Annotated in this window: 51 protein-coding genes, 1 tRNA gene and 1 pseudogene (1 of these 53 only partly in view); 40 read left to right on the forward strand and 13 right to left on the reverse strand. The window is 47.5% G+C overall.

All coding sequences use genetic code 11. The features are described from left to right. From PGL02S_RS04540 to PGL02S_RS04565, 6 genes and pseudogenes are all read left to right on the forward strand, one after another. Window positions 1-2,484, forward strand: the end of a protein-coding gene (locus PGL02S_RS04540) for an amino acid adenylation domain-containing protein (protein WP_036641630.1). Its footprint begins 4,749 nt before the window's first position; the window shows 2,484 of its 7,233 coding nt (coding positions 4,750-7,233); the start codon falls outside the window, past its left edge; it ends in the stop codon at window positions 2,482-2,484. Continuing rightward, complete coding sequence (locus PGL02S_RS04545; RefSeq protein ID WP_006211666.1) at window positions 2,468-2,695, forward strand: MbtH family protein; 228 nt, start codon at window positions 2,468-2,470, stop codon at window positions 2,693-2,695. Before PGL02S_RS04540 ends, PGL02S_RS04545 begins: the two co-directional genes overlap by 17 nt. Continuing rightward, on the forward strand, window positions 2,692-4,143 hold the full coding sequence (locus PGL02S_RS04550; RefSeq protein ID WP_006211665.1) for an MDR family MFS transporter: 1,452 nt from the start codon (window positions 2,692-2,694) through the stop codon (window positions 4,141-4,143). The genes PGL02S_RS04545 and PGL02S_RS04550 overlap by 4 nt, the downstream gene beginning before the upstream one ends. Before the next feature lie 674 nt (window positions 4,144-4,817). Next, window positions 4,818-5,762 (forward strand): ring-cleaving dioxygenase, encoded by a 945-nt coding sequence (locus PGL02S_RS04555; RefSeq protein ID WP_036641632.1) that lies wholly within the window; start codon window positions 4,818-4,820, stop codon window positions 5,760-5,762. A gap of 15 nt (window positions 5,763-5,777) precedes the next feature. Then, window positions 5,778-6,851, forward strand: a complete 1,074-nt coding sequence (locus PGL02S_RS04560) for an LLM class flavin-dependent oxidoreductase (protein ID WP_036641633.1) — start codon at window positions 5,778-5,780, stop codon at window positions 6,849-6,851. Further along, a pseudogene (locus tag PGL02S_RS04565) lies at window positions 6,848-7,422 on the forward strand (NADPH-dependent FMN reductase). Before PGL02S_RS04560 ends, PGL02S_RS04565 begins: the two are co-directional and overlap by 4 nt. A gap of 169 nt (window positions 7,423-7,591) precedes the next feature. Here PGL02S_RS04565 and PGL02S_RS04570 read toward each other — a convergent pair. Together PGL02S_RS04570 and PGL02S_RS04575 are read right to left on the reverse strand one after the other, a co-directional pair. Then, window positions 7,592-8,977, reverse strand: coding sequence for an RsmB/NOP family class I SAM-dependent RNA methyltransferase (locus PGL02S_RS04570; protein WP_036641635.1), 1,386 nt, complete (start codon window positions 8,975-8,977; stop codon window positions 7,592-7,594). Window positions 8,978-9,172: 195 nt separating this feature from the next. Further along, window positions 9,173-10,336, reverse strand: coding sequence for a GGDEF domain-containing protein (locus tag PGL02S_RS04575; protein WP_036641636.1), 1,164 nt, complete (start codon window positions 10,334-10,336; stop codon window positions 9,173-9,175). A gap of 108 nt (window positions 10,337-10,444) precedes the next feature. Between PGL02S_RS04575 and PGL02S_RS04580 the strand changes: the two genes are divergently transcribed. Genes PGL02S_RS04580 through PGL02S_RS04590 form a run of 3 tightly spaced genes read left to right on the forward strand, consistent with a single transcriptional unit; the run spans window position 10,445 to window position 16,101 of the window. After that, window positions 10,445-11,581, forward strand: coding sequence for a glycosyltransferase family 4 protein (locus PGL02S_RS04580; RefSeq protein ID WP_036641637.1), 1,137 nt, complete (start codon window positions 10,445-10,447; stop codon window positions 11,579-11,581). 9 nt (window positions 11,582-11,590) lie between these two features. Then, window positions 11,591-12,898 (forward strand): metallophosphoesterase family protein, encoded by a 1,308-nt coding sequence (locus PGL02S_RS04585; RefSeq protein ID WP_036641638.1) that lies wholly within the window; start codon window positions 11,591-11,593, stop codon window positions 12,896-12,898. After that, on the forward strand, window positions 12,895-16,101 hold the full coding sequence (locus PGL02S_RS04590) for an AAA family ATPase (RefSeq protein ID WP_036641639.1): 3,207 nt from the start codon (window positions 12,895-12,897) through the stop codon (window positions 16,099-16,101). Before PGL02S_RS04585 ends, PGL02S_RS04590 begins: the two co-directional genes overlap by 4 nt. A 73-nt stretch (window positions 16,102-16,174) precedes the next feature. On the opposite strand, the gene PGL02S_RS04595 is transcribed toward PGL02S_RS04590, so the two are convergent. After that, window positions 16,175-17,221, reverse strand: coding sequence for a YkvI family membrane protein (locus PGL02S_RS04595; protein ID WP_036641641.1), 1,047 nt, complete (start codon window positions 17,219-17,221; stop codon window positions 16,175-16,177). 254 nt (window positions 17,222-17,475) lie between these two features. Between PGL02S_RS04595 and PGL02S_RS04600 the strand changes: the two genes are divergently transcribed. From PGL02S_RS04600 to PGL02S_RS04615, 4 genes are all read left to right on the forward strand, one after another. Next, the gene (locus PGL02S_RS04600; protein ID WP_006211655.1) at window positions 17,476-18,045 is read left to right on the forward strand and encodes a xanthine phosphoribosyltransferase; all 570 of its coding nucleotides are present in this window, start codon (window positions 17,476-17,478) and stop codon (window positions 18,043-18,045) included. Window positions 18,046-18,255: 210 nt separating this feature from the next. Then, window positions 18,256-18,585 carry a hypothetical protein gene (locus tag PGL02S_RS04605; protein ID WP_006211654.1) on the forward strand — a complete coding sequence of 110 codons (330 nt, stop codon included), beginning with the start codon at window positions 18,256-18,258 and terminating at the stop codon, window positions 18,583-18,585. 125 nt (window positions 18,586-18,710) lie between these two features. Beyond that, window positions 18,711-18,929 (forward strand): hypothetical protein, encoded by a 219-nt coding sequence (locus tag PGL02S_RS04610; protein WP_006211653.1) that lies wholly within the window; start codon window positions 18,711-18,713, stop codon window positions 18,927-18,929. Between the two features lie 68 nt (window positions 18,930-18,997). Further along, window positions 18,998-19,327, forward strand: coding sequence for a carboxymuconolactone decarboxylase family protein (locus tag PGL02S_RS04615; RefSeq protein ID WP_006211652.1), 330 nt, complete (start codon window positions 18,998-19,000; stop codon window positions 19,325-19,327). Window positions 19,328-19,381: 54 nt separating this feature from the next. On the opposite strand, the gene PGL02S_RS04620 is transcribed toward PGL02S_RS04615, so the two are convergent. Continuing rightward, window positions 19,382-19,825 carry a hypothetical protein gene (locus PGL02S_RS04620; RefSeq protein ID WP_036641643.1) on the reverse strand — a complete coding sequence of 148 codons (444 nt, stop codon included), beginning with the start codon at window positions 19,823-19,825 and terminating at the stop codon, window positions 19,382-19,384. Between the two features lie 176 nt (window positions 19,826-20,001). Between PGL02S_RS04620 and PGL02S_RS04625 the strand changes: the two genes are divergently transcribed. The 3 genes from PGL02S_RS04625 (at window position 20,002) to PGL02S_RS04635 (ending at window position 21,683) form a co-directional block, all read left to right on the forward strand. After that, a tRNA-Leu gene (locus tag PGL02S_RS04625) sits at window positions 20,002-20,085 on the forward strand. 149 nt (window positions 20,086-20,234) lie between these two features. Then, complete coding sequence (locus tag PGL02S_RS04630; protein ID WP_036641644.1) at window positions 20,235-20,558, forward strand: DUF6944 family repetitive protein; 324 nt, start codon at window positions 20,235-20,237, stop codon at window positions 20,556-20,558. Between the two features lie 237 nt (window positions 20,559-20,795). Next, entirely contained in the window at window positions 20,796-21,683 is an 888-nt protein-coding gene (locus PGL02S_RS04635) for a divergent polysaccharide deacetylase family protein (RefSeq protein ID WP_036641646.1), read from the forward strand. 169 nt (window positions 21,684-21,852) lie between these two features. Here the strand turns inward: PGL02S_RS04635 and PGL02S_RS04640 are convergent, their stop codons facing one another. Beyond that, window positions 21,853-24,081: a methyl-accepting chemotaxis protein gene (locus PGL02S_RS04640; RefSeq protein ID WP_036641647.1), complete on the reverse strand. Its 2,229-nt coding sequence runs from the start codon at window positions 24,079-24,081 to the stop codon at window positions 21,853-21,855. A gap of 200 nt (window positions 24,082-24,281) precedes the next feature. Continuing rightward, window positions 24,282-25,085, reverse strand: a complete 804-nt coding sequence (locus PGL02S_RS04645; protein ID WP_036641648.1) for an N-acetylmuramoyl-L-alanine amidase — start codon at window positions 25,083-25,085, stop codon at window positions 24,282-24,284. A gap of 152 nt (window positions 25,086-25,237) precedes the next feature. Between PGL02S_RS04645 and PGL02S_RS04650 the strand changes: the two genes are divergently transcribed. After that, window positions 25,238-25,429 carry a YqzE family protein gene (locus PGL02S_RS04650; protein WP_006211646.1) on the forward strand — a complete coding sequence of 64 codons (192 nt, stop codon included), beginning with the start codon at window positions 25,238-25,240 and terminating at the stop codon, window positions 25,427-25,429. A 160-nt stretch (window positions 25,430-25,589) separates the two neighbouring features. Here PGL02S_RS04650 and PGL02S_RS04655 read toward each other — a convergent pair whose 3' ends face one another. The 3 genes from PGL02S_RS04655 to PGL02S_RS04665 form a co-directional block, all read right to left on the reverse strand. Continuing rightward, entirely contained in the window at window positions 25,590-26,630 is a 1,041-nt protein-coding gene (locus PGL02S_RS04655) for a hypothetical protein (RefSeq protein ID WP_051449256.1), read from the reverse strand. A gap of 145 nt (window positions 26,631-26,775) precedes the next feature. Beyond that, window positions 26,776-27,738, reverse strand: coding sequence for a YqhG family protein (locus PGL02S_RS04660; protein ID WP_036641650.1), 963 nt, complete (start codon window positions 27,736-27,738; stop codon window positions 26,776-26,778). A 1-nt stretch (window position 27,739) separates the two neighbouring features. Continuing rightward, window positions 27,740-29,497 carry a DEAD/DEAH box helicase gene (locus PGL02S_RS04665; protein WP_006211643.1) on the reverse strand — a complete coding sequence of 586 codons (1,758 nt, stop codon included), beginning with the start codon at window positions 29,495-29,497 and terminating at the stop codon, window positions 27,740-27,742. Between the two features lie 83 nt (window positions 29,498-29,580). Between PGL02S_RS04665 and PGL02S_RS28060 the strand changes: the two genes are divergently transcribed. The 10 genes from PGL02S_RS28060 (at window position 29,581) to PGL02S_RS04715 (ending at window position 40,766) form a co-directional block, all read left to right on the forward strand. Then, window positions 29,581-29,748 carry a hypothetical protein gene (locus tag PGL02S_RS28060; protein ID WP_006211642.1) on the forward strand — a complete coding sequence of 56 codons (168 nt, stop codon included), beginning with the start codon at window positions 29,581-29,583 and terminating at the stop codon, window positions 29,746-29,748. A gap of 170 nt (window positions 29,749-29,918) precedes the next feature. Continuing rightward, window positions 29,919-32,564 carry an adenosylcobalamin-dependent ribonucleoside-diphosphate reductase gene (locus PGL02S_RS04670; RefSeq protein WP_228029959.1) on the forward strand — a complete coding sequence of 882 codons (2,646 nt, stop codon included), beginning with the start codon at window positions 29,919-29,921 and terminating at the stop codon, window positions 32,562-32,564. A gap of 956 nt (window positions 32,565-33,520) precedes the next feature. Then, window positions 33,521-33,727, forward strand: coding sequence for a Rossmann-fold NAD(P)-binding domain-containing protein (locus PGL02S_RS28475; protein WP_051449257.1), 207 nt, complete (start codon window positions 33,521-33,523; stop codon window positions 33,725-33,727). Window positions 33,728-34,199: 472 nt separating this feature from the next. Next, window positions 34,200-35,204, forward strand: coding sequence for an aminoglycoside phosphotransferase family protein (locus tag PGL02S_RS04685; protein ID WP_036641651.1), 1,005 nt, complete (start codon window positions 34,200-34,202; stop codon window positions 35,202-35,204). Between the two features lie 255 nt (window positions 35,205-35,459). Further along, a complete protein-coding gene (locus PGL02S_RS04690) occupies window positions 35,460-36,206 on the forward strand; it encodes a class I SAM-dependent methyltransferase (RefSeq protein ID WP_036641652.1) in 747 nt (248 codons plus the stop codon). A gap of 40 nt (window positions 36,207-36,246) precedes the next feature. Next, on the forward strand, window positions 36,247-36,672 hold the full coding sequence (locus tag PGL02S_RS04695) for an NUDIX hydrolase (RefSeq protein ID WP_036641654.1): 426 nt from the start codon (window positions 36,247-36,249) through the stop codon (window positions 36,670-36,672). 514 nt (window positions 36,673-37,186) lie between these two features. After that, window positions 37,187-37,804: an alpha/beta hydrolase gene (locus tag PGL02S_RS04700; protein WP_036641658.1), complete on the forward strand. Its 618-nt coding sequence runs from the start codon at window positions 37,187-37,189 to the stop codon at window positions 37,802-37,804. Between the two features lie 40 nt (window positions 37,805-37,844). Beyond that, window positions 37,845-38,936 carry a glycoside hydrolase family 32 protein gene (locus PGL02S_RS04705; RefSeq protein WP_051449258.1) on the forward strand — a complete coding sequence of 364 codons (1,092 nt, stop codon included), beginning with the start codon at window positions 37,845-37,847 and terminating at the stop codon, window positions 38,934-38,936. 496 nt (window positions 38,937-39,432) lie between these two features. Continuing rightward, window positions 39,433-40,275 carry an alpha/beta fold hydrolase gene (locus PGL02S_RS04710; RefSeq protein WP_036641659.1) on the forward strand — a complete coding sequence of 281 codons (843 nt, stop codon included), beginning with the start codon at window positions 39,433-39,435 and terminating at the stop codon, window positions 40,273-40,275. 50 nt (window positions 40,276-40,325) lie between these two features. Next, window positions 40,326-40,766, forward strand: coding sequence for a hypothetical protein (locus tag PGL02S_RS04715; protein WP_036641661.1), 441 nt, complete (start codon window positions 40,326-40,328; stop codon window positions 40,764-40,766). A gap of 172 nt (window positions 40,767-40,938) precedes the next feature. Here the strand turns inward: PGL02S_RS04715 and PGL02S_RS04720 are convergent, their stop codons facing one another. Beyond that, window positions 40,939-41,757: a FlxA-like family protein gene (locus PGL02S_RS04720; protein WP_036641664.1), complete on the reverse strand. Its 819-nt coding sequence runs from the start codon at window positions 41,755-41,757 to the stop codon at window positions 40,939-40,941. A 234-nt stretch (window positions 41,758-41,991) separates the two neighbouring features. On the opposite strand from PGL02S_RS04720, the gene PGL02S_RS04725 reads away from it, so the two are divergent. From PGL02S_RS04725 to PGL02S_RS04745, 5 genes are all read left to right on the forward strand, one after another. Next, window positions 41,992-42,525: a hypothetical protein gene (locus PGL02S_RS04725; RefSeq protein WP_036641667.1), complete on the forward strand. Its 534-nt coding sequence runs from the start codon at window positions 41,992-41,994 to the stop codon at window positions 42,523-42,525. Between the two features lie 725 nt (window positions 42,526-43,250). Further along, on the forward strand, window positions 43,251-44,432 hold the full coding sequence (locus tag PGL02S_RS04730) for an alanyl-tRNA editing protein (RefSeq protein WP_036641839.1): 1,182 nt from the start codon (window positions 43,251-43,253) through the stop codon (window positions 44,430-44,432). Between the two features lie 281 nt (window positions 44,433-44,713). Then, window positions 44,714-45,232 carry a DinB family protein gene (locus PGL02S_RS04735; RefSeq protein ID WP_006211627.1) on the forward strand — a complete coding sequence of 173 codons (519 nt, stop codon included), beginning with the start codon at window positions 44,714-44,716 and terminating at the stop codon, window positions 45,230-45,232. 80 nt (window positions 45,233-45,312) lie between these two features. After that, window positions 45,313-46,065 carry a GNAT family N-acetyltransferase gene (locus tag PGL02S_RS04740; RefSeq protein WP_006211626.1) on the forward strand — a complete coding sequence of 251 codons (753 nt, stop codon included), beginning with the start codon at window positions 45,313-45,315 and terminating at the stop codon, window positions 46,063-46,065. Window positions 46,066-46,194: 129 nt separating this feature from the next. Next, complete coding sequence (locus PGL02S_RS04745; protein ID WP_006211625.1) at window positions 46,195-46,656, forward strand: hypothetical protein; 462 nt, start codon at window positions 46,195-46,197, stop codon at window positions 46,654-46,656. Window positions 46,657-46,723: 67 nt separating this feature from the next. Here the strand turns inward: PGL02S_RS04745 and PGL02S_RS04750 are convergent, their stop codons facing one another. Then, window positions 46,724-47,326, reverse strand: coding sequence for a TetR/AcrR family transcriptional regulator (locus PGL02S_RS04750; RefSeq protein WP_036641673.1), 603 nt, complete (start codon window positions 47,324-47,326; stop codon window positions 46,724-46,726). Between the two features lie 203 nt (window positions 47,327-47,529). Here PGL02S_RS04750 and PGL02S_RS04755 point away from each other — a divergent pair, with 203 nt between their 5' ends. The 8 genes from PGL02S_RS04755 to PGL02S_RS04790 all read left to right on the forward strand — a co-directional run bounded on the left by PGL02S_RS04755 (window position 47,530) and on the right by PGL02S_RS04790 (window position 56,052). Beyond that, window positions 47,530-48,267: an SDR family NAD(P)-dependent oxidoreductase gene (locus PGL02S_RS04755; protein ID WP_036641676.1), complete on the forward strand. Its 738-nt coding sequence runs from the start codon at window positions 47,530-47,532 to the stop codon at window positions 48,265-48,267. A gap of 55 nt (window positions 48,268-48,322) precedes the next feature. Then, entirely contained in the window at window positions 48,323-49,096 is a 774-nt protein-coding gene (locus PGL02S_RS04760; RefSeq protein WP_036641677.1) for an SDR family NAD(P)-dependent oxidoreductase, read from the forward strand. A 413-nt stretch (window positions 49,097-49,509) separates the two neighbouring features. After that, window positions 49,510-50,157: a FusB/FusC family EF-G-binding protein gene (locus tag PGL02S_RS04765; RefSeq protein WP_036641680.1), complete on the forward strand. Its 648-nt coding sequence runs from the start codon at window positions 49,510-49,512 to the stop codon at window positions 50,155-50,157. Between the two features lie 263 nt (window positions 50,158-50,420). Beyond that, window positions 50,421-51,068, forward strand: coding sequence for a TetR/AcrR family transcriptional regulator (locus PGL02S_RS04770; RefSeq protein WP_036641682.1), 648 nt, complete (start codon window positions 50,421-50,423; stop codon window positions 51,066-51,068). Beyond that, window positions 51,049-52,359, forward strand: a complete 1,311-nt coding sequence (locus PGL02S_RS04775) for an MFS transporter (RefSeq protein ID WP_036641685.1) — start codon at window positions 51,049-51,051, stop codon at window positions 52,357-52,359. The genes PGL02S_RS04770 and PGL02S_RS04775 overlap by 20 nt, the downstream gene beginning before the upstream one ends. After that, complete coding sequence (locus PGL02S_RS04780) at window positions 52,344-54,665, forward strand: ABC transporter permease (protein WP_036641686.1); 2,322 nt, start codon at window positions 52,344-52,346, stop codon at window positions 54,663-54,665. The genes PGL02S_RS04775 and PGL02S_RS04780 overlap by 16 nt, the downstream gene beginning before the upstream one ends. 4 nt (window positions 54,666-54,669) lie before the next feature. Next, complete coding sequence (locus PGL02S_RS04785) at window positions 54,670-55,428, forward strand: ABC transporter ATP-binding protein (RefSeq protein ID WP_036641687.1); 759 nt, start codon at window positions 54,670-54,672, stop codon at window positions 55,426-55,428. Between the two features lie 117 nt (window positions 55,429-55,545). After that, complete coding sequence (locus PGL02S_RS04790) at window positions 55,546-56,052, forward strand: DinB family protein (RefSeq protein WP_036641689.1); 507 nt, start codon at window positions 55,546-55,548, stop codon at window positions 56,050-56,052. Window positions 56,053-56,127: 75 nt separating this feature from the next. On the opposite strand, the gene PGL02S_RS04795 is transcribed toward PGL02S_RS04790, so the two are convergent. Further along, window positions 56,128-56,853 carry a hypothetical protein gene (locus PGL02S_RS04795; RefSeq protein ID WP_036641690.1) on the reverse strand — a complete coding sequence of 242 codons (726 nt, stop codon included), beginning with the start codon at window positions 56,851-56,853 and terminating at the stop codon, window positions 56,128-56,130. Continuing rightward, window positions 56,840-57,385 carry an RNA polymerase sigma factor gene (locus tag PGL02S_RS04800; protein ID WP_036641691.1) on the reverse strand — a complete coding sequence of 182 codons (546 nt, stop codon included), beginning with the start codon at window positions 57,383-57,385 and terminating at the stop codon, window positions 56,840-56,842. Before PGL02S_RS04800 ends, PGL02S_RS04795 begins: the two co-directional genes overlap by 14 nt. Window positions 57,386-57,671 lie beyond the last annotated feature (286 nt).

Raw genomic sequence — 57,671 nt, forward strand, 5'->3', positions numbered from 1 at the left:
TCTATCGAAATGGTGATTGGTATTCTGGCTGCACTCAAGGCGGGAGCCGCATATCTGCCGCTGGATCCGGAATATCCGGCGGATCGACTGGCTTATATGATGGAGCATGCTTCTCCAGTATGTCTCCTGGCAAGTGTTCAGGTGATGGATCAGCTCCCGAATTCAGCAAGTGTGCAGCGTATTGTAATCGATGAGCCTGAGCAGGCTCTGCGACTGCAGCGCTATTCCAAGCAGAATCCAAGCGATCTTGAGCGACACCGGCCGCTTATGCCGCAAAGTGCGGCCTACATCATCTATACATCCGGATCTACGGGCAAGCCCAAGGGTGTGCTTGTACCGCATCAGAATGTCATCCGGTTATTTACGTCTACTGAGCATTGGTTTCATTTTGATGAGACGGATGTGTGGACTTTGTTCCACTCCTATGCCTTTGATTTCTCGGTATGGGAAATATGGGGACCGTTGTTGTACGGCGGGCTACTTGTAGTTGTTCCCCATACGATCAGCAGGTCGCCGGATGAAATGCTAAGCTTGCTGTCCCAAGAAGGCGTAACGGTGCTGAACCAGACTCCATCGGCGTTCTATCAATTGATACAGGCGGATCGGGAGCAACCGGAGACGGGAAGGAATTTGGCGCTAAGGTACGTTGTATTCGGCGGCGAGGCTTTGGAGCTTGGGCGGCTGGACGACTGGTACCAGCTTCATGCTGATGATGCCCCGCGCCTTGTTAATATGTACGGCATAACGGAGACGACCGTTCATGTCAGCTATTTGGAGCTGAACCGATATAGCGCGATGCCGGGAGCTAGCAGCCTCATCGGAGAATCCATCCCGGATCTTCGGGTATATGTGCTGGATTCCAAACTCCAGCCCGTTCCGTATGGCGTAACCGGCGAGATGTACGTCGCGGGGGCGGGGCTGGCACGTGGTTATTGGGGGCGTCCCGACTTGACAGCCGATCGGTTTGTTGCAGATCCTTATGGTCCCCCAGGTACGAGAATGTATCGGACCGGAGATTTGGCAAAGCGATTTGCCGATGGCACACTGGATTACTTGGGACGTTCTGATCATCAGGTCAAAATACGCGGCTTCCGCATTGAGTTAGGGGAAATTGAATCGGTTCTGATACGCCATGCTGACGTCGCCCAGGTTGCCGTTATCGTGCGTGAAGATCAGCCCGGAGATAAACGGCTTGTCGCCTATGTCGTCAGCCATTCCAATGAGACGTCCTCGGGTGCAGAGCTGCGCCGTTATGCCGCTTCCCTGCTGCCTGACTACATGGTTCCGTGGGCGATCCTATTCATGGACAAGCTGCCGCTTACGCCCAACGGCAAGCTGGATCGCAAGGGGCTGCCAGCCCCGGATATAACGTCTGATGCAGACGGTCGTAATCCGAGAACTCCGCAGGAAGAAGTGTTATGCGAGTTGTTTGCCGAAATATTGGGTGCCAAGAGGGTTGGCATTGACGACAGCTTCTTTGAGCTCGGCGGCCATTCCTTGCTGGCCGTTCGATTGATCAGCCGTGTTCGTGAAGCGCTGGGGAAAGAATTAAGCATTGCAGCTTTGTTCGAAGCACCCACGGTTGCGGGGCTTGTTGACAAGCTCGAGATGGGTGGCGGGAACAGCGCGCTGCAGGTCGTTCTTCCGCTTCGGACACACGGTAATCAAATCCCGCTGTTCTGTGTGCATCCGGCCGGGGGATTGAGCTGGTGTTACGCCGGCTTGATGAAGCATCTTGGCATGAACTATCCGATTTACGGCTTGCAGGCAAGGGGGATCGCCCAAGCGGAGGAGCTGCCGCAATCTTTGGAAGAGATGACGGCAGATTATATCCGCCACATACGTTCCATTCAACCAACGGGACCTTACCGGCTGCTTGGCTGGTCCTTAGGCGGTAACGTCGCTCAGTCCATTGCGGTACAGCTGCAGGAAGCGGGCGAAGACATCGAGTTACTCGCCATACTGGACGCTTATCCCAGTCATTATTTGCCGATCAAGGATGATCCCGATGAAGACGAGGCTTTGACCGCGCTGCTCGCTCTTGGCGGTTTTGACAGGGAAAGTATTGAGGAGGGGCTCGGCGACACGCCATTAACCATTGCGACGGCGCTTGAATTATTGCGTAACGAGAGCAGTGCACTGGCATCCCTTGAAGAAGAAACGATGATGAATCTGAAAACGACCTATGAGAATTCGGTTCAATTGTTGAAGGCCTACGTTCCGAAGCGATTCGAGGGGGATATGTTATTCTTCCATTCCACCATCATTCCCGATTGGTTCGATCCCATTGATCCGGAGATGTGGAACCCTTATGTGGGCGGAGTGATCGAGCGGCATGATATCGAATGCCGGCATAAGGATTTATGCCAGCCGGGTCCGCTTGATTATATCGGCAAGTGTATTCTAGGCAAGCTGGAGGCAGCTGCACATCAAAAGCAGACAACTGATGACGGGAGGGAGCTAATTTATGACAAATCCTTTTGAACAAGCCGATGGCAAATATGTCGTATTGATGAATCATGAGGGACAATATTCGCTTTGGCCGGCTTTCGCGGCTATTCCAGATGGCTGGACTCAAGCGCTGGGGCTTAGCACACGAGAAGAGTGCATGACCTACATCAACGAAAACTGGGTCGATTTACGGCCGCGGAGTTTATATGCGAATGCCGGATCGGCACCGGAAAACAGGCCATGAGCCGTTGGATGAATCCGAAAAAGGTATTATGCATCGTCTATGTGGCAGCGATGTTTGTTGTTGCTATGGACGCCACCGTACTGAACGTTGCACTTCAGACGATCAGTCAGGAGCTTGATGTACCGCCAGCGGCTTCGGGTATTCTGAACGTCGGTTACTTGGTCAGCCTCGCCATCGTTCTGCCGATGGCGGGCTGGCTTGGCGACAAGTGGGGGACAAAGCGGACGTTTCTGCTGGCGCTGGCCATATTTACCGGAGCGTCCGCATTATGCAGTTTTGCCGACAGCTTAACGTCCCTGACGTTATTCAGGGTAATTCAAGGCATCGGCGGAGGTTTACTGACACCGGTCGGCATGGCGATGCTGTTCCGTACATTTCCTCCGCAGGAGCGTGCAAAAGTCTCCCGTTCACTCATTCTGCCGATTGCAATAGCACCAGCAATCGGACCGATTGTGAGCGGTTTGATGGTTGAGCATTTTACTTGGCGGTGGATCTTCTATGTGAACTTGCCAATTGGAATTCCAGCGCTATTGTTCGGGCTGTTCTGGTTGAAGGAACATAAAGAACCGAATGCGGGCAGATTGGACGTACCCGGTTTTCTTCTGTCCGCGCCGGGTCTTGCGCTGCTTATGTACGCGCTCAGCCAGGGACCGCTTCATGGATGGAATGCCCCGCGGGTATGGATCGCAGGACTGGCAGGCATGATATTGCTTGCTGCATTGGTCAAGGTAGAACTGAGCGTCAAGCAGCCGCTGCTGGATCTGCGACTGCTTGGCAACCGCTTGTTCCGAACAACGGGCTTCATTGCGATGTGCGCTTCCGCAGGGCTGCTAGGCATGCTGTATGTATTCCCTTTAATGTATCAGAACGCATTGCATGTCTCAGCGCTGGAAACGGGGCTGACCACGTTCCCTGAAGCCATCGGTCTCATGATTGCCTCACAGCTCGTGCCCTGGACGTATCCCAGGCTTGGTCCGAGACGCGTCATTATCATGGGACTCTTGGCAACGTCGCTTATCCTCATCCTGCTCAGCATGGTGGACGCAAACACAAATCCGTGGTTTATCCGCTGCTTGCTGTTTGGCGTGGGCATTTTCCTGGGCCAAACCGTCGGATCTGTACAGATTGCTGCCTTCGCTACCATTCCGCCAACCTCAATGGGGCGGGCTTCGACTTGGTTCACCGTGCAGAACAGGCTGGGCCCTGCAATCGGCTTGGCTGTGCTGTCTGGCATCCTGGCGGCTGTCGGTACGGGAAGTGTGAACGCAGCAGGGGACATGGAGCCGAATCTGATGGCTTACCGGGCGGCATTGCTTGGAGCAGCAGGATTCCTGCTCATCGGTGTCGGTTTTGCGTGCTGGATTCGGGATTCGGATGCCGCGGCTACGATTCGCAAGCCCGTTGCTTCGAAGCCGGTGAAAGAACAGGCATCTCCGGTTGAAAGTTAAAACAAGATAAAAGTATTTTAGGGTTAGTGATGTTAAGCTCGAGCAGATCGTGTGCAAATGTTAATGATGAGAGCGGCCTTGGTAAGTTGGACAAGGTGGCTTTTTATCATTGATTGTACATCGTATGGACTTCTCCTCATCCGCACGATGCGTGGTTTTGGGGCATGCTTGGATGGCTGTCGACCATTGTTACTCTTTCGATTCAAGAGATAAGATCAGCAAGCTATCTGCATAAAATCTTTAATTAAAGATTCTTTGACTTGACTTATAATCAGTTAACTGATAAATTGATAATAAGATAAAGCAACAGCAGCATGGAGGAGGGATGGGATGATATGGCGATGAACTTGATGACTCGGGGAACTCGGTTACGATTATTTCTATCCGCCCAGAACGCAGCTAAAGCTTGCAGAAGCGGTAATCCATGCCCAAGGTAGGCATGAGCTGGATTAGAAATTGCATATCCCTTAACCTCATGAAAGCTCGGATGCTGACTAAAGAATAAACGGTATACAAACAGTGGAATACGAAAATCATATGTTATCAATGTGAAAATTAAATCGTCCTAATATGTGCCATGACGCCGTGGCGGGCGTTATAGATCGGTGTCGTAATGGATATATATTTTTTTACAACATCACTTAATTAGTTAATTGAAAGAGGTGGGAATTGTTATGCATCACATTCCGGGGCATCATCATATATCCATGCTCACGAAGAACGCTCCGTTAAATCATGAGTTTTATCATAAGAAATTGGGTTTGCGCAGAGTAAAGAAGACAGTCAATCAGGACAATCCTTCCATGTACCATTTGTTTTATGGGGATTTAACTGGAAGTGCCGGGACCGAGCTATCTTTCTTCGAAATGCCTGCTGCAGGCAGAACGGTCCGCGGCACCAATGCGATTACGCAAATCGGGCTGCTTGTTCCCTCCTCAGATAGTCTGAAGTATTGGAAACAGCGGTTTGAACAATATGAAGTTACCCATGGTGACATGACCGAGTACGCAGGCAGAGAAGCGCTTCCATTCGATGATCCGGAAGGACTTCGCCTCATTCTGATTAACCATGACGGTGCCGAGGTACCGGCTGGTTGGGCAGCTTGGGAAGATTCCACGGTTGAACAGGAGCACCGCATTCTGGGAATGGGGCCGGTTGAGATGACCGTACGCAATCTCGGAAAAATGGCGGCAATACTCACGGAAGTTCTTGGATATACCGAAGTTTCACGTTCGGAACATGAAGCGATATACCAGTCCGTTGAAGGGCAGGCGCTTGGTGAGATTGTAGTTAAGCAGCAGGATGGGCCAAGCGAAAGACCAGGACGGGGCAGTGTACACCATCTGGCGATCCGTGTAAACAACGAGGAGGAGCTCGCTTATTGGAATGAGGCTGTCATAGAACGGGGGTTCCAGTCGACGGGAATCATCGACCGCTTTTATTTCAAGAGTCTGTATTTTCGCGAAGCGAACGGCATCTTATTTGAAATCGCGACGGACGGACCGGGCTTCACAGCAGATTCCAGCGTAGAAGAGCTGGGCAAGCGGCTGGACCTGCCGCCATTCTTAGAGGGCAAACGTGCTGAAATTGAAGCAAAACTGACACCATTAGATTCATAAAGGAGGCACCACATCATGAAAGAATATCGTATTGATCCGGATAAAGGACTCGAAATCGGCATTTATTCCATCGGTGAGCATATGATCAATCCGCTGACCGGAACCCGCATTAGCGCTGAACAACGTATACATGAACTCATCGAGGCAGCGAAGCTGGCGGATGAAGCCGGATTGGACGTAGTTGCGGTAGGGGAAAGCCATCAGACTTATTTCACCACGCAAGCACATACGGTCATACTGGGCGCGATTGCCCAGGCAACAAAGAATATAAAAATCGCAAGCTCGGCCACGGTGCTGAGCACATCGGATCCGGTGCGTGTGTACGAGGATTTTGCTACGCTTGACCTGATCTCGAAGGGTCGTGCCGAAATTGTAGCCGGCCGCGGTTCACGTGTTGGGGCGTACAGCCTGCTTGGTTATGACGTGCGTGATTACGAGGAATTGTTTGAGGAAAAGATGGAGCTTCTGCTCAAAATCAATGCGGAAGAAACCGTAACCTGGGAGGGGCAGTTCCGTGCGCCGCTGAACCATGCGGCTATACTTCCGCAGCCTCAATCCGGAAGATTGCCGATCTGGCGCGCCGTCGGAGGACCGCCCGCGAGTGCAATCAAAGCAGGTTATGCCGGGGTTCCGATGATGCTGACCACGCTGGGCGGCCCGGCCAGGAACTTTAAGCTTGCGGTTGATGCGTACCGTGAAGCGCTGCAGCGCAGCGGATATGACCCTGCTCTGCTTCCGATAGCAACCACCGGCTTGTTATATACGGCAGAGAACTCGCAGGATGCGCTTCGTGAATACTATCCGCATATTAATTCCGGCATGATGGCGCTCAAAGGCGGCGGTTATCCGAAGCAGCAATTCGCACAGTCAACGGATCACCGTGATGCGCTGATGATCGGGAGTCCGCAGCAGATCATTGAGAAAATGCTCTATCAACATGAGCTGTACGGACAACAGCGCTTCTTGGCGCAGATCGACTTTGGCGGACTGCCATTTGATAAAATCGCCAAAAACATTGAGCTTATTGCTACGGTCATAGCACCGGCGATCCGAAAGCATACGGCTAAAACAAAGGAGAATATCGGATGAAAATTGTAGGAATCGCCGGCTCGAACGTCGGCACCAAAACCAAAACGGCGATGGACTATACTTTGAATGCAGCCCGCGCTCAATATCCGAATGCCGAGATTACTTTGCTGGATTTGGCGGAATACACCATCGTGTTTGGGGATGGAAGGGATTATCGCGAGTATGATGGAGATACGAAATATGTGGCCGAAACGATTATGGAGGCAGACGCAATCATCATCGGAACGCCTACTTTCCAAGCTTCGATTCCGGCAACGCTTAAAAATATCTTTGACTTATTGCCAGTGAACGCATTTCGCGGCAAGGTGGTCAGCATGCTGGCGACAGCAGGATCAGCCCGGCATTTTCTGATGATAGAACAGCAGTTAAAGCCTTAAAGCCAATTCTGTCTTACATGAAGGCACATATCGTACCAACCTACGTGTTTATCGAGGAAAAGGATTTTCACCGCAATGAGATCGTAAATGATGATATTCTCTTTCGGATTGATCGGCTGGTGGAAGATACGGTAATGCATCTGAACGTGCTGACAGCCATTCAGGAAGCCAAAGATGCAGCCTATGATTTTTGATAAGATGAAGACACGCAATAGATAAGGTAAGATGAACAAGGGGTTATCCTCTGCGTAATTGCAGAAAGGATAACCCCTTTGTTGGTGTTCCGTTGGACTTAAGATATCGGGAGATAATCATTCAGGCTCAGCGAACCGTGTCATTCTTGCAGTTCGTTGAATCAGAATATCACTTCGGATTCCGCAGGCCTTTAGGCAGATGATTCTTAAGCTGACCGCCGCTGGATTTGCCCCAGCCGATGGGGAGTCCATCTGTAGTCACTAAAGTCCACCCCCGGTATTCGGAAGGAATCGAAAGCACCTCTCCCCGCAGATAGGCGGCTACTTCCGCCGAATCTGAGGCCAGATCCCAGCTTCTCGCAGCTTGGTCGCGTTTCAAGGACATAGCAAGGGCATGTGCGGGCTCGATCCGGTTCTTCTTCAGATGCGCCAGGTGAAGTCCTGCACGGGGCATCTTCAGTCCCTTAAGCTGCTGGTCATTCCAATCCCAGCCTTCGCTGACCGGGAGCCAGTACAGCTCCTCGCCAAACAAGATCGGTCTGCCGCCGCTAAGCTCAAAGCCGGGGATGTCCTGCTTCGCCCAGTCCAGAAACGCGTCCAACGCGGACTGCGCAGGGGGTTGATTGCCGCTCTGTCTTGATTTAGCCGGAAGTTTGCTGTTTGTTGACAACGACTCCATGTTCTGACTTACAACTCCGGCAGGCGATTTGGTCAAGACGGCAACAAAATGCCCCTCGCCGCGTTCCAGATGCGGCCATAAACGCTTCATTTCTCTCAGTTCCATGTCGGGATACTGCTTGAGAATATGCCCGACCATTTCCTCGTTCTCGGCTTTATTGAATGTACAGGTGGAATAAGCCAGCGTTCCTCCGGGTTTGAGCATGTGGTAGGCCTCCTGGACAATGTCCCACTGCCGGGAAGCACACAGTTCCACATGATCGTGGGACCATTCGGCAATGGCTGCGGCGTCCTTTCGAAACATGCCTTCACCGGAGCATGGAGCATCAAGCATGATCCGGTCAAAGCAGGCAACGAAACGGCGGGATAGCTGGTCCGGGGCCGCACTCGTAACAACAGTATTCTTAATGCCCATACGCTCCACGTTCTCGGCCAGGATCCGTGCCCGTTCGGGGTGGATTTCGTTAGAAACGAGCAGCCCTTGCCCCATCATCTTGGACGCAATATGGCTTGTCTTACCGCCGGGAGCCGCTGCAAGATCCAGGATGGTCTCCCCGGGCTGAGGATCCAGCAGTTCTACTGCGGACATTGCAGAGGGCTCCTGAATATAATATAGTCCGGCGGCATGGTAGGGGTGCTTGCCTGGACGCTCGTTATCATCATAATAATATCCGCTGTCACACCAAGGCACCGCTGTCAGGTGGAATTGGCGAATCAGGTTCTTTAGGTTGTCTGCGTCATGAACCGCTTTCAGCCGGTTTAGGCGCAGTCCATGGGTGCGGGGCGAATCGTAGCTGTCCCAGAAGTCATATGAAGCATCTCCGAGTATTTCATTCATACTGGTAACATAGCCTACAGGCAATAGTTCCTTTCTCATTCGTTAAATAGCTCCTTCTATAGAATAAATAGCATCTTGAAGTGTAAAGGCAAAAAAACTCCTGTTCAGAGTTGATCGTTCTCTGGCTTTAAGGAATCGGTCATTAGTTTATCACGTTGTTGCGGTACTAGTAAAGAAATGTCAAGCTAAAAAAGGGCTGCCCTCTATACGAAGAGGGCAGCCCTGCCGCCTGTGTTATCCGGCAGATTCCTTCGGTTCTGCTGACGCGGTTTTCATGGACCGGTAATCGGACACCTTGTTCTTGCCGTTTGTCTTCGAATGATACATCGCTTTGTCTGCCTGTTTCATAAGCTCGTCACCACGAACGCCTTTGCGCAGCACGCTGTACCCGATACTGAGGGTTACGATGGTTTCGCTTGCCACCCTGGCCCGAATATTCTCGGCAACCTGAGCGGGCTTGACCTTGCGGTCAACCACCAAGGCGACCAGTTCCTCGCCGCCATACCGGCCTGTAATCCCGATTCCTTCAAGCTCTTCCTCCATAATGGCGGCGACTTGCTTCAGCACTTCATCGGCTCTGGCATGGCCCTGCGTATCGTTGAGTTTCTTGAAATTATCGATGTCACAGAAAATGGCGGATATTTTCAGTTCCTGCGACGTGTAATGATCAAGATACTTCATAAAATGCCTTCGATTGTATAGCCCTGTCAATCCGTCTGTGATGGCAGAGCGGTATATGGATTGCATCAGCTCGACGATGCGTCTGAATAAAATGAAAAATACAATGCTGTAGAACAGCACCGGCAGCGCGAGCGCAAACCCTTGAAGTACAGAAGCCAGGGTGTTTGAATAGGTATGTATGGATTGCAAAATACCCCAAACGGTGTACACGGCAAGCCCCATCGCATATTTAACCGGTTGTCCGATACGAGGGGTTACCTTGACAAAAGCCAGGTAGAGGGCAACGAATTGAAAACAATCAAAATATATGCTCTGCCATATCGGATCTAGGGTGAAAGGAAGGAAAGAAGGAAGAATGAGCGGAAGCACAAGCAGTGCGGCTGACAGCAATGGAAGCCAGTAATGCACGGTCTTGATTTTACGGTACAGCATGACAACCGAGACGTTCAGCAGGACAAACGAAAAAAGCTGGATAAAACGTAAAATGTCCGATTCCGGTGAAAAAACAGGCATTTCCGTCAATGCTGAATGGATGTTCAGACCCTCGTATGTCATAATAAAGAGGAAAGCTGCCGCCATATAAAGGTAAGCATTCTTGCGCTGCTTGCTGTACATAAACAGACACATGATCAGCATCATGAGGGCGATATACGCTCCGCATACAGCAAATATGGTGGGTAGTGGAGAAGTGGACCAGTAGCTCAATTCATAGGACAAATCGATTCACTCCTGAAAAGGGATAGGTTTCCTTTGCATGAAACATATGTTCTAATATATCATATCGAAAAAGAATCTGAAAAGAGATTTAGAGAAAGGGGGATCCCCATGAAACTTCTTCAGGCATTATTTTTCCCTCCAGAACAACCAGGTGGCGTCTCGTCCATGATTCCTTATTTGCAGGAGCGTTTTCATTCTTCCCGTTGGGAGATGGAGATGTTCTGGCTGCCCAAGCGGATCCGCAACAAAGGCCATGAGGATCCAATATTCCATACCTTTGATTGGAGAGAATACGAAGAAAGTCCGATAGTTGCCAAATACCTTCAAACGTACCGGGACTATCTGTGGTGGACGCGTCTGCGCATTCAAAAGCCTTATGATCTCATTCATAGTCATCATCCCATTGCAGGCATGGCCATGAAAGCCGTATTCCCCGAGGTTCCGCTGATTCAAACCGTGCATTCCAGTTACGAGCGTGAGCTCATTCTGAACGGAAGGATCAAGGAGGGGGGGCTTGAGCACCGATTCCTGGTTTCTTTGTACAGGGAGCTCGAATATATCAGTGACCGCCTGCTGACGGTATCAAATTCCTTCAAGGCTTACATGTCGCCGTATGTGAACACGCCTGAATCGATCGGGGTTATCCATAACGGATTTGACGATAAGCGATTTAAGCCGGTTCCTCATGAAAATGCGGTGCCTCAGCTTATTACGGTATGCCGTCTGGTGCCTGCCAAAGGATTGGATATTCTGCTTCAAGCCTGCGCGGAGCTGAAACGGAAGGGATACGATTACGTCCTTCATATTATCGGCGACGGACCTTCCCGTCAGGAGCTTGAGGAGATGGCGAAGGAGCTCGACATTTACCAGGAGACGATTTTTTATGGATATACGCTGCATCCCGAGGAATTTATGCCGTTCTTTGACATCTTTGTCCTGCCTTCAAGAGCGGAAGCGTTCGGCTCGGTGTTTGCAGAGGCTGCGTTAAGCTCGCTGGCCCTGGTCGGCACTGACGTTGGCGGTATTGCCGAGCAGATTGAGGACGGGGTGAACGGCTTGCTTGTACCGGCGGAAGACCCGATGGCATTGAGTGTTGCACTCGAGAAGGTCATCAGTGATCCGTTGTATCGTTATGAGCTTGCCCGAACCGCTTCGGATAAGGCGAAGAACCAGTACTCCCTGGCCAGGTCGGTGAATGAACTGAAGAAAATGTATTTGAAATTTCAACCCCAGATAGAGAGTTAGGGATCGGCTATGGCTTCTTTTCGATTTATTCATACCGCAGATTTACACCTGGACAGTCCGTTTATCGGCATAAGCGGACTTGATGACAGCTTGCGGTCTTTCGTTCAAGATTCGACTTTTCGCGCGCTGGATCAGCTCGTTCGGCTCGCCATGGATCAACAGGTTGATTTTATCGTGATCAGCGGGGATATCTATGACAGCTCCAACATCTCGCTTCGGGCACAGCTCCGATTCATGGAGGCCCTTGAGCGTTTGGGTAAGGAAGGGATTGCGGTATATGCGATTCATGGCAACCATGATCCGCTGGACAGTACCAAGCTCTCGATGACGCTGCCCTCCCATGTCCATGTGTTTGGGGGCGAGCCTGCCAGCGTAACGGCGGTTCGTCGTTCAGACCGTGAAGAGGTGGCGGTCATTACCGGGATGTCGTATCCAACCTCGAAGGTAACGGATAATATTGCGATACGATATCCAGCCCCAACCAGCGGGTTGTATCAGATTGGACTGCTGCATGCCAATGTGGACGGAGACCCGCAGCACGAAACCTATGCGCCCTGCTCGAAAAAGGATTTGATCCACGCCGGATTTCATTACTGGGCGCTCGGACATATTCATTCCCGTCGTACCTTGCAGGAATCTCCTTACATTGTCTATCCGGGCAATATCCAGGGACGCCACGTTCGGGAGACCGGCCCCAAGGGTTGTTATGTCGTCGATGTTGATGAAGATTTCAACACGAAGCTCTGTTTCCATGAGCTGGATTCCATGCGCTGGAACGTTGTAGAAGCTCCTATCGATTCTACCCAGGACGTCGATGCGTGGAGGCTGTCGCTGGAGCGGATTCTTACGCACACGTCCCGGGAGAACCCGGAGCAGCTGAGCATGATCCGGGTTCGGATCACGGGTCGAAGCCCGGTTCATCGCCAGCTTGAAAGCGGATCTGTGCTGGATGAGCTGCTGGCCGATCTGCGTAGAAGAGAGGCTGCGAAGGGACGGATGTCCGGTTATCGCGGCTGCGTCTGGATTGAGAGCTTCACGCTTCAATCGGGGAACGCAATCGATACAGAGCGGCTGCTGCAGGAGGACAGCTTTGCGGGGGATTTGCTTCGGCTCGCCAGGCAGGAACAGGGAAGGCTTCATGAGCCGGATGGAGTTGCTGCCAGGAGTGTGGAGCCTTTGCTTGAGCACGCCGAAATCCGGTCTCTGCTCGATGACACAAGCCCGGAAGAGATGCTGGATTGGCTTCGCAGGGCAGAGGAACTGACGCTGGGGTTACTGCTGCGTGACCGTTCGCAGGGGGAAGGTGCCGGAGCATGAGACTTGAGCGGATGAACATCCAGGGCTTTGGAGCAGTGCGTGACAAAAGCCTGACGATTGAAGCACCGGTAACCGTGCTTTACGGACCGAATGAAGCGGGAAAAAGTACCGTGCTGTATTTTATCAGAGCCATGCTCTACGGTTTTCCCGGCAAAGGCTCACCGGCGGAGCGCGGCGAGCCTGCTGATGAAGGAATTCATGGGGGTGAGCTGCGCTTTTTGGATGAAGAGGGTGTGCCATGGGTCATCAAGCGCTATAGCCGGTCCAGGGAGACCGGCTCGGCGGCTGGCAAGGGTGACCGTTTACATATTCATAAACAAATAGCAAACGGTATGGTCATGGAGCTTGGACAGCAGGAGCTGGAGCAGTATGCTCTAGGCGGCGTATCCAGGGATATGTTTCGTCAGCTGTTTGCCATATCGTTAAGCGAGCTGCAGGAAATCCGCAGCCTTCAATCCGCGGAGATGAGCAGCTATCTGTTTCATGCCGGAATTGGCGGCGGCGCCAATATACTGGATGCTGAGCGCAAGCTGTCTACGGAGATGGACAAGCTGTATAAACCTCGCGGGAAAGTGCAGCAGACGGCCAAGCTCCTGCAGTCCATAGAGCAATTGAGGGCACAGGTTAGGGAGAGCCAGGCCTATGTTCCCCGCTATAACGAGGTTGCTGCTTCCATCCAGGAGGCTGAGGAACGGCTGGATTTGCTGGAGCAGGAGCGCGCCAGGAATGCTGGAGATTTGGCATTGCTTCGAAAAGCGGTGGAGATCCGTTCTGTTTGGCTGGAATGGCGTGAGGCCAGGCTGGAATTAAAGGATCTGATGGACAGTGATGCCTTTCCTGCTGATGGAATAACCCGATACGAAAAAATGCAGGAGGAAGAGCGTCTTCTTCTTGCTCAGTCCCTTCGTGCCGAACGGGTGATAGAGGAAATAGAGGATAAGCTGAAGGCATTTGCCTCGAACGCTTTTATGGAACAGTATGGCGAAGCGATTGAGGATCTGTGGTCGAGGCGTAATATTTATGAAGCAGCGAATCGGGAACTCGCAGAGCTCACAGCCGAATATAAGTCGCAAGAGATCAGGCTGGAGCAGCTGCTTCGGGATATAGATCCGGCATGGACTCAGCAGGAGCTGCTGGCCTTATCGATATCCGCCGCTGAGCGTGACGAGGTGCGGAGAATCAGCGCCGCTTTCAGTGGATATGACCGCCGGATGGAGGCGTTGTTCATTGAACAGCGAGGCGCCGAGCGTTCGGCGGCAGCAGCTGAATCGGCGCTCCGGGAAACCCGGCGGCAGCTGCGTGAGGAGGCGGAGCGGGGGGAAGAGACGTTTGCCATAATAAAGCCGGCAGCGCCGAAGGAAACCGCTGCGCTATGGAATCAGCTTCAGCTGGAGATCGAGCGTTGGCGTGAAGCAAGATTGAGCCGGACTCAGCCTGAAGCGGCTTCCTCTAGCAGGCCGGTGAACAGCCGATTACCGCGAATGCATTCGGTGCTGCTTGCGGGTATGGCGGTCATGACACTGCTGCTGGCAGCGGTTTTGTTCTGGACGGCGACCCCGGAAGCCGCAGTAATCTCCAGCATTATGATGCTGCTCGGTATGGGGTATGTATACTGGAGCGGTCGCCGCGGGCTGGCCGTTGATGGAGTACCGCCTCAGGAAATATCCGCTCATGACAGGTACGGAACAGAAGAGATCAACCATCTATATTCCATGCTGATCGCTGCCCCCTATGCCGCTGCGAGCTCGAATCTGGGCAGCCGAAGGGACAAAACCGCAGCGATGGCACATGATCCCTTAACGGTAGAGGCACAGATGCGCGAGCTTCGGTCTGTGATGGAGGGATGGCAGGCCTGGCGGCAGCGGCTGGATCGATTAAGCTCGGACTGTGCGGCGGCCGAGGAGAAAGCCGCACTTCAAGCTGCTGAACTCAAAACGGTTCTTCAAACGATTCAGCAGGAGGAGCAGCGATACTTCGAGTTGGAGCGGAAGTGGGAGTCTTGGCTGATGTCCAGGGCTCTTCCACAGAAGCTTTCTCCGGATGTGATGCTGGATGTGTTCGTTCAAGTGGAGCAAGGGCAGGAGCTGATCCGCCAGAAGAGATCGCTTGGACTGAAAATGGATGTCCTGTTAAGAGAGACGGAGGATTACGTGTTCCGATGCCATGAGATATTTGCGGTTGATTCGGAAGGTGACCTTAACGATAGCAAGAGCCTGACAGTGGCTGAGCTTGGGAATCTCCATTCCAGATGGAAGCAATACCAAGAGGATACGCGGCAGCGTAAGGTGCTGGCAGAACGGATTGCCGAGCTGCGCAAGGAAGCAGCAGCGATCAATGAAGAGACAGATGAACTGCAGCAGCGCAAAGCGGGCCTGCTTGCGCAATCCCAGTCGCCTGATGAAGAATCGTTTCTCCGAATGGGGGCGGCTTCCAAGCGGCGGGAAGAGCTGATTCGCATCATCCGTCATCATGAAATTACGATGTTCAGCGGCTGGAACGATGCAGGCCGCGGGCAGCTGGAACACCTGCTGGAGCTGACGGATGCTGCGGAGCTGGAAGCTCTGTGCAACCAGAAGGAAGAGTCTGCTTCAACTGAGGCCCGTCTTCGGGATGAGCTTCAGGAGCGGCGCGGGCGGCTGCTTCAGGAGCGGGAGTCACTGGAATCCTTGGGCAATCAGGATTCGGCCCTGCAGCAGCTCGAGGAATTGCGATCCGCACTAAGGGAGTTAGTCTCCCAGTATGCGGTTCGTTCGATGGCCTCCGAATTCATAAAGCGCACACGTCGTTTATATGAAGAGGAGAAACAGCCTCAGGTGTTACAGCTGGCTTCCCGCTATTTCTCGATCCTTACCGGCGGCCTGTACAGCCGGATTGTGATGCGGATGGGAGACCAGAGTCTGCTGGCAGAACGTCCGGAAGGCGAGCTGATTGAAAGCAGCAGATTAAGCCGAGGCACGGCGGAGCAGTTGTATCTGGCCATGCGTCTTGGGCTGATCCAGTCGATGCCTCATGCAAAAGGCCTGCCGCTGCTGCTGGACGATTTGTTTGTCAATTTCGACGGTGAACGGCTGGGGCATGCACTGCGGCTGATTTCGGAGTTATCGCGTACCCGGCAGGTTGTGATGATGACCTGTCACCGGCATGTGGCTGAACAAACGCAGGCACAGATACCCGGTGCGCAGCTGATTTCATTGCAGTCATAAAGAATGGGGTTGTCCCAAGGCACTTGATGACGTGCTTTTGGGACAGCCCCATTTATTTTTATTTATTTGCTCCTTATTTGTCCCTCACCTGAGGTGTTCCGAACAGAGTCAGACGGAGCACCCACAGCAGGCACAGTCCTCCGAACGTGGGGTAGAGCAAGGAGAGCAGGGAGCTGAAACCGAACTGGCTGAAGAAATAACAGAACACCATGATACCCAGGGTAATCACTCTTGGCGAGAGGGAGGTGCGCTGCTGCACCTGCAGCGTGATCCCGTAGATGTTGGCAACAAACGTGCTGAATATTTCAAGGAAGATCAGAATGAGATAGATGATCTGAACAAGCCAGCCCAGCTGATTGGCGATGCTGCCCATCGGAATTTCATATTGGGAAATGCCGGGCATATGGGCGGACATCGCAAAATGGGCTGCCATCAGCATAAATCCTACGCCTGTACCTCCGATGATGCCGCCCCATTTTACGGTGCGAGCGCTCTCCGTTTGACTGCCCAGCGGGACCAGCACCGGCATCGCCATCACCAGGTTAAAGGCCGTGTAGAGCAGCGGCGCAAGCCAAACCGAAGGGAGACTGTGGTCGGTCGTCAATGTTAAGAACCGGGTGGCTCCCGGTGTGTGAATCGTTTGAGAGACAATAGCAACCGATAGGGTCAGCATCATGGGAACGACGAGACTGTTCATCGTCATGATGGACTGAATGCCTTTTCTAAGAATAAAATAAGTTCCGATCATCGTTACAAACAATCCGGTCTGATAATTTAAATTCAGATGCTCCACAAAAACGGATCCGGCACCGGCAAGCATAATGCTGTTCACACCAAGCAGGATGATAAACATAAAGAGGCTGATCCAGCTCCCGGCTTTCTCCCCAAACAGAAACTTGTTCAGGTCTTCGAAGGATTGGGCGCCGATCCGTTTGGATATCGTCATGATTTTGGTGCCGAGCCAGATAAATAATCCGGTAGTCAGCAGAATGGTAAGTGTTGCCCAGTGCCCATACTGGGTAAAAAATTGAAGGATTTCCCGACCGGTAGCAAAGCCAGCGCCCACAATCGTTCCAATATATGTAAAGGCGATCTGTAAAACACGCATATAATTACGCAAGCGCCGCGGCCCCCTTGAAAGTTATTAATTCTGCATAGTACAAGGTATGCCTCACACAGCTGGGACATGACTCCAACCTGTCCGAGCGTACGCTTAATAAGGGGGTTATGTCATTGGTTGGTCTGTTTATGGAGCTTGATGTTAGGATTTATGACGGAAACCGTACACTTAAATGACGGAGTGATCGTTTGTACTTGCCGTACAGGGAGGAATATGTTACTTTTACGACAAAGGAATCGTGGGAGGTCTTTTTGATGGAATGGTTGAAAGAGCGGATCATTAAAGAAGGTGTCGTGTTGTCGGAGCAGGTGCTGAAACTGGATGCGCTGCTGACACATCAGGTTGACCCGGCTTTAATTATGGAGATGGGCCGAGAGTTTGCGGCAAGATTTAAAGAAAGCGGTGTGACCAAGGTGGTTACGCTGGAATCCTCCGGCATTTCAGTGGCATTTGCTGCGGCTTTTGAACTGGGAGTTCCTATGGTATTCGCCCGACGCAAGAAAACACTGCTGGCTGACCCCGATGCCTTGTGTGAGCGCGTCCCGTCTTTCACCAAAGGAATTGTTACGGATATTATGGTGTCACGCCAGTTTATAGGGGAACATGATAAGGTGCTCTTCATTGATGACATTATTGCCAACGGGGATGCAGCAAGAGGTCTGATCAAAATCATTGATCGGGCAGGCGCTGAATTAATCGGGCTTGGTGTTGTGATCGAAAAGAGTTTCCAGGCTGGGGCAAGAACCTTGCGTGAGCAAAATGTTCATGTGGAGTCGCTAGTTACGATTTCCTCACTTGAAGATGGTAAAATTTCGTTCAGCTAAATCGTTAGAATCGGCATAGGCGACTCAACGTGCAAGTGAAGAGGGCTAGGCCTTAGGTCATGAACGTTTGTACCTGTGCTATGAGATATGAAATATGGAAATTCGTAGTTGATTTTAGATGGATTTCCGCCTAAAATCGCAACAAATTCTTTTCGCCTCCGTGATTTTCGCTTATAATAAAGAGGTAGGCAAGAGAGAGGAGGCAGCACCATGGGGAAACAACCTGTAACCGAGCCGTTTTTGATTGATAAGCTGAATGAAGCAAAGGTACATTTTGAACGTGCTTTGGATTGTAAACATACGGAGTTTGATGATCTATATCCCTATATGATTGAACATCCTCAGTTTTTCTGGTACAAACGCTATGTTGCCTGGTCAGAACTGCTGACGATTGCCGGATTGTGTGAGGAGGTTTCCTTCGAGTGGAAGGAACAGTTCACACCTCAGCAAGTGGAATATATCGAGAAGCGTGTGATGTCTTCAACCGTTCTGGACTTCTGGTACGAGAAGAATGACAGCATCGAGCCGGCACAGCGTTAATGGGTATATAGAACATCCCTTAATCAGGATGTTTATCGATAGCGTATGGCATCGCATTCAAAAGACCTAAATGATATTCATTTAGGTCTTTTTTTGCAGAGTAAGATGATGAAGGAGGCATGGCGATGATTAGTGATGAAAGACTTGATGAATTAAGGGTTTCCGGTGAGCTGGTTCGGGTTGTGCGGGACGGCTTGGAGAGCAATGATATTATCGGCTTTGTTGTCGCCTGGGACCCGGAGCAGGTTATCATCCGCCGCCGAAACCGGCGTGTAGTCAAGCTGGATCGCAGGTACAGCTATCAGTTGAAAAAAGAGCCGAGAGTGAGCCCGATTGAAGAGTAGGCATAGATTTGGAACTCGTCGGACAACTTAACCTCTAGAATATTTTATTTAGAAGAGGTGTTCAGACGATGGAAATGTCCAACGATAAGATCTCGGCATATAAAAATGAAATCCTGAATTTAAAGCAGAGCATGCCCGAGATGGCAGAGGCGTATCATCAGTTTACCGGCGTCTGTTTTTCGGATGGCGAGCTGGATGAGAGAACGAAACAGCTGATTGCGCTCGGGATTGGGCTGTTCGCCAATAATGAGCTGTGTACCTTCTATCATATGGAAGAGGCCCGTGCCAAGGGAGCTTCGGATGCTCAAATTATGGAGGCCGTAGCAGTAGCGTCTGCCGCTAGTGCTGGACATGCTCTCTCGCAGGGATTGACCCGTGTGCAGCATAACCTTCACTAAGGCACGATCAAATTAAACCGTCTTATCCGGCGTATTGTGCAGCCGGGAAGACGGTTATTCTCTGTTGAACGGCCGCAAATAGCGGGCGAATGCAGCGGCAGGAGCAACCGGATGCTCGGTCGTCTCGGTCTCAGGCGGAACCAGCCCGAGATAGGCGCGCATGCGGTCCATCATCTCCTCGCGGAAGGATGGCCATAGAATATTCATCGATCCGATGTAACCCCGGCATGCATACCGTGCCTGAATTCCGTCCTGGCTCTGTACGATGTCATAAACCTTGATCGTTCGCTTGGCGAACTCCTGCTTCACTTCACGAAGAAGGACAGCCGCCCGTTTGGCACCGTTACCTACCACTTCCACATACAATTGAGGGGTCTTGAAGACACCACTCTCCTGGATGATCCGGCAATCCCGCTCAAACACTTTATGGATGAACCTCAGAAGCAAATAACTCTTGATCAACGCTCGTTCTTCCGTCGTAACAGCCGGTATGGCCATCAACTTCACCGCCTTTATATAGTAAATGGTTATCGAATGAGAACTTATGTTCTTATTTTAACCGAAAATCAGGTTTTTAATCAAGCTGAAAAAAGTGTTGACTCCATTTATTCTGCGTGATATTATATATCTTGTCGCCGCTGATTAGTGATTGACTCGAGGCAGACAGGCAATATGCGGTCGTGGCGGAATTGGCAGACGCGCACGGTTCAGGTCCGTGTGGGCTAACCCCCGTGGAGGTTCGAGTCCTCTCGACCGCATCCTAAAGAAAAAAACTCGTAAACTGCTTTGCAGTTTACGAGTTTTTTTGCGTGGAGATTCTATGGGACAGGGTTAATGACTTATACCAAAGAGATAAAATGCACGTATTATATTAAATAGTGATATAGATATAGGTAGTTGAGAGTAGGTGATTGCCTTGTCAGCCAAGGATTTGAGTCTCCAAGAGCAGCTTGCGGCTTATGCTTGGCTGCAAGCGTTGGGAACGAATATTGCTGCTCTGGGTCAAACCAAAAAGTTGTCCAAACGAAAGAAATTGCAGGCTGAAGGCCAAAGACTCTCTGTTCTTGGAAATGCGATGCAGTCGATAGCCAATGCGGCTCAGGCAGAGATTAGCGCAAAACTGAGGGGCACAGCCATGAATAAGAAAGCTAACGATCTTACGGTGGCCGGCAATCTTTTGCAATCCGTCGGAAATGCGCTGCAGGTTATTGCGGGAGGGGAGGATCCTTGAATGACAACACTTTTTACTCTTCTGAAGGAAAACTGAACTACTCAAAAAAGGAAACAAGGCGTTTACCTGTGACGGGAGGTGTCTTGTTTTTATTTTCTTGAATGGAGAGGTTTTCTTGTGCCTGGTGTCCTAATGAATGTTAACATTCAGCCGCTGTGTTACATATTTGAATAACTTTTCTCAAATAATACGGTTAGGTCTGGTAAGTATGATGGTGAAAGGAAAGGGGCGTCAACAATGCGGAAGGTATTTAGAAATTCGGTTGTCTTCTTGCTGTGTATGATATGGGGGATCACAAACGGAACACGGGGGGTCGGATATTTTGCAGGGACGGCCAACGCCGCTGAGCCTCCTGTTCAAGTAACCAGGCAGTTACGTGAGGAGCCTCTGAACAACAAGACTGGCGAAGGGCAGAAAATAAGTAAATTAGCGGTCATCATTGATGACTTTGGCAATGGTCAGAAGGGCACTCAGGAGATGCTGAGTCTGCCTGTCAAGATTACGGTTGCCGTGATGCCTTTTTTGCCAACAAGCAAAAAGGATGCAGAGTACGCGCATAACATGGGACATGATGTTATTATCCATATGCCCATGGAGCCTAAACAGGGACGAGCTTCCTGGCTTGGACCTGGCGCCATTCTGAGCTCGCTTACCGAAGAGGAGATTCGTAAACGAATGGAAGAGGCAATCGATTCCGTACCGTATGCGATTGGGATTAACAATCATATGGGCTCCAAGGTTACAGGTGATGAACGGATTATGTCGATCGTGCTTGATGTGTGCAAGGAAAGAGGATTGTTCTTTATCGATAGTAAAACCAATTACCGCAGCGTGGTCGGCAAGCTGGCGGCAGAGAAGGGGATGCCAGCGATAGCCAATGATATTTTCCTGGACGATGTTCATACGGTAGAGCATGTAAGCAAGCAGCTCGTGACGGCGGCACAGCATGCGGAAGAAAGAACATCCTGCATTGCCATTGGGCATGTTGGCGTATTCGGCACCCGAACGGCAGAAGCACTGAAAGTTTCCATTCCGGAGCTGCAAAAAAAGGTTGAGTTTGTTGGTATTAGCGATTTGGTTAGAGAGCGTTCAAGCTGGAGGCCTAATCCGCTGCCGACGTATTAATGCGTCCGGTTTAATTGCTGGAGTAGTCAAAATCGGTACGAAGTGAGGGAGGCTCGGGCTAAATGCCCGAGCCTCGTTCATTGTTATAAACAAACAGCCTTCCTGTTCAAGGCACAGGCTATTACCAACTTGATTGCATGAGAGCCTGTTTAAATTGAGGAAACCGCAATTAGCGGATACGGGAATCGGTGAGCTTGAATTGCCCCACCAGCTGCTGCATGGAATTTGCAATGACTTCTACATTACCGGAGGTGTGTCTTACGCTTTCGATTTCCCGGGAAAGCTCCTGAACCCTGCTCTCCACATCCTTGGAGATCTTGCGGTTTTCCTTGCTGACCGAAGCAATCTTCTCCATCAGCTGAACCACCTCATCCACAGCCTGATGCTTCCGCAGATCATCCTCAGCCGCCGCCGTCAACAGCTCGGAGGCTGCGGAAACCAGGAGATTGCCTTCCTGCACCACCTTGGTCCCTTCCTCCATGGATTGAAACGCAAACTCGGCATCTTTGTAGATATGACTGATAATGCCATGGACTTCCTCTGTGGACTGTCTCGTCAGGTCGGACAGCTTACGGATCTCGGATGCAACAACGGCAAAGCCTTGGCCATGCTCTCCGACTCTTGCGGCTTCAATCGATGCATTCAGGGCGAGAAGATGTGTTTGTGATGAGATTTGCTCGATGGCATGCAGCACACCTCTTATCTCCCGAACGGTTTGCATGAAGATGCGGATGGTATGGTTTGTTTCCTCGACTTTGGAAGAGATGTGTGACATCTTGTCCCCGATGCGGACCACCTCGTTCTTGGCCACATCGATCTGTTCATTGGCCTGCTGTTCAAGCTGGCGCAGCGTCTCCCGCATGTGCTCCGCGCGCTCCTTGACGGCATCAATATCCAGAAGCTGGCTGCGCATGCTGCGGATCATCTCGCTGATGTTGCTGCTGACCCGCTGTGCGGACGTCACAGTAACTGCGGTTGTGTCATTCATGATCTGTTGACTGGAGGAAACATCGCCTGCGGTCAATTTCACCTGCATCATGATACTCTCCAGCGAATCGATCATATTGTTGATCCATTTGGCTAACTCGCGGGTTTCGTCATGGTCGAAGTGACGGGTATCCAGCCGCTGGGTAAGGTCGCCTGTGCCTTCGGCATTAATGCGGATGAATCGGCTTAGACGGCGAAGGCGATCCGCCACCCGTTCAATTTCCTTGCGCCCCACCAAAGCAGAAGTGAGGAGACCGGTAATCAGACATGCGGCCAAGCCAATAATGGCGGCAGCTAGCGGAGATAAATGGGAGGCGGCAGCATATACAATCGCAGCAGTCAGTACGCTGGAGAGAAGCGTGGACGCGCTGTGCAGCCTGGAATGTCTCCATCTTATGCTGCGAATCCGGTAGACCTCCTCCAAATCGCCTTCACACATCATCCCCCAGTCATCCGGACAATGGGGCAAGCGAAAAGTCACGCCCTTGCCAATCACCGGTATATGGCGGTAATCGGAGTAACCGGGAAAGGCAACAAACAGATTGTCGCCGTTGCGGATGGTGCTGGCCACCCCTGGATGGAGTTGACCTGTTGCCGGATCGGTGAACATAAGCTCAAGTTCAGTATGCTCTTTGACTGATACCGTACCCCAGTCGGTGGTAACGCCATCCTTCAAATTCTCGCCGTGGGTAAAGGTGCGATCTTCAAATCGGCTTCTTGAAAGGGCCGTCCCCGGAGCGATGTGAAGATTCAACTCAGGCTTCGCCATAAAAATATAGTTGTCACCGGAGTCAGGGTATATGTGTCCGGATTCCCGCTGAATTAAATCCCCAATGACGTCATTAGGCACTCGCCCGCACAGAATACCTGCAAAAGCTCCGTCTGTATGGAGCGCATTCATGAATAAAAGTGTCATTTTGTCGTGAAAAGTGGAGGTTCGAGGACCGATGGTTAATGTGATGGGGTCGCCGTAAGGTCCGAAGAGTAATTTGCCGGTTCCAAGACCGGTGAGATGATGGATAGCACGGCCCAACTGACTTCCGTCATCATAGGTTGTACCAATATGTGAAGCGTATGTAGAATACGTGACCTCACCGGAGGGGTTCAACACAAACAATTCAGTGAAGTCGGAAGCGCGCGAGTAAAGGGCAGAGAACAGCTGCTCTTGATTCATTCGAGAGTCTGAAGACAAGGAATGCGCGCTGCAATCTCCTGAAGCATGAAGCTTGTCCAGCTGCTCCTTGAGGCGGTCCAGATGCCCCCAATATTCATGACTCCACGAGAACAGCAGCTCTTTGCGTGTCTCGGCAATGCCTTCAAATATCTCTTCAACATCTTCCTTCAACTTACGATTCAGACGCCATGAAATCCAAAGCGGAAGTCCCTGGCGATAGCCAAGCCAGTCAAACATAGCGATCTCCCCCAATCCCTATTTGAGTAATGTATCTTTATACATGTTAGTTATACTACCACAGTTTCTTGAAATTTCGATAAGGAATTTTGAAAAAAATGATACTTTTTTCATATTGATGTTAGATTTATTAACGTATGATCGGGTTTTAGGTCCTAGATCGTTAGAAGTTCCCCTGTCTAAACAAAAACAGCTCTGAACTACAGAGCTGTTAAATAACTTATGATCCCGTCGGCAATGGCCTCGGCAATCTTCATTTGGCCGTTGCGGCTGGTCAACAACGTCCGATCCTCCACATTGCTCAGAAAACCGGTCTCTACAATAACCGCAGGCACCTTGGTTTGATTCAGCAGATAATAGGGCTTGCCCAGCATGATGTGATTGCTGTTGTTATAAACCAGATTCAACTGTTCCTGGATAGTATCGGCAAGCAAAGTGCTCCGGCCTTCGGATTGATGGAGCACGATCCCGCCCCGTTTGGAGGAATTCTTCCCCCAATTCACATGAACGCTGACCACGAGCTTGGTCGGAATTTCGCTGCTGAGCTGCTTGCGCTGCGACAGATCGCGGCGGTGTCTGGAGGAGGTTCGATGCCAGCGGTTGTCATCGCTAAGTGCATAATCGGCATCGCGATTCAGCACGGCATGATAGCCTTCCTGGCGAAGCAGCATGAACAGTCGGCGTGAGATGGCCAGATTGATATCTTTTTCTAGAATGTCGCCATAGGACGTACCGCCATCGATTCCGCCGTGACCTACATCAATCAGAACGACATCATAAGGAAAAGGGTGCAGATGCCGAAGCTGGGTGTGGTCGGTTTCTTTACCGGAGGATTGGGTGGATTCCGGCGTTTCTGACAGAAGCTGGGTTGACTGTATTGAACTTTGATAAACGGATTGAGCGGGGGGCGCCATGGCTTGTTCTTTTGCTTGGCAAGCCTCCGCGACAGATCTCGGAATTGCCAGTGCAAGGAGGAGCATGCATACCCCTGCTGCCTTAACCATGATGGATTCCTTCTTTCACGTAAAAAATTTCGGCTTGATTAGAATGTGCATTTTGCGGAAAATTCATGCCGATCATATTCCAGCGTCTAGAATCCATTGAAACGGAGCAAACTGATAATGGGATGTGGATAAACCATAAGGAGTGAATTCATATGGCTAGCGGCGATGAATTAATTAAGTACATTACGGAGCGCGTAGTTCATTATATAGATACACCTAAGGATATCCGGAGAAAGGCAAGGGTCAAGGAATCCTGGACCACCCGTTGGTTCGGTATGATTCCGTTCTCTATGTCGTTATGGAAAGAAGACGTAACCTCCAAACGTAAAAAAAGGCAAAAGTAGCTGGAGCTTCATGCTCACAAAATTCCGAATTTACATCTTATACAGTGTAACAAAGGACGCTGCCCTTCAGAGGGCAGCGTCCTGTTTAGTCTGTATGTTTAAAACGATGAGGGCAGATGGTTGAAGTACAATTCAGAAGGAATGCTTAGATTGAAACCCTCTATTCCGGCTGTGCATAGAATTGGCCTTGCCCGATCAGATGAGATGCTGGCAAAAAGCGAAGGGTGTCGCTATCCCGCAGCGGAACCGACACATAAATCGCAGCCGGATTCTGCTGATTCCCAGAAGACCAGCGATGCCAGCCAGTTAAGCTGAAAGGGGATCCGAAGGCGGCATTGCTTTTTTTGGATTTGAATATCAGAGCAGAGTGCTCCTGTAGTAGATTCCGGAGATCGGCACTACTGCCAGCGTTTAGATGGGCTGACGTCAGCCAGAGCAGATTATCGTAAGGATCCTCGGAGGCTGCGGCTGATAGATTGGGTGTCTCGGCAAGCCAAGCATTCGAAGATGTCGAAGTGACGATCCCTTTTGTCGCTGCTGACAGAGGTGTTGGTAATGCCTTGATTCTGCTCGACTGAGGTTCATCCGGTAATGCCTCACTGTTCAGCGCGCTAAAATAAACAGGCTTCTTGCCCGGAAGCTGAACCTGCCACACAGGTGATACATCATACAGTTTGCGGACGACACTTCCTTGGGGTAATACCCCGCCTGTCTTCAGAAGACCTTCTGCTGCGAGGCGCTCATTCAGCGGCGCCTGGCTGAAGGGAAGGGTGGAGCCGATCCCGTACTCGCTTAGGATGTAACTACCATCGTCTGCTGCACTAATAATCATATATCCTTGCGGAATACCCTCGCTCGAAATCGTGATCAGCCAGCCGTGTGTGCCCGGACCGAGGGGGGTGAATTCCATCTCTGCTTCGTCCCAAGCGGTAAACGGTGCATGTACCGATAAATGATCCACGGTCTCCTCGGCAAAATCAACCAAACTGCCCGGTATCTGAGCCAGAATGGGGCTGCTTGACGTTGGCGTACCATGGATACCTCCATTACTGGCTGCAGCCGTGCTGGTCAGTGGATTTACCGCACCCAACCACAGAATGGCCGTTATCATGACAGAGGCTGACAACAATTTATAACGGAGAGACCGGTAGTTGCAGGGTGAATCCGATTTGCTGAAGATTCTTACGTTCCAAAGCTTCAAATCATCAACCGCCTTTCCTTGGCTCTACGCGCCGTGGATGTGATAACAATGATCATATCGGACAAGCTCTGCAAAGGCTGTTGCAAGCTGTCGCGGCAGGGGAAGGGGGACAGGTTCTTTTTTTGCCTGCTTTTGTAGAGGGGCGTCATGAAGAGGCATCCACGGGCGAACAAAGGTGAAACAAGCCGCAGGTTATGACGGACAAGCTCACTTTTGGCTCGTACTGCCACTGCATTTCGGACCTTCTGTTCCGGTATTGCTCCTCAATGAGTACCTTTTTCTCTTGGTCTTGCTCCTTGAGCAAGTCCTCGTAATAGCCATCGATCACCAGAAACTCATCCTTCAGACGTTCTCTTGCCTTCTCAGCCCAGTCGTAATCCAGCTTGCTCAATTTGTCGATCAGATGGTTCTCCAGCGTGGATACGGCCTGCTGAAGGGTAAGCACGGCAGGGCGTACATGAACGCTCTCCGGTAATCGGGGCGTAAGGTCGCGGCCCTTCAGGATAGCCGGGAAATCTTGAGCAATCGTTCGGCTGGATAGTGAGATTCCTAGAAAGAACAGCTCCTCACGCTTCAGATCGCAGCTGAACTCTACCTTAAAGCAGACGCTAAGCCACTGCTCATAAGGGGTCGAGCGCCCTCGGGGGCGAGGCTCGGTATCGCGCTGCTGGAACAGATAAACGCATTTGCCTTCCTCGCGGGCTGCATTCCAGATTTGGGCGAGCCGGCTGCTGCCATAACCGATATTTTCCCGTTGAATCCGGCCAGGTCCAAGGACAGGGAGTACCGGCGCATTTCCGTAATAGCGGGCCAGCAGCGGATCCTGCGCTGGTGCCGCGAGCTGAGCTTTGACTTCCGCCTCTTTTGTCTTCGCGAGCCGTTCATCGTATTTATCCGGATCAAAGACGAAGTTGAACGACAACGTTTCGGCTGGAGCGCCGGTACGTTCCACAAAGCCCCAGTAGTACGGGCGGTTGGTGAGCATTTTATCGGCCTGCGGGGACAGTTTCACCGTGACATGCTCAGGTGATTTTTCAATGACGGTGCATTCGGTGGCTTCCAAATAGGCCATGAAGTGCTGCTGCACCTGCTGCGGCGTCATGGTCATATTAGGCCTCTTCCTCTCTAAGGGTTTCTTCTTCGCTGCTTTCGAGCTCGATATCCTGTTTGATATGGTGTATCGTTTCGCCCAGTGTGCTGATGCGCTGCCGGATTTCATCGTCGTTGCCGGATTCCAGCATGATTTTGTACAGGCTCTTCTCAATGGATTCCTTCTTCTCAAACCGCTCCAGAATGACATCCAGTCCGCCGATGACCATCTCGAACATGTTGATCTTCTCATGCAGCAGGTTCAGGATATGTTCTTCAATCGTTCCGGAGGTGGATAAATTGAAGATTTGCACATCGTTGGTTTGACCGAGACGGTGCACGCGTCCGATCCGCTGCTCCACCCGCATGGGATTCCACGGCAGGTCAAAGTTGACCATATGGTGGCAGAATTGCAGATTAATGCCTTCTCCGCCCGCTTCCGTAGCAATCATAACCTGTGCTTTACCGCGAAAGAGATCCATCATCCAGTCCTTCTTGCCTCGGTTCATCCCACCGCGGTAAGGAACGGAAACGAGACCGTGATCACGAAAATAATTAAGCAGATATTCCTGCGTTGCCCGGTATTCCGTGAATACAATAACCTTCTCATTCATTTGTTGAATGAGCTCAATGGTTTTCTCGGCCTTGGTGTTCGCTTTTATGGCCTTGATCAGATAAACCAGCTCCCAGATTTTATCGCGGAGGGGGGAGTCCTCCGGGAGCTTCTTGGACAAATTAACAAGCGTAACGAACACCGCATCCCGGCTGCTGCACACCTCCCGCTGCAGCGTAACGAGGGACAGCATACTGCTTAAATTTCCCCCGGCTGCCTGATACTGATCTTTGACGAAGGATGTGACCCCGTCGTATAATGACTGTTCTTCTGGCGAAAGGCTGAGCCCTACATTGCGGACGGACCGCTTCGTGAATTTCACTTCGCCTTCGCCGCGGCGGTTGCGGATCATGACCTTGGACAGCTCGTCCTTGAGCTGGTCCTGATTCTTGGGTCTCCGTTTATCGACAACGAAATTCGCGGCAAACTGTCCTTGGCCGCCAAGCTGGCCCGGTTTCAGCAGCGTGATGAGATTGAAGAGCTCACTCAAGTCATTCTGCACGGGCGTGGCCGTCAGCAGCAGGCAGTATTTTTTGCGCAGCTTTTGAATGAATTGATAATTGGACGTTTTCTTGTTCTTGAGTTTATGCGCTTCATCGATGATGAGCATATCGTATTCTTCGTTTAGCAGAATTTCCTGATGAGGATCGCGTTTGGCCGTATCCATGGAGGCGACAACGATATCGTTGCCCCAGGAGTAGGCTTTTTTCTGTGCGACCGCAGGTATGCCGAACTTGGAGTTCAGCTCACGGACCCATTGCAGCACAAGGGAAGCGGGAACCAGTATCAGAACTTTGGATACGAGTCCGCGCACGAGGTATTCTTTTAAAATAAGACCGGCTTCAATTGTCTTCCCAAGTCCCACCTCATCGGCCAGAATCGCTCTGCCCGACATCTCGAACAAAACGCGTCTTGCCGTATCCGTCTGGTGGGGAAGCGGGGATAAGGTGCCAAGATGCTTGAGGCATTGCAGCTCTTCGAAGCTTGTAACGAGGCGGGATTTCTCGCCTTCTACGGCAAGCTGGGCCAGTCGATAGTCACCCCAAGGTCCGCCTTTGTCCAGGCGTCCGGCGAGATCGTCAAACCAGGAACGGTCGATCTGCAAGGGAACGGGAATGCGCGGGTCGATGATCATGCCTGAATCGGCAGATGGCTGATGGTTCATGTCGATCTCCTCCTGTTGTGAAATATTCCGGGCCAGCGGTGTATATGTAGTATGGACGAAAAAAGAAGTCTTCATAACCTTGCTTGGATTTGGGAGAAGCGAAATCCCCTGAGGGTGCGCGGCTGCTGGAATTGGATATTTTCATCCTTTTTTTCATAGGGAAGAGTGAAAAAGAGAGCGAGAGGAAGAAAGCAGAAGCTTGCGAGCGGGAGCTTGGAACAGTCGGCTTAATTTTCACATTATCGGCATAGTTAACCTATATATAGTGTAGTATAATGAATAAATAGCACTATATATAGTGTATATAGTGGTTTCGGATGTTTGACCGGCTACATAACAGGTTATGTTGTTGGTGAGCGCATACACTTGGGAATCTTTTTGATTTTATAACTTATATAGGAGGTAGTTGCTCTTGACTACGATGCAGAATCAGCGGCTGGAAGGTTTAAGCGAGAAGATCTTTTTGGACCGGTATGCCTGGAAGGATGCGGACACCAACAACGCGAAGGTCGGCGATGTGGTGCTTGTTCTGACGAAGGATGATCCTAAATTTCCGACTAAGGAAGTTGGCGAAATCGTGAAGCGCGAAGGCCGCAAGGTCACGGTGAAGACACGGAAGGGCGAGCTTGTGGAATCGGATGTGGAGAAGCTGACGTTAACCATCGAGAAAACGCCGGAAGAAATGTGGGATCGACTCGCAGCTGCTATGTCATCGGTGGAAGCAACGCCGGAACTGCAGGAGGAGTGGCGCGGGAAATTCCGCGAGATTCTGGATGATTGGAAGCTGGTGCCGGGCGGTCGGATTGCGGCTGGTGCGGGTGCAAGCGATGAATTGACGCTGTTCAACTGTTACGTGATTCCTTCGCCGAAGGACAGTCGGGGCGGGATTATGGAAACTCTGTCCGAAATGACCGAGATTATGGCGCGCGGCGGCGGTGTCGGCATCAACTTGTCCTCCCTGCGTCCTCGGCGGGCGATTGTGAGAGGTGTGAACGGTTCCTCCAGCGGTGCGGTATCGTGGGGCGGATTGTTCAGTTATACGACAGGCCTGATCGAGCAGGGCGGAAGCCGCCGGGGCGCGCTCATGCTAATGATTAACGATTGGCACCCGGACGTGGAGGATTTCATTACGGTGAAGCAGACGATGGGACAAGTTACAAATGCAAACCTGTCAGTATGCGTCAGCAATGATTTCATGAAAGCCGTGAAGGAGGATCTGGACTGGGAGCTCGTGTTCCCGGATACCACCGATCCCGATTATGATGAGTTGTGGGACGGTGACCTGGAGAAATGGAAGAATGCCGGACATAGCGTTATTCCATATAAAACGGTAAGGGCACGCGAGGTATGGCATACGATTATCGAATCTGCATGGAAATCCGCGGAGCCGGGTGTTGTCTTCATGGAATACTACAACCAGATGTCCAACAGCTGGTATTTCAACCCGATTATCTGCACGAATCCTTGCGGTGAGCAGGGACTTCCTGGCTGGGGCGTATGCAACCTGTCGGCGATGAACCTGTCGAAGTTCTATGATGAAGCGAATCATGACGTCGCTTGGGAAGAGCTGGCTACCACGACGCGTTACTCCGTGCGCTTCCTGGATAATGTCATTGACCGGACGCCGTACCATTTTGAAGAGAATGAATTGAACCAGAAAAAAGAGCGCCGCGTGGGCCTTGGAACGATGGGTCTGGCCGAGCTGATGATCAAGCTGAATATCCGTTACGGCAGCCCGGAATCACTGGAATTCCTGGATAAGCTGTACGGCTTTATCGCACGCGAGGCGTATCTGGCTTCCGCCGATATTGCCGAAGAGAAGGGTTCGTTCCAGGCATTCGATGCCGAGCTGTACCTGCAAAGCGGCTTCATGAAAAATATGGCTGAAGTGTATCCAGAAGTGGCGGATGCGGTGCGTGAAAAGGGCGCGCGCAACGTGACCGTGATTACCCAAGCGCCGACGGGCAGCACGGGTACGATGGTTGGAACGTCGACGGGCATCGAGCCGTACTTTGCCTTCAAATACTTCCGTCAAAGCCGTCTTGGCTTCGACGAGCAGTTCGTGCCGATTGCTCAAGATTGGCTGGACAGCCATCCGGGCGAGGAGCTGCCGGATTATTACGTCACGGCGATGACACTCTCCGCCGAGGACCATATCCGCGTGCAGGCGGCGATTCAGCGCTGGGTGGACAGCTCCATCTCGAAGACGGCCAACTGTCCGGCTGACTTCACGGTTGAAGATACGAAGCGCCTGTATGAGCTGGCATTCGATCTGGGATGCAAAGGCGTAACGATCTACCGTGACGGCAGCCGCGATGTGCAGGTGCTGCAGACGGAGAAAAAAGAAGATAAAGCAGCCGAAGCAGTGACCGCCCCTTCGGCGGAAACGGCCTTGGAGCAAAGCGCGGCAGGGCAAGCGGCAGAGGATGCGGCGAGCGTGGAGCAAGCGGGTGCAAGCGTAGCAGTGACAGCATCCGCAAGCAAGAGCGGGCTGGATAAACAATACAAGAAGCGCCCGCAAGTCCTGCGCGGAGCTACCTATAAGATGAATACGCCGTTTGGCATGGCGTACATTACGATCAATGATCTGGATGGCATTCCCAGCGAAATCTTCCTGAATGTCGGCAAGGCCGGCTCAGATGTATTCGCGATGGCGGAAGCCTTGGGCCGGGTCTGCTCCCTGTTCCTCCGGTACGGGGACCACGGCAATAAGGTGGAGCTGCTGATCAAGCACCTCAAGGGCATCGGCGGCACCGGCGCGATCGGCTTCGGTGCGAACCGCGTGGAATCCATTGCCGACGCCGTAGCGAAGGCGCTGGAAACGCACGTGGCGAACAACGCGGAGGCGGATCATGACCATGATCCGGCACCGGTTGCAGCCACGATGGCGCCTGCTGATGCAGGCGAGGCTGGTGCACCGGCAGCCGCAGGGTATGGCGGCCACAGCTCGCACGCAGGCGGCGGCTCCATGTCGCTGGATCTGTGCCCATCCTGCGGCGGGGCATCCCTGATTAACATTGAGGGATGCAAGACGTGCGGTAACTGCGGGTACAGTAAGTGTTCTTGAGGGATTGCCAAGACTTAAAATCATTTTGAAGACTACGGTAGAATAGAATCTGCACCCGAATCGAATATTCAAAAGCTGGAAGCACCAGTTCCTCTGCCATGCAGATGGAATTGGTGTTTTTTGCAATAGATTAACCGTACCATTAACACCCAACATTTATTATTCGGAAAATTTAATATATATGCATAAAATCTTTATTTTGATATAATAGTTAAAATATTACTTATGATATGACCATTACATAATTTCTCTACTGACGTTCTAAATCAAGAAGGAAAGAAGGGAGGTGAATGAATGAAGAAAGTAGTATTGATCTTGTTAATAGCATGTTTCTCTTTCTCTACTAGCGCATTTGCTGCGTATACTGCAACATCGCATGATTTGACAGTTTACCAACCAGCTCAACATAAATTAAGTGTTGGCCTATGGAGTTCTACGAATGAAACCGTTGAGCTAACGCTATATTCCAAAGGACCAGCCGGTCAACTTAGTACAGTCTTCACGACAACCGTGAATATCGGGCCAACCTCACCAAGTCCTGTCGAGTATTCAGTAGGGTATCTTAGTCCCGGAACTTATGTACTCAAAGGACAGTTCCAAGGGTCTTATGGTAGTCTGGGACCTGTTAGTTTAAACCAAGTCTATTAATAATAAATTCATAGAGATCCAAACGGCCAAGCCCCATCGATTGGCCGTTTTATTTTTTAAATTGAAAAAGGATCGGTTCCTAAACGGAGTTTGAGCGAGCCCAACAAAAGGTCACGCTTCGGGTGGCATTCGTCTCCCCCGGCCCACCAGAGTTTTTTTAAGGAAGTGGAATCAGCCGGACATACCTGCGTGGCTAAGTCCTGTCTGACCTGGTCGCAACGCGACCTTAAGACTCTCGGCCCCGTGAATCGGGAATATTATAAGGTCTGTAATGAATGGGGATTGACTTAAAGGAATGAGGAGTTTCGATGAAGCATGCTTTAGTTATAGGCGGTTCAGGGATGCTTGCCAACACTTCACTTTGGTTAGCGAATGAGGGCTTTACGGTGTCTGTTATTGGTAGGGATAATCATAAGTTGAGTAAATTAACCGGTATGAGTAAGAACATAATACCTATCTCGGTTGATTACTATAATGAAAGACTTTTTAGTTCCGAAATTCATAATTCAATATAATTTTATTAAATCATATTGAAGATTTACAAATTGCATTGATAAAGTACTAACATGATCGTAATCTAAAGATGACCGACGGCATCACATAACATTATATTCACGCATCGGAGTTTATCCGCTCCTTGGTCCACGAGAAGCCATCAGCAGGGATGCACTTACAGCGGACACATCCGCACCGACTAATCACCTCACGGCCGGCTGTTGGCGCAGCCTTAAGTCGGTTGGCCCTCGTGAATATACGAACGTTATGCGAGATTACCGAAAACAAAATTGGAAGGAACGTTCATTCTTGCTCTTTTAACAACAACAAGAGAAAGTAAAAACCCACCCCAAGTCTGACGCCAAAAGTGGGTTTCCATTTTAGAAAAAATGTACCATAGCAAATTAGAATGGAGAGCCATCGTGACCTGAAAAACTTGTTGGTGCTCCAATGCTATAATTAAAAATTCATGGTAGTAAGGAGAGGGTCTGATTGACAACAGAAATCTTTTTTTCTGCGAATATGATCGGTGTATTAACCAATGAACAATTACAGAGAATGTTAGATCGCTTTAACTTAGGTAACCTGATATCATATCAAGAAACTTCTAAAGGTGTAGGTAAGCAGACCCTGTTTGTCAGTACTACTTCAGGAGATTATGTATTAAAAGGAAACCCGTTATATGAAGGACAATTTAAAGAAGAAAAATTCTATGTAGACAACTTGAATAAACTCACAAATTTGCCTGTTTCATATCCCTATATAGTAGATGAACAAGAAGATATATTTGGATGGACCTATGCTATAATGCCACGGCTTCCAGGAATACATTTTACCGATCAAAATCAAAAAGAAAAATTGAACAAAGAAGAGAAAAAGAGGATTGTTGAACTGCTAGTCAACTGCTTGTGTGAGATGCATCAGTGGAAGGTAGAGCAATATGGAGAATTTGATTCAAAAAATCAACGAATCCGTCCGTTTGAAAGTACATATAAAACTTGGCTTTACAATCGAATCAGGTATTGGTTAAAAGATGCCGAGAAGTACTCTGTGATTACATCTAAAGATATTGAATGGGTTGAAGATTTATTGTTATCTTGTGAGGAAGCGTTTGACGTTCTAAATTCACCAACCTTTGTAATGGGTGATTTCAAAGCAGATAATGTGCTGGTTCAACGCTTAACTGAAGACTGGAAATTAAGTGGTATATTTGATTTTACAACTGGTTATTTTGGTGATGGAATAGCTGACTTGCCGCGGATCGTTTCCATGTATATTGAAGATGGGGAAGAGGAACTAGCCAAGCATTTTATCACAGCATATTTTTATCGTATAGAAAGCAAGGAAACGTTTATAGAAAGATTTAAAGTGCATATGCTTCATCAAAGAGTGTTGGATTGGGGATGTGCTAAAGCAATCGATAACGTAACTTGGGATCACAATTTATCCTTTTCAGAGTGGGCACAAAGATACACGGATTTTGTAACCTCTATATGATACAACAATTTCTGAAAGATACAGGCTTGAAATTTGATAAATCCATGATATCATAAGTGCAAATGAGCCAGATCTCCTTAAAGGAGATTCTGGCTCATGTTTTATTATTAGGAGATGAGAGTTAAATGAAAACTATGGTTATTGCAGTTAGCGGTTACTCGGGAGCAGGCAAAAGCACCGTAGTGTGCTTTGATGGTATAATCAGGAAAAAGGGTAGTTCAGGTAACCAAATTTGTATAAGAGGAGGTCATCAGCATGAACATCCATAGTGTTTATGAAACAAACAGCTCTTATTGGAATACCAAAGGAAATGACCACTTAAGAGCAATTGTGCTTCCTTTTTATGGAGCATTCATCACGGAAGAAAAATGCCAACTTTTTGGCGATGTCTCAGGGAAAAAGATGTTAGAAATAGGCTGTGGAAATGGACAATCCTTGCAATATCAAGGGGAGCGTCATGCATCTGAATTATGGGGGATCGACATATCAGAAAAACAAATTGAAAAGGCAAAACAGCACTTGACGGCGTGCGGGCTTTCAGCAAAATGGATCTGTTCTCCGATGGAAGAAGAATGTAGCATCCCTGAGGATTATTTTGACTACGTTTATTCGATTTACGCCATAGGATGGACAACCGACCTTGAAGGTACTTTTCGCCGGATCGCTTCTTATTTAAAAAAAGACGGCATATTTATTTTCAGTTGGTCTCATCCGATACACAAATGTGTTGTTGAAGAAAACAATACATTTTCGTTTAACAAAAGTTATTTCGATGAATCTTGGTATTCGGTATCTCCTGATTTTTGTCAAGGCGTGCTAACTTTATCAGATCGCAAACTATCAACCTATATAAAAGCGTTGGCAAAATCAGGGTTTGTTATTGAACAAATGGTTGAAGAAACCGAGAATGAAATCACACAACTACACGATGAAAATAACGATTTTGTCAAAAGAGCCAAGATGTTTCCTGTAACCTTCGTTATTAAAGCGAGAAAACTTTAAAACTTCGCCCGTCGTGTGAATAGGGGAAAGGAGAATACAGATGAGCCCTCCGAAACATATTGTTTCTGCAGCTGCAATTGTAATAAATGATAACAATGAGATATTACTTATTAAGGGACCAAGAAGAGGTTGGGAGATGCCTGGGGGCCAAGTTGAAGAGGGAGAATCATTGAGTAAAGCCGCAATCCGAGAAACCAAAGAAGAGTCAGGAATTGACATTGAGATCATCAGATTCTGTGGGATATTTCAGAACGTTGGAAATTCGATTTGCAATACCTTATTTCTCGCAAAACCAACAGGCGGTGAATTGACACCATCATCTGAAAGTTTTGAAACGGGATTTTTTCCGATTGATGAAGCACTAGAAATGATTACATGGAAAGATTTCAAGAAGAGAATTGAGTATTGTCTAAGAGCAGAGGTACAGCCTTTTTGTATCGAGTTTAACGACGAGATGAATATTTGAAAGGATCACAGGAAGTGTCACTAAATATAGAGTCCCGACTGACTTGTTACAAGCTCAGCAGCCCCTTGCGCAGTCTAAATCAGGGGGCTTTTCTAAACCTATGGAAATCAACGAACAGCTGTGTAACATAAAGGAGTTAGTTATGAAAATTAAAATCAGTGCCTTAAGCACATATATGATCACTCTAAATTTTATAATATTTCTTAATCTTTTGAATATGACTTACAACTTTGTTCGTAATATTACGAGCGATTTTAAACTTATACAATACGAGGGTTTTGTTATTAATGATGTTGAATTTAATAATTTATCTTTTAGGATACATACAGATTCCGAGGTGTTCAGTCATTTTTGTCACCCAACTATTAATCCTTTTTGGAATAACATTAAATATTGCTTATTACATAATCAAAGTAATAGTCGAAGGCAAAAAAGCAAATTCTGATAAACCATTCAGCGTAATCAAATAGTGTATCGAAATCCAAATCACCTGAAGCGGAAAGGATGGAAGGCAATGAAATTTGAGATTTTAACGGTACCCTCGTTCTGGAAAACGGACATGAAACAAAAGTATTATCAGCTATATGAGGAAAACAATAAACTCGTTGTTCTGTTTCCCGGAAAAAACTATCCTTGTGATAAGCCATGTCTGCATTTTGCTGGAACTTCCTCAATCCAAAGTGGTTTCGATTTATTGGTACTTGAATATGGATATCAAGCAGCGAGAACGGATTTGGATATGAATGAGCTGCAAAGAGTCATAGAAGATAGCTATGAATCGGTTCAACGAATCATTAGCAAGTATAATCAAGTTGTTTTTATCAGTAAGAGCATTGGAACAATAGTTGCTGGGGAAGTGCATGAACAACTTGAAATCCCAGTAAAACATCTGTTCTTGACACCAATTAAAGACACCATTCACTATGTTAACAAGTTTAATGGCCTTGTGGTTTATGGAACAAAGGATGAAGTGTTCAATCATGAGCTTGCCAACCAAATTAACATAGACAAAGTCAGAGAGGTAATTGAAATTCCGAATGCAAATCATTCTTTAGAGGCCCCTAGTGTTGAGGAGAGTATTGAGATTCTAAGTAAACTTGTAAAGATATATATGAATTTTCTAAATAAGTAATCCCATTAGTAAGGCAATATCAATAAGGAGCTGATATAAATTGCCAGAACGTCTTAAATATCATTTCGAGCCGAAAACCGGCTGGATCAATGATCCCAATGGTCTAGTCTTCTTTAAAGGGCGATACCACGCTTTCTTTCAGCATTATCCATTTGCTCCCCGTTGGGGTCAGATGCACTGGGGGCACGCTGTTAGCGATGACCTTGTTCATTGGGAAGAATTATCGATAGCTCTTTACCCTGACCAGGAATACGAAGACAGTGAGCAGGGTGGGTGCTTTTCCGGCTGTGCTGTCGTCAAGGACGACATCCTTTATCTCATCTATACCTCGGTATCAGATGTGCACGGTCAGACACAATCGGTTGCAATTAGCCATGACGGAATACACTTTGAGAAGTACAGTGGTAATCCTGTTATCAGGGAGTTTCCTCCAGAAGCGAGTGCTGATTTCCGTGATCCCAAGGTCACCTTCATGGACGGAGTTTACTATATGGTAATCGCGTCAGGCAAGGAGGACATTGGTAAAATACTTCTTTATCAATCACAAAATCTGCTGGATTGGGACTATGTAGGAGTCCTGTTTGAGGGCTCTGAATATGGAGGCGTCTTGGAATGCCCTGACTTCTTCCCTTTTGAAGGAAAGTATCTGCTGATGTTCTCACAAATAAACCGTGACACCCGTGCGACGATGTTTGCTTATGGTAATTTTTACGGAAAGCAGTTGGCTGATTTTTCATTGCATACGCCTCATATTGGGCCGCACTATTATGCACCACAGACTTTTCTGGATCCTAAAGGCCGCAGGATCATTATCGGCTGGTTATTCAACAAGGATGAGAAACTAAACGGGGGAGCCGATTATGCTGGGGCATTGACGATTCCATGCGAGCTAAGCATGAAGGACGGTAAATTGCTCGCCTACCCTGTAGCCGAAGCACAAGAGTTGCTAAACAATTCTGATGAACTGGTTGTTATCGAGAACGATAAAGTTTGGATCAAAGCAAACAATATTACCTTCCCTGTAGAATACGGCGGTGCAATAAACTCTATCAAGGTGCTGCGTGACACAAAAACCATTGAGGTGTTTGTTAACAAAGGAGAGGCCGTGTTTACCTACTGGTATGCAAAATAAATAAGCCGAGGAAAATGTGTGATAAGCACTTTATCTAACAATCTATTTAAACTGAGGGCTTACCTTTTATGTTAGCTTGAACAAAATCCCTAAGTATTGACATGGAAATTCATCGTATGTTAGCATTGCTGTATATGATACGAACGGAGGGGTTACGTGTGGCAAACTAATTCTCGATATTCTTCGCACAATGAATTGGATAGTGGTTTAAGGCTATTTTGTGTGCAAAGTAATCGAAGAATGGTTTGCCTTCACGGTAACCTAATTTAGTTATATGCGATTAGAGACGGGGGATTTTATTCTTCTATCGCGTTGACTGGACTTGAAGAAAATGTAATGAACCCTTTAAGGATCTATCTGGTGACTGGACTGAGAGTCTATCATAGGGTGATTATCTTATTTGTTCATTTTCAAATTCTTTTTCGATTACAGTATGCACAGGCCGATATAGCCTGTGTTTTTCTATTTTGTATAAACATTGGAGGTAGGAATTCACATGAACGAACGATTCATAAATGCAGATGGAATTAATATATGTACAGACAGTTTTGGAGACCCCGTTAACCCGGCCATTTTGCTGATTATGGGTGCCCAATCCTCCATGATTTGGTGGGAAGAAGAATTCTGCCAGCGTCTAGCTGATACAGGGCGTTTTATCATTCGTTATGATAATCGCGATGTTGGACGCACAACAACTTACGAACCTGGTCAACCCGATTATACTTTCGAAGACATGGCAGATGATGCTATTCGTGTGTTGGATGCTTATAAAATGGAGAAAGCGCATATCTTAGGCATGTCGATGGGCGGCATGTTGACTCAAATGATAGCTCTGCGTCATCCGGAGAGAGTTCTAACGATTACCCTCCTATCCACGTCCAATTTTGCTCCACATCTTCCCCCGATGGAGGAAAAGATAATGGACTTTTTCTCGAAAATGGGGGTTATCGATTGGTCCAACGAACATTCGGTAACGGAATTTGCTGTGGAGAGATCGAGAATTCTAGCAGGTTCAAAGCATCTTTTCGATGAGAATAAAGTTGGCATTTTGGCTAAACGAGAATTTGCAAGAAGTAATAATATCGCGAGCATGAGTAATCATGGCTTAATAGCAGGTGGCGAATCGTACTTGGCTAGGACGAGTGCAATAAATGTACCCACTCTGGTTATACACGGTACGGAAGATCCCATAATTCCTTATGAACATGGTGAAAATCTTGCTAACGAGATTCCGGGTGCGGTTTTACTAACATTGGTGGGGACAGGACATGAGCTTCATTATGATGACTGGGGTTTAGTCATCGATTCGATCTCAAAGCACACTTCAATTTCTGAATAGTTCAACTGACGGGTACGATAGCAACCATTGAGCGGAAGGGAGCCTATATTATGAAAGAATTACTTGAAGAGCCAAAAGGGACAACATACAAAGACCTGTTAGAGGTAGCGTTTAGCACATGTGACGAGTTTCTGTTAGTTAAAAGGGACCAACTTGATTTAAACAAAAACGCTAAACAATGGATTGAAGAGATAAAGCCGCACATAAAAGAAATAAGAAGGCAGGATGCATGGCCAGGGACAACTTTACTTGGACACTATGCGGATGTTTATTATTTTAATTGCAATCAAGAATTGAAAGAAGTGCTGATAAGGAAAACTGAACGCTTATATCAATGGCTTCAGCCAGAATTGCTTGAAGACATATGCTTTTTTAAGAACGGGAAAGAATGGTTGGCTACTGTAGCACATGAACAAATAGGTGTTATTATGACTGAAGATGAAAATGAAATTGAGAAAATTAGAGGAATAAAAGGAATTAAAATGTCATGAAAAATTAAAATGATTCAGTATTTTATAACAAGTCTTATACGCATATAAAACAAAGGTGATATATAACAATAGTCAACAAGAGGAAGTAAGAAACCCACCCAAAGGTCGAGGCCAGAGGTGGGTTTTCTCACAGAAGAAAGTACTTATGTAAATTGTGAAGCATAGTTTTTTTCTAAACGCGAATGTCAATACCCATATTACGTTGTTCTTGCAGGTTATTATTCTTGTTCTTGTCAGTATCCTGATTCTGCCCTAGCCTATCGGCAGTGTGTACAGGTTGATTAGATACCGGTAGATCCTCCTGGTTATCAACCTCTCCGGTGACGATTTTCTTATCATCGTTCTGAATATCCTCTCTAGTGTCTTCGATCTTTTCACTGATTTTACGATCCAATTCAGTAATTTTCCTCTCGATGTTTAATGCGTCTTCGGTTTTGGATTTATTAATTGTCAATTCCAAGTTCATTCTCATTTCCGATTTGCCTGGGTCACCGGGTTCATTCTCACCTCCAAGAAGCTCTCTTCCCTTTCTTACTTCCTGCCTAAGGGTGTCAGATTCCACTTTCAGTGATCTACGCACACTTGCCATTTTGGTCAATTGGTCATGTAAATTGCTGGCTTGTAAAAACTTTTCCATCGGTATGCCGGATAGATCTTGTTTACCTGTATTCGTTTCGGTTTTTTTAATTGAATCTTCCTTTTGAGAAGAAGCACTGTTTTTATTTTTAGTATCCTCAGTCTTCTCCATTCTTTTCTGCATAATTTGAGATTCAAGTAATTGCATGTCCACGGTTAACAGTTTAATTCTTTCATCTTTTTGTTTAGAGTCCAGTTTTTCGTCGGATCTAACACTAGCGATTTTTTCATTAATCATTCCTTTTTGATTGATTAGCTGCTCAATCTCCCGGTCAATGGGTGACATGATATTTGCTCTGGATTTTACAGGCGGTGTAGATTGTGATCTGCTTGAAATACTTGAGATTTGAGCCATGTAAACACTTCCTTTATAATGTAATGGTAAATATTTCTTTACAACTATTATCGGCTGTTCATCATATGAATATTATGAAAAATATGGATAACCGTACACGTTTTCATTCTTGCTTTTATTCTGGCGGATGGGTTTGGTACTTTAATGGGATTTCGGTAATCTAAGAGGGGAGCAATTGAAGATGACAATTTTTCTAAAGAAGTTTTCATTTTTTCAGAAAATGATGATAAAAACATGAAGACTAAAATTTTAATAGCAATTGTAATAGCTCTAGGAATATTCTTAATTTGGTACCTCACACCTAGACAATATACAGCTACTTTAGATGGCGTTTATTATCAATTAGACAAAGAAGAGGTGATCGAGAATGTGAAATTGCATTTCGAGGGGAAGCTGCAAAATCGTATGAATGGTAAAAAAAACTTTAACGGTGTAATTAACTTTGAGGGAATGAAAATTCCTCATCTCCCGCAAGATCGAACTGAACTGATATTACAGTATCAGGGTGATAATTTTAGCACCATATTTTCCGGATTTCGTGTCATAGATGAGAAAGGTAGAGTAGTGCCTGATATTTATACTTATGGCGGGATATATATAAATGATGACTTCACTCAATTTACGATAACTGTTTTTATAGATGGAGATTCTCAAACCTGGTCTTCATCTGACGGACTTATGATAACGGCACCTGCAAAAGACAGAGTAGAAGCATCGAATTTATCTAGAAAATTAATGAGCAGGTTGGGAATTACTTTAAACAATTGAGCTGACGAAGAACGCTAACTCATTTCCAAGATGGTATAAACATCAGATAACAATGTGTAAATACTATGTTGCAAGGCTATAGAAATGAAATGTTTTTTCGAAAATACATTAGACTTGTAGCAGCGCTTTCGCTCCCTTCCTTAGGAAGGGAGGTTCTCAGACATAAAAACGTAAACTGCAATGGGTCATTAAGGGTGAATTGAAATGATACGAGACTATACATAAGATTAATACGTCCTCCATTTTTTTGTGTTATAGGGATAATAATATTTATACTAGCCGTAATAATGAAATTATGTTTTATTTATGCGACCGATATAGGTGTGAAAATATTAACCTCCACATTATTTGCGGTTTTATTATGGTGCAGTACTTTTTGGGGGATTTTTTCGATTCTATGAATTTTTTATTTTGATGAAGGCATGTATACATTTGAGATTGAGATATACCAATGGGGAAATCGATGGAACAATTTATCATGACAAATTAAGGGCCTCAACATCAAATTACATAATCAATACGATTTATATGATAATTGTAGTTCTTTCATCTGTTTACGTTGTATTTAATTGGGAAGAGATCAATATCTAAAGAAAGCACAAATGGAATAAAAATTACATTTATGCTGGATTAGATAAGTATCAGGAGGCTTGGCGCTTGGGGACCGTTTTATAGTAAGCTTATACTTAGTGATTTTTAAACTTGGGAACTGTGAGGAAATGAAGATGACGAAGAAGCTGTATTACGAGTCCGCTTATATTAGGGAGTGGGAAACAAGAATCACGCAGAAGTTGGAACGGGAGGACGGCATCTATCTGGTATTGGAGGAGACGGCCTTTTACCCTCATGGTGGGGGACAGCCCTGCGACCTGGGGTGGATCGATAAAATTCCGGTTCTTGATGTCGTTCTAGAAGAGGGAGCGATTCTGCATAAAGTCGAGTTTTTTCCGGAAAAGGAAGAGATTGGCTGCCGTTTGGACTGGGACCGTAGGTTCGACCATATGCAGCATCACAGCGGTCAGCATCTGCTGTCAGCCATGTGCCTGGAGGCATTCCAAGCCGAGACACTCAGCTTCCATCTGGGTCAGGATTACGCGACTATTGATGTCGCGCGATCGGGTCTGTCTCAGGCTGAGCTGATGATGCTGGAGCTGGAGATCAATGATCAGATTTACCTGAATCGAAAGGTATCGAATTATTTTGTGAGCCGGGAGCAGGCTGCTGTTCTGCCACTGGTGAAACAGCCGAAGGTAACCGATGATATCCGGATCGTTGAAATCGAAGGTATTGAATATAATGCTTGCGGCGGCACACATGTCTCCGCAACGGGTGAGATCGGAATGATCAAGCTGCTTAGAGCGGAGAAGCAGAAGGGGCACGTGCGTATTTATTTTAAGTGTGGATATCGAGCGTTAAAGGAATTTAATATTGGAATGGAGATTCTCGGCAGCTTGTCGGCCAGGTTCAATACCGCCAAGGAAGAGATTCCGGACCGGATAGCGAAGTGGGATCTGGAACAGAAGCAGCTCCAGGCTGAATTGAGTGCAGTGAAGGCTGAGAATGATGTTTATTTGGCTGAAAAGCTATTGGCTGATCGTCAGGGCAGGCTGATCCAGCACGTTTTTGCGGACAAGCCGCTGAAGGATATGCAGAACCTGACGGCCAAGCTCACCGAACAAGCTGACGTTATCGCACTCTTCGTGTCCAAAACAGACCATAAGGTAGTTCTCGCCCAAGGAGAGAGGGGACCTGCTTGCGGAGCTTTTTTCAAGTTGCATCTGGCCGATTATGGCGGTAAAGGCGGAGGCAGCGATAAGATGGCACAGGCCGGTTTTGCCACTGCGGAGGATGCCATGTCGTTCTATCATTTTACGTCGGAGTCATTAATGGCGCTTGAAGAGGAGTAAGCGGCTTTGGTTGAAAGCTTCATCTGAGGGCATGCTCGAAACCAGGGTTGGCTGTGTTCACGGTTTATTAATTAATATAGTGCAGAGTTATCGCGGATGACCTGCAGCGATGTCATGGAGATGACCTGCTGCGGGTCTTTTTTTCGATATATGATACGGAGATATTCCGGTTAATCGTAATATACACGGGTATTTACGAACTGCAAGAACAGGGATATTATGGAAGTGTCTAAAGAAGAGGATAGGGATGCCAAGTATTTTTAAAGGAAGGATGTGTTAGGATGCTTCACGATTTACAGGGCGAAGAGAATATGTCAACGATTGTGGGGATGTTATATGGCGCGGTAAAAGAGAATAGTCAACGACTAAAGTCCATATCGGAAGGCATGCTGCAAGAAGAAGTAGATTACAAGGGGCCAAGCAACCATTATAATAGCACCGCTCAGTTAATCCAACATCTCCTGTACGTTGATCTGAATTGGGTTTATAGAATAAAGGGACAGCCGCTTCCACAGTCATTAAAGGACAAATATGGGCCCATGATCGATGATATTAACAGGCTTCCGATGGTCAAAGGAATACCTCTGGAGACACTTATGTCTAATTACGAAGATGTACTAAATAGGTTGAAGGAAACATGCACGCAATTAACGGATGCTGATCTGGATAACATCGTCACATTTGGTCATGAAAATGAAAAGCAAGCAACCATCCGCTGGGGATTATGGCATATCGCAGATCATAACCGCTATCATCAAGCCCATATCAACCAGCTTAGAAAGTGGTACAGTGAAAAGTGAAATCGATTTTTCATACACTAATGGACAGGTATTGAACAACCCTGTTAGGGATAATTAACCCCGAGGAAAGGACAATCCCCATGATGACACAAACAGAAATGCTACATATCGTGCAAACACAGCTCGCTATCGATTTGAACTGTACCGTTGACGAACTGAACGGAGAAAAAGACAGCGTTATTTTTGTTGACGCCAAAGAAAATCCCGGACGCAGGCCGTATCCGAGGAAAGAGCGTTATTTTGAAATTTTGTCCATGGGTAAGTCCATTGTGGTATCGGCTACGCCGGAACGACTGGAGATTGCCAAAGCGCATATGCATGGCAAAGATAGAGACGCTATTTTTTCCTCACCGTTCATTAGAGGTCTCTACCTACACTTTCTCCCTGATTTGGAGAGAATCAAGCCGGTGTCGCCACCAGCCGGTTTTTCATATGAAGTGGCCGAGAAGAATGAGATTGCGAATTTCATGGGGATTAAGGGACTGGAAAATGCTATTATATCTGATGCGAATCTGCCCATACAGACGGTGTTGGTTGTAGTTGCCAAGCAAAATGGGAAGGTCGTTGGTTTGGCAGGGGCGTGTAATGCATGTGCCAAGATGTGGCAGATTGGAATCGAGGTGCTTCCAGAGTACCGCCATTTGGGATTGGCCTCTTATCTTGTAAGCAGCTTAACTTTTGAAATATTAAATCGGGGCTGCGTACCAACATATGATGTCATCTCAAGCCATATTGCCTCACAACGAGTGGCTTACCGGGTAGGATATTATCCGGCATTCGTGACGGATTGGCGAGTTGACTTCAAGGATTTTGAAACTGGGGCAAACAGATAACGAAGAATTCGATACATAGTAAATGAAGTTAGCTGTCAATCTGAAGATAAAAAGAATACTTGGTTCGGGTATGCATTAGTTAGCCCCATTGAATCAATGAGGCTTCGGTCTATGCGGAGGTTGCGTTTAATGAAAAAGGTACGCCTTCTTGTGTTTAGTGTAGCTGTATTATTAATTGGAATTGGACTAGTTTGGTATTATGTTTATCCCATTAAGATTCAAGAGGTTATGAGACATACAAACAAGATTGAAAAGATGGATTTTGTATCGATTTCAGAGGGTGAATCCAATCATTATTCTATAGCATTTCATGAGCAAGACAATACGAATGAGTTGATCGACATCCTAGATGCTGTAACGTATAGCCGAGAATTGAACCATTATAAAGGAAGTACGGACAGGGTAATTATGATGATTATCTTTTATCGGAACAGGGATGGAGAAATAAGTAACTATTCCTTCGATATCAATGAATCCGGAATCATTATTAGTCATCATAAACAATATCAGATGAATGGGGATACACGAAGGGTTTTTGACCGTCTTTCTGGATGGATCGAGAATAAAGGTACATACATTCGAGTGCAATAGAGGCTCGTTCCATCAACCAACAACCCGGAGGGATATTCCCTGCCGGGATGTTGTCCGCCCCCGGGACCTACTCCCTTACATACTCCACCGAGTAAATATGCGTCTTTGTTAAATCAATGACCTCTTTAATAAAATCCTCCCGGGATTCCCTGAAACCGTTTCGGATCCAGCTCAGAACCAGTCCGTGGAAGCCGTAGGCCGTATACTGTTTAAAATAATCCATGTTAACCGGGATGTTGTTAATCGTTTCGAATATGAATCGTTCCTTGTAGATTTTTAGAATCGTTTGAGGGAATTCGGTGTGCAGACCCGGTAAGGTATCCTCGTAGGTAATCAGTTCAAAAAAATCACGATTCTCGTAAATGTAGGCAACGATATTGAAGGAGGGTGTACCCAGATTTGCCGTATATACTTTGTGTCCAGGTATATAAAGTTTGCCCACCGATTCTTCCAGACCCCGGAGCATGGAAGCCCGTAAATCCTCGGCCAATTCGATTTTATCCTGGTAATGCACATAAAAGGTGCTGCGATTATATGCGGCCTTATCCACGATGTCCTTCACCGTTACGGCATGATATCCCTTTTCTTTTACAAGTTTGATAAAGGCCGATTTTAGATGTTCCTTTGTACGATTTTTTCGCTCCGATGTTCCGGTTTGTTCATGATTCACGAGATGCGTGCCCCCCTAAAAAAAGACAGTTTTGTTGTAAGTGTTGACTAGATAGACACTTCATAACATCTTACTGATTGTTAAATGTGAACAGAATAGTACAATTAAATTGTAGACAAAATAGTACTAAATTTAAAATCTTAAATTGATTCCATTTGAAGTGAGTTAGTACTATTTTAATAAATTTTACGGAGGTATCCAAGATGGGCAAATTACAAAACAAGGTTGCTGTAATTACTGGTGGTGCATCCGGCATCGGTGCAGCGACTGCACGCCTCTTCGCTGAAGAAGGTGCCAAAGTGGTGCTGGTTGATCTGAATGAGGAAAAAGGCAAGGCGTTTGAAGCTGAATTGAAAGCGCTGCATTATGAGGCGCTGTTCGTGAAAGCGAATATTACGAGTGAAGAAGAAGTAGCGAACATCTTCAAACAAGGTATTGAAGCCTTCGGCAAAGTGGATGTTGTATTTAACAATGCGGGCATCGGGCGCGTTCATTCTTCGCATGATCTGGCGTACTCCGAGTGGCGCAACACCGTAAACGTGGACTTGGACGGCGTATTCTTGGTTGCACGCGAAGCAATCCGCGAAATGTTAAAAGCAGGAGGAGGCACAATCGTTAATACGGCATCGATGTACGGTTGGGTCGGCTCTCCAGGTTCCGCGGCTTATAATGCCGCTAAAGGCGGTGTCATCAATTTGACACGGTCCCTGGCGCTGGAGTATGCCGAGCATAATATCCGAATCAACGCGCTATGCCCCGGGTTCATCGATACACCGATCATTCCGGAGGAGAGCAAACAAGCCTTGGCTGCGGTCACTCCGATGAAGCGTCTGGGACAAGCCGAGGAAATGGCGAAGGCCGTTCTCTTTATGGCTTCGGATGACTCTTCTTTCATGACGGGAAATACCCTGACGGTTGACGGTGGATATACAGCCAAATAAGGATAGGGACCAAGACATCTAGAGAAGTATAAATCAATCCGGGAGGTCTATACAAATGAGCAAATTTGATGGAAAAGTGATTGTCATTACAGGCGCAGCAGGTGGGATCGGTGCGGCAGCCGCGAAGAAGCTGGCGGAGCAGGGTGCCAGCCTTGCGCTTGTTGACTTGAACCTGGAAGCCGTTCAACGAGTCATCTCCGATCTGGGTATTGACGATTCCAGAGCGATTGCGCTGCAAGCCAATGTGGCCAAAGAGGAAGAAGTCAAAGCTTATGTGGATGCCACGATTGAAAAGTTCGGCAAAATCGACGGTTTTTTCAATAATGCGGGGATCGAAGGCATCACTGCCAATGTAGAGGATTATCCGACCGAAACGTTTGAAATGGTCTTTAATGTCAATGTTAAGGGTGCCTTCCTTGGGCTGAAATACATCGTTCCCGTCATGAAAAAACAAGGGTACGGCAGTATCGTGAACACCTCATCCGGTGCAGGTCTGATCGGTTCGCCCGGATTTGTCGGTTATAATAGCTCCAAGCATGCCGTAATGGGCATGACGAAAGTGGTTGCCTTAGAAGCTGCTCCGTTCGGTGTGAGAGTAAATGCGGTTGCGCCTGGAGTGATCAATACCCGCATGATGCGCCAAATCGAGAAAAATACGGTTCCTGAGGATGCGGAAGGAGCAAAAGAAGCATTCGGTGCCGCTGTACCGCTGGGAAGATACGGAGAAGCGGAAGAGGTAGCAAGCGTAGCTGTCTTCTTGTTATCCGACGATGCCTCCTATGTAACGCAATCCATCTATACGGTGGATGGCGGTCAAATCAATCAGTAAAACAGATTGGATTCAGAAGGTCTTGGTCAGGTGTTGTATACCTGACTGAGGCTTTTTTGTTTAGCCTGCGTGTGGCTCAGGGGGGGCTGTAAGGTTGGCATTCACCTGAATAGTCAGGTATAGCTCTAAGCTGATTATAAGTGTGAAATTATGAAATTCCATCCAGACAGATGAATTGCAGCTTGTGGGATTTTTTGCTATACTTTTTTGAATAAAATATGATTGGGGGTTATATAGATGGCAAAATTGAATTGCTCATTAGCTAGGGAGTCCTCACGCAAAGCCTAATCTGGGGCGATACTTTGTGTGAGGTGCGATAGGATGAATTCGGTCGCCCAAACGAACTTTATCGTTTCTAATAACGGGCTTTGCACCTTATGGATTTTTCATAAAAAATAAGGGGCTGAAGACCTATGAGTACAGCATTTATTAGAAACTATCAATTCAACATCATTAAAAAACAAGCGGAATTCCTTCTGAAAACATTGCGAACCGTGGCGGATCGGAAGGTTATAGAGACCGTAAGATATCGTTCTGCCGTAAACGTGATAGAGGCGTTCCCTTACCTTGAAGGGGATCAGCAGCAGATGCTGGAACAAATTTCGGCTCTCGAGACGGCATATGATTTCCAGAGATATCTTGAGACATTAGAACCGTATCTGGATCCATTTCCGCCGATTACGGTGAAGCAGATTGAGAAGCTATTCCCTAAAAATAAAAAATTGAAAGTGCCTGATCTTCAATCCATTGATTTTCGATATGTGACGTATCTAAGCTGGGTTGATATTGCCACGAATAGACTATTCATTGTGTATCCGTTCGAAGGACGGTTTATCGGTATTGAGGGAAGAATCACGCCGACAAACAAGAAAGGGTACTGCCTGTTCTGCAATCGTCATCAGGAGCTTGCTTTCTTCTCGGTCAAGACCAAGCCTGCGAACGCATCACCGGATAATTACGCTGCGATTGGTCATTACGTATGTATGGATAACCATGGATGTAATCAGGTGATTACGGATACAGGATCACTGGAGAAGTTCATTCTCTCCGTACGTAAATAACGCTATAACCCCAAATACGGCTGCCCTGAAAGGCAGCCTGTTTTATTTTATAAACAAAGGATGATTTCGGTAGCTGAGCGTGGCAGCGTATAACTACGCATAACAACATGCTTTGGCATGCTGCGAGGGATGAAGTCATAAAAATTCTTCATATAAATGAGTTCACCATCAGTTCACTTCATGTAACAATATCTTGACAACTCAAAGCAGCATGTTATCATATTACCGACAGGCAGTCGGTCTATGCAAAAGGAGGTGTAGCCATGAGGGTCGTAAAAAAAGCGGAGGATCGCAAGAACGAAATCCTTGACGCGGTGGATGAGCTTTTTGGACAGAAGGGTTTTGACGGAACAAGTACCAACGATATTCTTGAAAAGGTCGGCATTGCCCGCGGAACCTTGTATCATCACTTCAAGTCGAAGGAGGATATTATGGATGCATTGATCGATCGGTATGCGGTCCGATTGATAGATGGGGCACAGGAAGTTGCCGCAGACAAGAGCATACCAATCGTCGAGCGCATCATCCGTGTTGTAATGGCACTGAACCTAAGCGGGGGAAGCAGCGAGCAAATTATGGAGCATATTCATAAACCCCAGAACGCACTGATGCATCAAAAAATACAAAAGGTGATCATCAACGGCGTCCCCCCGATCCTGACAGAGATCATCCGCGAAGGCATCCAGCAGGGCCTGTTCAGCACACCCTTCCCGTACGAATGCATGGAGATGGTTGTGATTTATGCGAGTACCGTTTTTGATGATGATCTGGTCGTTATGACAGAGAAGGAGCGCAGCTCGCGAATTGTGGCCTTTGTTTGCAACGTGGAGAGGCTGCTCGGAGCAGAAAGCGGAAGCCTTATGGACGTTATGGGGATGTTTGGAGAGGGAGATGAAAGCAGCCGTGATTAAACCAGGGAAGTCTTTCAAGAAATTTCTCCTCTTATGGTCGGGACAGCTGGTTTCAACAATAGGAAACGGTCTGACTTCGTTCGGGCTTGGGATCTATGTTTTTCAGCAGACGGGAAAGGCATCGGCTATGGCGCTGGTAACCTTGCTTGCGTTTATGCCGTCGCTCTTTTTGAGCGCTTTTGCCGGAGTGCTCGCGGACCGGTATGACCGCAGGCTTTTAATGATATTAGGGGATAGCCTTTCCGCGATAGGGCTTGTATTCATCCTCGTTTGCTTGCTTCGCGGAGAAGCGCAGCTATGGCAGATATGCGTCGGGGTTGCCATGAGCTCCGTATTTTCATCACTGCTTGATCCTGCATATAAAGCTACGGTTACGGATTTGCTTACCGAGGAGCAGTACACACAGGCAAGCGGTCTTGTCCAGCTGGCGGGCTCAGCCAAATTTCTGATTTCTCCGATCCTTGCGGGTTTTTTGCTCACGATTGCAGACATAAAGCTGCTGCTTGTTATCGACATTTGCACTTTTTTTGTTACCGTGGGTACTACGCTCGCTGTCCGCAGCGGCATTGCTTCCAAGACCGGTCATCAGGTTACATCGTTTATTCGCGAATTTATAGACGGGTGGAATGCGGTTTCCAGAAACAAGGGTGTGTTTGTTCTGGTGATCATGACATCGGTGCTGACATTTTACCTTGGGGTGATGGAGACGCTCACGATACCGATGCTGCTTACCTTTACGAACAGTTCGATGATCGGAACGATTGAAACTATTGTGGCTTCAGGAATGCTCGTGTCCAGTATGATGTTAGGATTTCTTCCGATAAAAAAAGATTATGTGAAAATCCTTTCGATTTCGCTGTTTTGCGTAGGCGCGTGTATGGCAGCTTTTGGAGCTCGTGAAAATATCGTCTGGATATGTATTTCGGGATTCCTGTTTTTTGCCATGCTTCCGTTTGCCAACATGAGTCTGGATTTTTTGGTTCGCACCAACATGGATAATGCGGTTCAAGGCAGAGCGTGGGCGTTTATCGGAATCCTGTCCCAGCTTGGATTTGTTGCCGCTTATGCGCTATCGGGTGTTATGGCAGATTATGTGTTCACTCCATTATTGGTTGAAGGCGGAGCGCTTGCTGGGAGTGTGGGGAAAGTCATCGGCATCGGCCTTGGAAGAGGAATGGGATTTCTCATCATCATCGCCGGGGTGCTGTTATGCGTAACTTCGGCCGTTCTGTATAAGCTGCGATCGGTCAGAATGCTAGAAGACAGAGGTGGCTTATGTATTCCAGAATAATTCGCAATGATATATCCAAAAGCAAATTAATCACGTTGACAACCATGATATTTGTTGCAGCAGCAGCGATGCTCGTTTCGCTGGCCGTGATACTCGTTGTCAATCTTTCCGGTGCGATAGATACACTTATGAAACGGGCGGAAACGCCGCATTTTATGCAGATGCATTCGGGTGAGATCAATACGGATCGACTTACAGCTTTTGCGGAGCAGCATGGGAATGTTGATGAATTTCAGGTGCTTGAATTTGTCAACATGGACGGCGCACGCATCATATTAGGCGACAATTCGCTTACCCATAATGTTCAGGATAACGGGTTCAGCATGCAGAGCGACAAGTTCGATTATCTTCTTGATCTTGACGGAAACGTCATCCATGTATCCGACGGCGAGTTATATGTTCCCATCCATTATATGAGGGACAACACCACGAAGGTCGGTGACAAGGCACGAATAAGTGGAAAGGAATTTACCGTTGCGGGATTTCTCCGCGATTCGCAGATGAATTCCACACTCTCCTCCTCCAAGAGATTTCTTGTAAGCAGCCATGATTACGCGGTAATTCAAAACCTCGGGACCACAGAGTATCTGATTGAGTTCAGATTAAAGGATCTATCGGCGCTTGGCGCATTCGAAACCGATTATGCCTCCGCAGGTCTTGAAGCGAACGGACCCGTGATTACATATCCCCTGTTCAAAACAATCAACGCCATTTCCGACGGGATGATGATTGGGGTGATCCTTCTGGTGAGCGTGCTGGTCGTTGCTATCGCTTTGATGTGCATACGCTTTACGCTGCTTGCCAAAATCGAAGACGATTACCGCCAAATTGGCGTTATGAAGGCAATGGGGATGCGTATCTCCGACATGAAGAGGATGTACCTTGCCAAATACGCTGTGATTGCGGCTGCGGGCAGTATTCTCGGGTTCGCACTTTCATTGGTGTTCAAAGGCATGCTTCTTGAGAATATCCGGCTTTACATGGGGGAAAGCGAACATTCTTCTTCAGCATTGTTGTACGGAATCATCGGCATACTGCTGGTATTCCTTGCAATGATGGCTTATATAAATGGAGTACTGAGGCGCTTTCGAAAAATATCAGCCGCGGAAGCCATACGTTTTGGCAATTCACAGGGGCATACCGCCGCAGGTGCTAAGCATCTGAGATTAAGCAGGAACAGGCTGCTTAACACGAATGTTGTTCTCGGTATCCAGGACGTTCTCGCAAGGAAAAGACTTTACGCCACCATGCTAACGGTGCTGGTCATTTCGGCATTTATCATGATTGTTCCCCATAACCTGTACAGCACGATTTCATCGAAAGGCTTCATTCAATATATGGGTATCGGAAACTACGATATGCGTATGGACATTCAGCAGACTGACAATATATCCGAAAAAGCCGCAGAAGTACTAAAAAAGATGACAAGCGACAGTGCCATTTCACAGTATGCCGTGCTTGCAACAAAATCGTTCAAAGTGAAGACATTGGATGGCACGGAAGAAAATATAAAAATTGAGCTCGGCGACCATTCGATATTCCCCATTGCGTATTCCCAAGGCAAAGCACCCGCCGCAGAAGATGAAATTGCGCTTTCTTCTCTGAACGCCGATGAACTGGGCATAGGGGTCGGAGAAACCATGACTGTAGTTGTTGAAGGGAAGGAGGAAATTCTCACGGTTAGCGGCATCTATTCCGACATCACCAATGGAGGCAAAACCGCAAAGGCTGTTTTCCCTGACCAATCGGCGGATACGATGTGGTACGTGATCTGTGCGGAGCTTTCCGATCCATCTCTCATCAATAGCATGGTTTCGGAATATGCGAGCAAATTTAATTATGCAAAGGTTTCGGACATTGACAAATATATTGCACAGACATTCGGCTCGACGATAAGGGCCGTCCATAAGGCCTCCTATGCCGCCATTCTTGTCGCGATAATGATAACGGTACTGGTTACTCTGTTGTTTATGAAAATGCTTGTTGCAAAGGACAGATACTCCATCGGCGTTATGAAGGTGTTAGGCTTTACAAGCTCAGATATTAGGGCGCAGTATGTCACGCGTTCGGTATTCGTTCTGATACTCGGAATGGTGCTTGGCATACTTCTGGCGAACACGCTCGGAGAAATGCTGGCGGGGGTGGTCATCTCCATGTTTGGAGCGTCGACGTTTCATTTTGCGGTCAATCCGCTTTCGGCGTATCTGCTTAGCCCGCTGATGATGATCGGCTCGGTACTTATTGCAACCATAATCGGCACATCGGGCATGGGTCACATTAAAATTTCTGAAAACATAAAGGGGTAGGCATATGAAAAAGGTGATGATCGGTGACCATATCGTAAAATCTTTTGGCGAGGGTGATGAGAAGCACCATGTTCTGGACGGAGTGTCCGCCTATATCAATGAGGGCGAATTCGTTGCGGTTATGGGACCTTCCGGCTCGGGAAAATCAACGCTGTTGTTTGCGCTGAGCGGAACGGATGTCGTTGATGACGGTAAGGTAGTATTTGACGGCAGGGATTTAACGACGGCTTCGGAGAATGAGCTGGCTGATATACGCAGAACCCAGATGGGGTTTGTGTTTCAACAGCCGACGATGCTGAACAACCTGAATATCCTCGACAACATCATTCTCCCGTCTCTGCGGGACAACCGAAAAAACGTTGCAAACATAACGGCAAAAGCAAGAACGCTAATGAAAAGGGTAGGTATCGCGGAGCTTGAAAAGCGCGACATTACCCAGGTATCGGGAGGCCAGCTCCAGCGTGCCGGGATATGCCGCGCGCTGATGAACAATCCGAGAATCATCTTCGGCGATGAGCCTACGGGCGCGCTCAACTCAACGTCCGCGCAGGAAATGATGGACTTGTTTTCCGAGATCAACGCGGAAGGTACGGCGGTTATGCTTGTCACTCATGACGCCAACGTGGCTGCCCGAACGGAGCGAATTATGTTTATGCGCGACGGCAGCATTGTCAGTGAGCTCCAACTTCCCAAGTATGACGGAACGGATATGGAGGGCAGGATTGAACACGTTACAGTGAAAATGCGTGAAATCGGAATATGACACGATCTCATCGATAGGGTCAATATGAACTTTTGAATGCATTCAAGGCGCAGCCCTAGCGTCCTTTGTTCAACGGATGTATAATCATGGAAAATGCTCGAAAAGGGAGTGTTTTCCATGGAGCTTCAAGAAATTAATCGAGAATTAAAAGAGACAAGGAACGAGTTACTTGGCATCCTCAAGGGCTTGGATGGAGATCAACTAAACAGACGGCACGACTCCAACAGCTGGAGCATCAGTCAGATATGTCAACACTTATGTAAAACAGAAGAATTATATGTTGCAGCAATAAAAAGAGGACTAAAGAGCACGGATGATTCAATCTTAGAGAATAAACCTTTGGAATTTCTGCTGGACAGAAGTAAAAAGCTAGTGGCTCCCGAGATTGCCAGACCAACGGATGAGATTATGGAACACAAGGAAATGGTGGAGAAGCTCCATCAGTCAAGAGCAAAGTTAACGGAACTTCTAAATTCATTAGAAGATCCGTCCATCCTAAGCAGAAGACATTTTGTCCATCCCGTCTTTAAAGAGATGTTATTGATTGAATGGGTTAGGTCGCTGTACCTGCATGAACAAAGGCATATTCAACAAATAAATGAAATTATCGAAGGATTTGAGTGATGTTTTGAAAATTCCCACAAGGGTTGGAACATCTATTGAATTCATACATGACAGCCCTTGTTCAGGTTTGTTTTTTTATTTAATTGATCCTGCTAATTCTATGATTTCTTGTTCGCTCATAACATCATCTTCTGTATAATCAGTCACCGTGACTACTATTTTCCAATCTCCTTTTTCAAAATAAAGGTGTGGAACATGGATGAACTCTGGACTAGTAATCAATGTAGCCGTGACGTCTTGAATTGAAATTTCCTTCACTAGCGCTGTACCAGTAGTTTGTGCGTAAAACTCAGGCTGTCTATTGTTTTTATAATTAGCTATGACTTCATAGTAGCGGTCATTCGTACGTATGGTATAGTCATACCCAAGAGGTGAATCATCCTCTTTTCTAGTTCTAATTTCTCTTTGCCCAGACATCCCATCTAATGGATCAGGCCATGGAATAGAGATTCCAAGCGACTTCTCTGCCTCCTCCTTGTTTAAAACTAGAGATCGGGCATCACCTGCAGTATTCGCCCATGAATAACCGATTTCAGCATTTTTCACGTTTTTAATCCATTTAACCTCTATAAACTGCTCAATGAACGCCCGAACTGGGGATTGAGATAGGGTAAGAAAGCATAGTGAGCCAAGAATAGATAAAACAATGATTCGTTTTCGATAAATACGACGATTTGGATGACCGCCTGATTTTCTGTTTGAATATTTTTCCCATATATTCTCGAATAAAACAGATGCGTGTTTAGAGTCAATATGGGTATGTAATGCATCCTTAATATCCGACCGGTTAATTTGTTTCATGGTAAGCTCTCCTTTTGCGAAATTCAAAAACTTCATTTTCCAGCATCTGTTTACGAAGCGTAGTTAAAGCTGCATTGAGTCTTGATTTGCAAGTACCTAATGGTATACCTAAGGCTTCAGAAACTTCACTCAGCTTCAACTCAGCATAATAATGAAGTACGATGATTTCTTTGCTTTTCAATGATAGCTGGTTAATTTCTTTCCAAAGTTGCAGAGATTCTTCATTTTGTATGATCTTGTTTTCAATTAAATCCTCATCAGCCGTTTCTGGTGTGACACCGATGAATTTCAACCATTTTTGCTTGCGAAGCATGTTACGCATCGTATTTATCGTTATTTTATAAATCCAAGGCTGTATCGACTTAGTGGAATCGTATGTATTAAACTTTCTGAACACTCGGATAAAAGTCTCTTGCGTAATGTCATCAGCAAGCGCTTCCGATCTTGTTATCAGCAATGCGGTTTGATAAACATACATAGAATATTCGGTAAATAACTGTTTGGCTTCATCCTGTGTTATTTCAGGTAACATCAAATCACCCCCTTTTTGTTTGTTTTTCACCTTATATACACACTCAGACAAGATTTGGTTCGGTAGATTTTGATTTATATCGAATCCTATCAACATGTACTCTTGAGTTTATAGGGATCGGTCGCATATTTCGATGGTCAATTTCGTTAACGTTGAGGAGATGTATCAACCATTGTTCATCAAAAAAAGGCTAACCGCACGCGGTTAAGCCTTTTTGGTTTGCATACAGCTCGATTCCCGGCTATGTGCCATGAAACCTTGAATACGAAGTAGTTGTTAAATCGCA

The organism is Paenibacillus glucanolyticus NBRC 15330, assembly GCF_004000885.1.
GTDB lineage: Bacteria > Bacillota > Bacilli > Paenibacillales > Paenibacillaceae > Paenibacillus_AQ > Paenibacillus_AQ glucanolyticus.

Coding starts and splice junctions, on each gene's coding strand:
- PGL02S_RS04710 (WP_036641659.1), top strand. CDS start 39,433: ATGAACGAACGATTCATAAATGCAGATGGAATTAATATATGTACAGAC.
- PGL02S_RS04775 (WP_036641685.1), top strand. CDS start 51,049: ATGAAAGCAGCCGTGATTAAACCAGGGAAGTCTTTCAAGAAATTTCTC.
- PGL02S_RS04735 (WP_006211627.1), top strand. CDS start 44,714: ATGCTTCACGATTTACAGGGCGAAGAGAATATGTCAACGATTGTGGGG.
- PGL02S_RS04725 (WP_036641667.1), top strand. CDS start 41,992: ATGAAGACTAAAATTTTAATAGCAATTGTAATAGCTCTAGGAATATTC.
- PGL02S_RS04785 (WP_036641687.1), top strand. CDS start 54,670: ATGAAAAAGGTGATGATCGGTGACCATATCGTAAAATCTTTTGGCGAG.
- PGL02S_RS04715 (WP_036641661.1), top strand. CDS start 40,326: ATGAAAGAATTACTTGAAGAGCCAAAAGGGACAACATACAAAGACCTG.
- PGL02S_RS04550 (WP_006211665.1), top strand. CDS start 2,692: ATGAGCCGTTGGATGAATCCGAAAAAGGTATTATGCATCGTCTATGTG.
- PGL02S_RS04650 (WP_006211646.1), top strand. CDS start 25,238: ATGGCTAGCGGCGATGAATTAATTAAGTACATTACGGAGCGCGTAGTT.
- PGL02S_RS04665 (WP_006211643.1), bottom strand. CDS start 29,497: ATGAACCATCAGCCATCTGCCGATTCAGGCATGATCATCGACCCGCGC.
- PGL02S_RS04620 (WP_036641643.1), bottom strand. CDS start 19,825: ATGGCCATACCGGCTGTTACGACGGAAGAACGAGCGTTGATCAAGAGT.
- PGL02S_RS04765 (WP_036641680.1), top strand. CDS start 49,510: ATGAGTACAGCATTTATTAGAAACTATCAATTCAACATCATTAAAAAA.
- PGL02S_RS04640 (WP_036641647.1), bottom strand. CDS start 24,081: ATGTTTGACTGGCTTGGCTATCGCCAGGGACTTCCGCTTTGGATTTCA.
- PGL02S_RS04580 (WP_036641637.1), top strand. CDS start 10,445: ATGAAACTTCTTCAGGCATTATTTTTCCCTCCAGAACAACCAGGTGGC.
- PGL02S_RS04600 (WP_006211655.1), top strand. CDS start 17,476: ATGGAATGGTTGAAAGAGCGGATCATTAAAGAAGGTGTCGTGTTGTCG.
- PGL02S_RS04700 (WP_036641658.1), top strand. CDS start 37,187: ATGAAATTTGAGATTTTAACGGTACCCTCGTTCTGGAAAACGGACATG.
- PGL02S_RS04695 (WP_036641654.1), top strand. CDS start 36,247: ATGAGCCCTCCGAAACATATTGTTTCTGCAGCTGCAATTGTAATAAAT.
- PGL02S_RS04585 (WP_036641638.1), top strand. CDS start 11,591: ATGGCTTCTTTTCGATTTATTCATACCGCAGATTTACACCTGGACAGT.
- PGL02S_RS04570 (WP_036641635.1), bottom strand. CDS start 8,977: ATGAGAAAGGAACTATTGCCTGTAGGCTATGTTACCAGTATGAATGAA.
- PGL02S_RS04615 (WP_006211652.1), top strand. CDS start 18,998: ATGGAAATGTCCAACGATAAGATCTCGGCATATAAAAATGAAATCCTG.
- PGL02S_RS04670 (WP_228029959.1), top strand. CDS start 29,919: ATGCAGAATCAGCGGCTGGAAGGTTTAAGCGAGAAGATCTTTTTGGAC.
- PGL02S_RS04755 (WP_036641676.1), top strand. CDS start 47,530: ATGGGCAAATTACAAAACAAGGTTGCTGTAATTACTGGTGGTGCATCC.
- PGL02S_RS04790 (WP_036641689.1), top strand. CDS start 55,546: ATGGAGCTTCAAGAAATTAATCGAGAATTAAAAGAGACAAGGAACGAG.
- PGL02S_RS04660 (WP_036641650.1), bottom strand. CDS start 27,738: ATGACCATGACGCCGCAGCAGGTGCAGCAGCACTTCATGGCCTATTTG.
- PGL02S_RS04760 (WP_036641677.1), top strand. CDS start 48,323: ATGAGCAAATTTGATGGAAAAGTGATTGTCATTACAGGCGCAGCAGGT.
- PGL02S_RS04795 (WP_036641690.1), bottom strand. CDS start 56,853: ATGAAACAAATTAACCGGTCGGATATTAAGGATGCATTACATACCCAT.
- PGL02S_RS04610 (WP_006211653.1), top strand. CDS start 18,711: ATGATTAGTGATGAAAGACTTGATGAATTAAGGGTTTCCGGTGAGCTG.
- PGL02S_RS04780 (WP_036641686.1), top strand. CDS start 52,344: ATGTATTCCAGAATAATTCGCAATGATATATCCAAAAGCAAATTAATC.
- PGL02S_RS04605 (WP_006211654.1), top strand. CDS start 18,256: ATGGGGAAACAACCTGTAACCGAGCCGTTTTTGATTGATAAGCTGAAT.
- PGL02S_RS04690 (WP_036641652.1), top strand. CDS start 35,460: ATGAACATCCATAGTGTTTATGAAACAAACAGCTCTTATTGGAATACC.
- PGL02S_RS04560 (WP_036641633.1), top strand. CDS start 5,778: ATGAAAGAATATCGTATTGATCCGGATAAAGGACTCGAAATCGGCATT.
- PGL02S_RS04730 (WP_036641839.1), top strand. CDS start 43,251: ATGACGAAGAAGCTGTATTACGAGTCCGCTTATATTAGGGAGTGGGAA.
- PGL02S_RS04800 (WP_036641691.1), bottom strand. CDS start 57,385: ATGTTACCTGAAATAACACAGGATGAAGCCAAACAGTTATTTACCGAA.
- PGL02S_RS04590 (WP_036641639.1), top strand. CDS start 12,895: ATGAGACTTGAGCGGATGAACATCCAGGGCTTTGGAGCAGTGCGTGAC.
- PGL02S_RS04635 (WP_036641646.1), top strand. CDS start 20,796: ATGCGGAAGGTATTTAGAAATTCGGTTGTCTTCTTGCTGTGTATGATA.
- PGL02S_RS04645 (WP_036641648.1), bottom strand. CDS start 25,085: ATGGTTAAGGCAGCAGGGGTATGCATGCTCCTCCTTGCACTGGCAATT.
- PGL02S_RS04720 (WP_036641664.1), bottom strand. CDS start 41,757: ATGGCTCAAATCTCAAGTATTTCAAGCAGATCACAATCTACACCGCCT.
- PGL02S_RS04740 (WP_006211626.1), top strand. CDS start 45,313: ATGATGACACAAACAGAAATGCTACATATCGTGCAAACACAGCTCGCT.
- PGL02S_RS04555 (WP_036641632.1), top strand. CDS start 4,818: ATGCATCACATTCCGGGGCATCATCATATATCCATGCTCACGAAGAAC.
- PGL02S_RS04770 (WP_036641682.1), top strand. CDS start 50,421: ATGAGGGTCGTAAAAAAAGCGGAGGATCGCAAGAACGAAATCCTTGAC.
- PGL02S_RS04745 (WP_006211625.1), top strand. CDS start 46,195: ATGAAAAAGGTACGCCTTCTTGTGTTTAGTGTAGCTGTATTATTAATT.
- PGL02S_RS04545 (WP_006211666.1), top strand. CDS start 2,468: ATGACAAATCCTTTTGAACAAGCCGATGGCAAATATGTCGTATTGATG.
- PGL02S_RS28475 (WP_051449257.1), top strand. CDS start 33,521: ATGAAGCATGCTTTAGTTATAGGCGGTTCAGGGATGCTTGCCAACACT.